The following is a 57671-nucleotide window of genomic DNA, read 5'->3' as shown; positions in this document are numbered from 1 at the left end:
ATTTGTGTCATTTCGTCGGCGTGGGGGTGATACATAAATGTGCCCGGACGCCTAGCAACAAACTCATAGACATACGTTTTTCCTGGCTGTATTGCCGCTTGCGTTAAACCAGAAACGCCATCCATGCCATTGGGCAAACGCTGTCCGTGCCAATGCATACTGGTAGCCTCGGGCAAGCGATTCGTGACAAAGATACGTACACGGTCACCCTCCACCACCTCTATTGTTGGACCCGGGCTTTGCCCGTTGTAGCCCCACAGTTGGGCTTTCATGCCAGGTGCCATCTCTCTCACCACTGGCTCGGCAATCAAGTGAAATTCCTTGACACCATTGTTCATGCGCCATGGCAAAGTCCAACCGTTTAAGGTCACTACCGGACGATACGGACGACCATTTGTGGGTGTCAACGGTGGCATGGTGTTTGGGTCCACCTGGCTCACTATTTCTGGCAATGCGGCGAGTGCGACTTTGCTGACGCTGGCTGCTGCCATCGCGCCACCTGCAATACTACTCAGACCAGCTGCCTTTAAAAAATATCTTCTGGAATTCATGGTTTTTACTCTTGGGAAAATTTTGAGCGACACATTGCACAGATGTGTTGAAATAAGATGTGGGACTCACTCATTTATATTCCTTGAATCCTGGCCGCTCGTAATATGTGGCGCACCAATAATTTCCGCTTGCAAAGCTGCGTCCGCTAACCAAAAATCTTGTTCCGCCTGAATAGCAGCGATCACGCCATGGACTTGCGTACGCGCGTCATCCAGCAACTCAAAAACACTGACCAACATGCCGTTGTAGCGCAATTGGTTTTCACGCAAAATTTGTTCATGCAAAACCAAAACATCCGTGTGGTAATGCTGAGCAATGTCATAGCTAGTCAGATAAGCAGAATACGATTCTCTCAATGTTGAGGCCGCGTTGCGCATCACACTTTCCAATTCAAAACTGGCGGCGCGTGTATTGGCGTTCATCGAATCGCGTTGCAACTGTCCTTGATCAAATAATGGCAAACTAAAGCTGATCTGTGTAGTGCGTTTTGCGCCCGCATCGCTGAGACTATTAACGTCACCGCGTGTGCCGGAGCTGCCCGAACCAGTTTCACGCGCCACACTTAGCTGCACATCAGTCCAACTAGTCAAGGAGGTTAAACCTTGCCGCTTGGCCGCATATTCCAAATGAATTTTTGCAAGTCGTATGTCCAATCGCTCTGCATTTGCAGCGTCTTTGATTTTTTCTGCATCGATAGGCGCTGTAGGTAAGTTTGGCAAACGCTCTGGCAAATGGAGCATTTGCTTTTGCTCATCTGTCAAACCAAGTAGGCGGATTAAATTCTCGCGACTACTGACCTCACGCTGTTGTGCCGCTTTAAATTGCATAAAAGCATCTGCATAAAAAGCCTGCTGCCTTGCCGCTTGCAACTTACTGAAATTTCCGGCATCACGCATCTGTTTCGCTAACGTCGCGCTCGATTGCGCCACATCGTTGACCTGATTTGCGTAAATAAAACTTTGTTTCGCAGCGACCGCATCAACCCATGCCTTACGTACTTGAGTAATACGATTTACCACCTCGATACTCATTTGCAATTGCCCTTCACTGATCTTACTCTGCGCCAGATTCTGTCTTTGCGATAAGCTCAACAAATCAACTAAGCTAAAACTAATCATACGCGAAAGATCTGAAGCATCGCCGCGACGAATACTTTCCAGTGTCAATAAAGGATTGGCAATCTGCCCGCTCTGCGCAGCAATAGCGCCGTTTGCAGCATGTCGTGCCAGCAATCCCTGTAAAGCCGGATTATTGACCAGTGCGATGTGAACCGCATCATTTTGCGACAAACCTTGCTCACGACTTTGCGTCAATAAATCTTTTGTTTTGGCTTCTTGGATACGAAATTGCTGGCTCCCTCCAACCATTTCAAGGCGACCTCCAGTGAAAGCCGGAATCGTCTCATTCACCTTCAAGATTGCATTCTGCGCATCAAAGCTGCCGCAAGCTGATAAGGTGAAAACTATAACTGAGGCGCTCATCAATGAACGCGTACTAAGTGAAAAAAATGGCGGCATATCATTCCCGTCAATATTCTGGGCAAATTAAATGCCTATGCAAGAGCAAAGAAGGATCTGTTACCCATCCTTACAGCAAAAAGCATTTAAATCATAAACTCAAAAAAGAATCCGCTAAAAAGCGGGATCGCGTCATCAGGAAAGCAAAGATTTGGGGGGACGTTCCGGTGTGCCAGACACCAAAGAAGAAAATGATGGGGGATAACTATTATATGCAACAGGAGAAAAATCTGACGGTATCGTCAGGCCAACTGAAGTGAGCAAAGCAAGCCCACTGCAACAAGCTGAATTCGCTTTGCAATGGCCATGTAAATCAAGTTGATTTGAAGAAATTTTTTTAACGTCGTTTTCAACACCTTGCGAGCTAAGCGAGATCTGCCGGTGCTGTTTGCACGGTGACATCGATGCTACGGATACTGACGGATACGAAACCTGTCCACATAACGACATGCTACTGACTGCAAACCCTTGCAAAGGTAGCATTATCAGCAACAAATATATCGTCAATGAGCGCAATGAAAATCGTTTCATAGGCGGAACTTATCACATTTGAGCTAAATACTCAAAATACTCACCACTGCCAGTAGTTTTTCAAAATGCAACACACTTTCAATGTCTTTTTGGCAATATTTGCACGGGTATTTTTCGTAAGTGCTGAGTCAAGTTCCTTATTTGTTGATTGTGGAAAAGTGAAGCTTTTTAAATAATTCCAATTCTGAACCGAAATCACGTCCCGGTCAAAATCATCTAAGTAACTGTTTTATAAGGATTAAAAAAATTCTTATCGTTTTTGTCCTTGAAATACCAGCACCCCGCCCATATAATTAGCACTCGTTGGGAGAGAGTGCTAACAAAGTCTTTCCCCAGCTTAAATTGAATTCAATAGTATTCCCTCGTAATTACTCGCAAATTTAAAGGAGCTTGTATGAACCTTCGTCCCCTGCACGATCGTCTGATCGTTAAACGTCTGGATCAAGAAACAAAAACTGCATCCGGTATCGTTCTGCCTGACGCGGCAGCAGAAAAACCAGATCAAGGTGAAGTATTAGCCGTTGGTACAGGTAAACAATTGGATAACGGCACTGTGCGCGCACTCGAAGTCAAAGTTGGCGATCGCGTATTGTTCGGCAAATACTCTGGCCAATCTGTCAAAGTTGACGGCAATGAAGTGTTAGTTATGCGTGAAGAAGACATCTTCGCGATCGTACAGAAATAATTCCTGTATTCCTAAGTAGTTAGAAATCCTCAAGATTCCGGAGAAAATAACATGGCAGCTAAACAAGTAATTTTTGGCGATGACGCACGTGCGAAAATCGTTAATGGCGTAAATATTCTGGCTAACGCAGTTAAAGTAACACTGGGCCCTAAAGGCCGTAACGTTGTTCTGGAACGCTCTTTCGGCGCGCCAACAGTGACTAAAGACGGCGTGTCAGTCGCTAAAGAAATCGAACTCAAAGACAAACTGGAAAACATGGGCGCGCAGCTCGTGAAAGAAGTCGCTTCCCGTACTTCTGACAACGCTGGTGACGGTACAACAACAGCAACAGTATTGGCACAAGCTATCGTTCGCGAAGGCTTCAAATACGTTGCAGCTGGTTTCAACCCAACAGACTTGAAACGCGGTATCGACAAAGCAGTTGTAGCTATCGTTGCAGAAATCAAAACTCTGTCCAAGCCAACAACAACCAACAAAGAGATCGCTCAAGTTGGTTCTATCTCTGCTAACTCTGACCAAAACATCGGCGATATCATCGCCCGTGCCATGGACAAAGTAGGTAAAGAAGGCGTGATCACAGTTGAAGACGGTAAATCTCTCGACAACGAACTCGACATCGTTGAAGGTATGCAGTTTGACCGTGGCTACTTGTCACCATACTTCATCAATAACCCAGAAAAACAATCCGTTATCCTGGAAAACCCATACGTTCTGTTGTTCGACAAAAAAATCTCGAACATCCGTGATCTGCTCCCAGTTCTGGAACAAGTGGCAAAATCTGGTCGCCCACTGTTGATCATCGCTGAAGATGTTGACGGCGAAGCGCTGGCAACTCTGGTTGTGAACAACATCCGTGGCATCCTGAAAACAGCTGCTGTTAAAGCGCCTGGCTTTGGTGACCGTCGTAAAGCAATGTTGGAAGACATCGCTATCCTGACTGGCGGCCAAGTAATCGCTGAAGAAGTTGGTCTGACACTGGAAAAAGCAACTCTGGCTGATCTGGGTCAAGCTAAACGTATCGAAATCGGCAAAGAAAACACCACAGTAATCGACGGCGCAGGCCAGGCAATCGGTATCGAAGCACGTGTTAAACAAATCCGCGCTCAGATCGAAGAAGCAAGCTCTGACTACGACCGTGAAAAACTGCAAGAACGCGTTGCCAAATTGGCAGGCGGCGTTGCAGTGATCAAAGTTGGTGCTGCAACTGAAGTTGAAATGAAAGAGAAAAAAGCACGCGTTGAAGATGCGTTGCATGCTACTCGTGCAGCGGTTGAAGAAGGCGTTGTTCCTGGCGGTGGTGTTGCTCTGTTGCGTGCACGTGCAGCTGCTGGCGTGATCAAAGGCGACAATGCTGATCAAGAAGCCGGTATCAAACTGGTTCTCAAAGCAATCGAAGCACCATTGCGCGAAATCGTTGCCAACGCTGGTGGCGAACCAAGCGTTGTTGTTAACGCGATTTTGAACGGCACTGGCAACTTCGGTTTCAATGCTGCAAACGACACCTACGGTGATATGATCGAAATGGGTATTCTGGACCCAGCAAAAGTAACTCGCTCTGCATTGCAAAATGCAGCGTCTGTTGCTGGTCTGATCCTGACGACTGATGCTCTGGTTGCTGAATTGTCTGAAGACAAACCAGCAGGCGGCATGGGTGACATGGGTGGTATGGGCGGTATGGGTGGCATGGGCGGTATGATGTAATATCGCTTGCTACTCACTACAGAGTCGCATTCATCAAAGCCCCGCAACGCAAGTTGTGGGGCTTTTTGCTTTTTTTGGGTAAATCTAACTTAAAACAATGCACTCTGCACCATCGCTGCCCCACCATTACCACGTCCCTCTCCTTGCGGGAAAAGAGGTTTAAAGGGCTGAACTTGCCTCACAACGATAACCATTTAATAAATTTATCGAACTTCTTTTGTCGCACTGCATCACAAGCAAATTGTGGTTTTCTCCTGATGATGCTTGACAGTCTGATGACAGACTTAGATACTGCGGCACCTGAAAGAAAACTTTCATTTTTAATCGAATAAAGTCGTCTTTTTGATGGTTTTATCAAACAGATGCTTTACCCTCGTTTATTACCCTAAACACGACGCTGGAGACATAATGGCGCTGCAACATCTATCCGATGAACAGATAAAAACCTGGACCCGATCCCAAAAGGATGAATGGTGGTTTACCAATATTTACCGTGGTGACATGGCGCAATTGACACTGCGTTCGGCGCTGACTGGTTTCATACTAGGTGGCATCTTAGCCGCGACCGCCTTATACATTGGCGCAAAGACTGGTGTCGGTATTGGAGTTGGGCTGACTTCTGTCATTTTGGCGTTTGCCATGTTTAAGTTGCTGGCACAAGCTGGGATCGCCAGTGACTTCACGGTTCTTGAAAATAACTGTACTCAGTCAATTGCTACAGCGTCCGGCTACATGGTTTCACCATTGATTGCCAGTCTGACGGCTTTCATGCTGGTCAGCGGAAAAATCATCCCATGGTGGCAAATGATGGTCTGGATGATCGTGGTTGCTATTTTGGGCGTGTTAATCGCCTTTCCGATGAAGCGCCGCTTTATCAATGAAGATCAGTTACCTTTCCCTGAAGGACGCGCTTGCGGTGTCGTGCTGGATTCTTTATATACCGGCGACGCAAACGTTGGTATGTTCAAAGCACGCTTACTGGGAATGACGGCAGTATTTACCGGTTTGTACCAAATGATCATCAGCGACGGATGGATGAAATTAATACAGTTCAAAATCCTGCGCATGGATCAATGGACGGGCATGAAAGAAGCCTGGAACCTGCATGAGCGTTTTGACGACTACTATTACGCTGCCATGGTCAAATATGACCTATGGTCACCGAAGATCGCTGGCGTTGACTTCCGCACACTGGGCCTGCGCTTTACCGTTGATGCAGCAATGTTTGGCCTTGGCGGCTTGATGGGCATACGCGTTGCCAGCAGCGTGTTGTTGGGCGCATTCATCAATTTTGTCATCCTGGCGCCAATCATGATTAATCAGGGCGACATTGCACCGCGTATCGGTATTGATGGTCATGTTGTTGCGCTGACTCGTGCAGAAATTGTAAACCAATGGTCACTGTGGTGGGGCGTATCGATGATGGTGGTTGGATCTATGGTGAGCTTGTTAGCGAAGCCGGAGATCTTTACCAATGCGTTTAAAAATTTGAAGAAAAAAGCAACGCCTGAATCAACAAGCGATGTATTGAAAGACATAGAATTGCCGCTGTGGGTGTCGTATATTGGTGTGCCAATTTTCAGCGTAATTGGTGCTGCGGTAACACACGAGTTCTTTGGCGTGTCATGGTTGCTTTCTTTCATTTCGTTACCATTAATCTTTGTTCTCACAATTATTGGCATTAACTCAATGGCCTTGACTTCTTGGGTACCGACGGGGGCATTGTCAAAAATCACGCAATTCTCAATTGGCGCAATTGACCATGTGAATCCGGCCAACAATATCTTGCCTGCAGGTATGACTGCAGAAGTTGCAATGAATGCGTCGAATCTGCTGTCTGACATCAAACCCGGTTATATGCTCGGGGCAAAGCCACGTCAGCAAGCAATTGGCCATGTCATTGGTATTTTTGCTGGTGCACTCGCTTGTATCCCACTGTACTATTTGCTGTTCTTACCAGCGGACGCAAATGGTCTTCGTAGTACTGCAAGCATTTTGAGTGACCAATTTGCATTTCCGGCAGCGGTACAATGGAAAGGCGTTGCTGACCTGATTGCGAAAGGTGTGCATAGTCTGCATACCTCCGCAGTGATCTCCATGATCGTAGCAGCGATCAGCGCCATCGTAATCGAGGTCGCAAAAATTGTGACCAAAGGACGCTTCCCCTTATCGGCCGTATCAATCGGCCTTGGTGTTGTGTTACCACCAGAGTCCAGCCTGGCAATGTGGATAGGTGCGATGGTGTTCTGGTACATGGGTCGCCGCAATGCGACACCTGGCACCAAGGGCTATGACTTCTGGGTCGATGGTTGTGAACCTATCTGTGCTGGCTTGGTTTCTGGCGCAGCATTGGTCGGTATCGGTAATGCTATTATCAATGTGCTGATCTGAGTTAGCGCACCAATGAAAAGCCCCGCCACTGTGCGGGGCTTTTTTACTTGCGTGGTGGCATAAACTGCATTTGCTGTTCGACAAAACCATCAAAGGCTTCGAGCAATGGCAAATATTTTTCTTCATCGCTTTCAAGCCGCATTAGCGCGTAAGTACTCGCTTCCAGACTGGAAAGTTGATCCGGCTTATGGGCTTTACGTATGCGGTAATGGGATGCGGGCATCGCTGTCAGACTGAGCCTTGGCAAAGTTTGCAATACCGGATTGAGATACAGCATCTTGCGACTTTTGCGCCAGGTGGCGTCCAGAATCACTAAACGAAGTCCGCGAGGATCTTGGTTTTCCTGAAATCGAGTCTCAGTTGACGTAACCAGGTCAATAGCTTGATTTTCACCGGTATCCGGATACAGAAGCACAGGTTGTAACGCATACGAACCAGGGTTCTGACAAGATGGTGCATGTAATACACTTAAAAGCTCATCAGCCGCAAAATTTTCACCGATGATTATTTGCGATGCTTGCAAACAAAGATCAAGTAAGCGAGCACTTCCTTTCGCGTTATTTACTTCCAGTGGATGTTGCAAAATCAACACCTCGACCAGGTTCGCGATCGGCTTTATCCAGCGGCAGATACAGTTAGTAAGTGGACGCTGACATTGTGCACAAGCCTGGCGAGAAAGACTGGCATGAAGGATAAATTTGGCATTGCCTGTACTCATACGAAAATCAAAAGTATCGCTTTCAAAAAAACTGGCATTGTACTTTGCTTAACGAATGTGAAACACACTTTTACACGGTTTCACAACGCCAGTCTGCAGCTTAGACTATCATACCTAGATCAGTCATTCGTTTTTTTGCTTACATGAAACTATCACGCTTACTTATTTTTGGCATTTCCGTGCTGATCTCCGCTTGCGGCGGTGGAACAACGACACCAGTCAGTGACACAACAACGTCAACGACGATTCCGACGCCACCCTCCACGCCACCAACGCCCCCTCCAACGACACCGCCAACCTTGCAACAAAAACCTGGGGTGCTGGCGACCAATCTCGGTTTATCGAAGCGCTTACTGCTAGGTTTAGGCACAACCAATGTGTCCGATATTCAGACGCAAAATATTCATGTCGATATCTACGACCAATACCTGACTGGTGTCGGCAGCGGGGCGTGGCCAACCTGGAATAGCCCTTCTGGTGCCTATGTGCAGGTGGTTGCACAAAATGCCGCTAGTCTTGGTGCTGTTCCTATGTTTACGCTATATCAAATGGCGGCGAATGGCGATGGCAATCTGAGCGGCTTAACCAACCCCACGTTTATGAGCGCCTACTGGAGCAATGTCAGGCTATTATTTCAACAAATCAAAATTTTCGGAAAACCGGTGTTAGTTAATTTCGAACCTGATTTTTGGGAATACGCACAAAGAGCAAGCACTAACGCAGACCCTACCTCGGTTACCGCGCTCGTCAACAGCAACACTGATTGCGCTAATTTACCCAACAACGTAGCTGGGGTAGCCCAATGCCTGCTATTGACGGCACGCACTTACGCGCCGAATGCTTACGTAGGATTTCCACCGTCTTTGGCAAGTGATTTGTATCCCGCCTCCGTAGGTTTCATGCAAAAGCTTGGCACAGCAAAGGCCGACTTTGTCGTCATGCAAACTCTGGATCGGGATGCAGGTTGTTTTGAGGCCATACCTCAACCTTCGTATTGCTCACGTCCCGGAACTGCCTGGTATTGGGATGAAGCCAATACCAACACACCTAATTTCGCACAAAACATCGCACAAGGCAGTAATTTCAATACCAGCCTGCAGTTACCACTGCTCTGGTGGCAAACGCCTTTGGGCGCACCCTCGACTACGCCTGGCGGCTCATCAGGACAATGGCGGGATAACCGGGTTCACTATTTTTTAAATCACGCGGCGGATCTGGTAGCAGCCGGTGCAATGGGCGTGGTATTCAGTGCAGGAGAGGTGCATCAGACGACCATTAATACCGATGGCGGACAATTCAAAAAACTGTCAGGCATCTATTACACGTCGCCAGCGGCTCTGCCCTGATATTTATCCTGAACGTTTCAATAAATCCGTCAATGCTGGTAGCAATGACGGATGTTTAAACTGGTAACCCAAGGCGCTGATCTTGGCGGGGATAACACGCTGTCCTCCGATCAGTAACTCGGACATCTCACCCAACGCCAATTTTAATAAAAATGCCGGTGTGACAAAAAATACCGGTCGATGCAAAGCCAAAGCCAGCAATCGGGTAAATTTACGATTCGTCACGGGTTCTGGTGCCACCATATTGAAGCATCCAGCGGCATTGTGGTGCTGCAACAAGAACTGCAGTATGGCAACATAGTCATCAATATGAATCCAGCTCATCCATTGATAGCCGTTACCGATTCTGGCCCCCAGACAGAGACTAAACGGTAAGTGCATTTTCTGAAGCATACCGCCAGCGGCATCAAGCACGAGTCCTGTACGCAAAATGCAGGTACGTATTCCCAATGCGGCGGCGGCCATCGCAGCGGCTTCCCAATCAACGCATAGCTGAGCGCCAAAGTCACCGCCCGCTTGCGCTTGTTCGCTCAAAATGACATCGCCTCCATCGCCGTAATAACCAATCGAGGAACCACTTAAAAAAATTTGTGGGCGATGGGACGCTTCACGCATTTTTTGGATTAAGCTTTCCGTTAAATCAATACGGCTCTGGCGTAAAATTTGTTTGCGACGCTCACTCCAACGAGCGTCAACGATGGGTTCTCCGGCAAGATTGATGACCGCATCAAATGACGTATCACGATGGTATTCGTCTAGGCTGGACATCGCAGTCACACCAGCGCCGCACAAGACTGACACTTGTTGGCTGCGACGACTCAAGACAGTAAGCTTGTGACCTTGAACCAGAAGCGCAGCACATAAACGACGCCCGATCAGTCCCGTTCCACCGGTGATTAAGATACGCATGATCCCCTCTTTTTAATTGCTTTATAGCAAACTTTTCGCAACAGGATAGCCACTCGTCTTAACGAATTTCTTCGATAATCCGCAGATTATCATCAAAACTCCAAACGCGTCGGATCTCCAAAACATCATACTGCGCGGCAATACTCGGCGGAAAAGCAGCATATCGCGCATTGATACGCACGATATTGCGCACCGCCTGATCAATATCTTCCCGTCCGCTGGAACGAAGTATCGTAATTTCCTCCACGCTGCCATCGCGACGTATAGAAACGCTGACTAGCGGATCACCACGTGACTTATTGCTGGAACTTTGTGAGTAATTTAAATTACCGTTGCGTTCTATTTTTTGTTTCCAGCTATCTGCATACATACGCAATTGCACGTCTTTTTCTATGTTGTTGAGTATTGTATGTCGTCTGGCTTTTTCATCCAGTAAAGGCAATGGCGGCTTGCCTTGCAACAAACCTAGCCCTTGCGCCGATTCGCGTGAACGATTTGCCAGATCGCTGCTGAGCAAACTCTTAGGTAACACAAAAGCGCCCGACTTATTCCCTGTCGCAGTCTCAGCGCCAGCATGTACGCTACCACTGCCAAACATGTCATCACCGCTTGCACGCGCCGATGTCCGACTGTCTTTTCCTGGTATTTCGCTTTGACCTTTGGTGTTTTGGTTCGCTATCTGTGCTGCTTGGGTTGCTGCCTGCGCCGCAAGAACAGCCTGGGCGGCTTGTTGTTGCGCCAATTGGCGGGCTTGCAGTTGACGCTGAATTTCGGCTTCTTGCAATGCCTTTTCTTCAAGCTCTTCTTTTTGCTGCCGCACTTTTGTCACTTCACGTAAGCGTTCTTTGCGTTGCAATTCTTTTTGAGCTAGTTCTGCTTGCAATTGTTGTTTAAGCGCTTCGTCAAACTGTCGTGTGGTTTCGGTACGCTGTTGTTGGGTCAAAGCAAGCGTTGCGGCGGTCGCAAGCTCCTGTTGCGTCTTTAAGTTTTGCTCCTGCGCTTGCTGTTCGACTTCCAATTGCTTTTTCAAAGCAGCCGCTTGTTGAATTTGTTCTGCTTGACGACGATTATCTTCATCCAGTTGCTGCAGAATTTTGTCTTTTGCTGCGTTGTCCTGCGCTTTTGTGGCTAACAAATCCTGAGTACGTTGCAGAATTTCAGCTTCCCTCTGTTGCTGTTTGCTATGATCAACTTCAAAACGAGCAACGCTGGCGACTGCGGCATCTGTATTTGCCGTCGGTGGAATAATTGTTGGTTCTGGCTCGGTTAGCATTTCTGCCTTTGCCTCCAGGGGCGCGGCAACTACAGGCTCTGGAACTTTAGAAACCAATTCTTGAACCGCATCCTCTTTTTTCACCTCATCAGGATCACGCACGGCAACGACAAAACTATCGTCTCGCAAAATATCTTGCGTGATTAAATCCGGCATTTCGGTAACAATGACTTTGTGCGGGCGCTCTGATTTTGCGATGCTGGCAGATTTTCGTTTAGGTGCTGTCAGCAACTTATTCTTTTCTTTATTTACTTCTTTATTTACTTCTTTTTTAATTTCTCTTTTGAGTATAGTTGCAGCTTGAGGATGCAACGCTGGCGGCGCAATAAGTTGAAATCCGTGCGGTGCAATTGTTAGTTCTGGCTTCGCTATTGGCGGGACTGGTACAGGAACAACAAGTGGTTTTATTGGGGATAAAGGTGTGGGTAAGGCATTTTCAATCTGCACCGTCATTGCCGGTGCCAGTAGCGTCGCGGCACTATGTTCTAACTTCGCTGAACCTGCGCCTGGTAATCCTATCCCTGGCACACCAAATTGCAAAGACAAAATAAAAGCATGCAGCAGCACAGAAAAAACAATAGCGGCTGACAGGCGACGCTTCACCTCTCTGGGCATGTGATGTTCGTTTTTTGCTGGGAATAGATTCATGCAAATTTTAATGTTCAATCAAATTGGGGCATTTTTAAATCAGCCCCGTATCTGTGTGTAGCGAGAATATTTAGAAGATTGCTAATGATTTTCTGAATTCGACCGCTACTTTAGCATCCATATCAGTTAATGGCTGCATTTTTGCCATCCATCTGATAATCAATTACCTGCTCAGATTGAGTCGTCACATCGTGCTATGCCGATTTCCACAACTGCATATCCATTTCAGAACAAGACAGGTCTTCGTCAGGCAACGTATGCTAGCGATATTGAACTATTTTCGGAGCTTCTATGAAAAAAATAATGATAATTGATTCGCATACCGGTGGTGAACCTACCCGTGTGATTGTCGGTGGTGGCCCAGATCTAGGGTCTGGCTCAGTCGCGCAACAATTGCATATTTTCAAAGAACAATTTGATCATTTTCGCACTGCGACTGTGTGTGAACCGCGTGGTTCCGACGTTTTAGTTGGTGCACTGGCCTGCGCTCCATCAGAACCGGATTGCGTTGCAGGAGTGATTTTTTTCAATAACGTCGACTATCTCGGCATGTGTGGTCACGGCATGATAGGCTTTATCGTTACTCTGGCTTATCAGGAAAAAATCAATGTCGGCACGCACCGTATAGAAACACCAGTTGGCATTGTTGAAGCGGAGCTACATGCAGATCACTCAGTGACGGTACGTAACGTGCCAGCCTATCGTTTTATGCAGGCGGTCAGCGTTGAAGTGCCAGGAATAGGGATGGTCAAAGGTGATATAGCATGGGGCGGCAACTGGTTCTTCCTGATCAGCGAACATGGTCAGGACTTGCATCTTGCCGAAGTAGACAGCTTGACCGATTACTGCTGGCGCGTACGGTTAGCATTGGAAGCCAATAAAATTACTGGTGAAGATGGCGCACTGATCGACCACATTGAATTATTTGCAGCGGCAAGTGACGCCGCGAATCACAGTAAAAACTTTGTGTTATGCCCGGGTAAAGCTTACGACAGATCACCATGCGGTACTGGCACTAGCGCCAAGCTGGCGTGTCTTGCTGCGGACGACAAACTGGCACCGGGTCAGGTATGGCGACAAGAAAGCATACTGGGTAGCGTATTTGAAGCTTCATATCAACTTCACATTGCATCCGGCGTTGATCAGGCGAATTCTGCAACACCAAAAATTTTGCCTATCCTGCGCGGCACGGCGTTTGTGAATGCCGAAGCAAGCTTACTGTTGAACGAGCGAGATCCGTTTGTGTGGGGCATACGATAAGCTTTTCTACATTGCTAGGTCTAAGTAATTATTACGTCACGATATTCGCTTGGTGTCATACCGACTGTCGCTTTGAAAACGCGCGAAAATGCGCTGTGGTCCTGATATCCGCAGGCCAGCGCAATATCGGTAATACTCAATTCAGCCTGCCCCAACATGGCTGATGCGGCATCAAGCCGGATTTTGACCATCATCTGACGTGGTGTCAGTGAAAAAATTTTATGGAAATTTCTTTCTAACTGCGCAACTGATAAACCTGTTAATTTCACCAAATCTGCCATTTTGATCGGTTGCGCGTAGTGTCGGTGTATATGGGCTACTGCTGCCGCGATTTTTTCATACACAGGATGCCGCTGATCAGGACTGGCCAGATCGCGTGAGATACCGGTCATGCCTATGATTTTGTGTTGTCGGTCACGTAAAGGTATTTTCTGAGTCAGGCACCAACCCGGTGAACGATTAGGATATAAATGCAATTCGAGCTGATCACGCAATTCTTTTACACCGCTCAACACCATTGCATCTTGTGCTGCGTAGTTCGCTGCTAATCTGCTTGGGAAAACATCGCTGGCTTTGCGTCCCAACAAGGCCGATTTTTCTCTCAGACCGCAACGGCGCACCAGTGTTTGATTGACGACCACATAATGCCCGCCGAGATCTTTCACAAAAAATACAATATCGCTCATTGCGTCAAATAAAATTTCAGAAAAAAAGGCATCGCTCACCAGCGCAGCCAAGTCCTGGCGTTGTTTCCCTGAAGAACAAATGTTTTTTTCCATCAACCTACAACCTCCGCATACAGCGACAAAAAAATATATCAACCCTATGCAATTTTACTCGCGGTTTGGTGTCGAACCCAAGTTACCGTATGAGATCAAACTTTCACGTCAATTAAACAATTTAAAATTTTGCAATTAATCATTTTTACTGAGTAAAATTTGAAAATATGTTGATATGATCAAGTTAAGATATATTTATATTGAGTTAATCTACATCTATGCGTATCAATCCAGAAAATTCTGCCCCTGCCGAAAAAAAACGTGTTGCCGATATCGCCTATGACAAGCTGGAAAGCTTGATCGTGACGATGGAACTCACTCCTGGCGCCGCCATTATTGAGGCTGAACTCATACAAAAAACCGGACTAGGTCGTACCCCATTGCGCGAAGCACTGATGCGTATGTCCTCCAATGGCTTAATACGACAAATGCCACGGCGTGGCCTGGTGGTCAGCGATATTGAGGCATCCGCGCATTTGTCCCTCTTAGAAACACGGCGGGTGCTGGAACGCTTAATTGCGCAAAATGCCGCTGAAAGAGCGTCGACACAACAAGGTAAAGAGCTGGTCGTTTGTGCCGAGCAGATGCTGATTTCCGCCAAACGTCGAACCTTGACTGAGTACATGGAGGCGGATCAGGCTTTTGACCATATCGTCCAAGATGCCTGCAACAATCCATCGGCAGTGGCGGCAGTGATTCCGCTGATCATCAAGAGCCGGCGTTTCTGGTACGCCTATCAGCATGAGGGCGATTTAGAAGAATGTGCACGATGCCATTTACTCGTAGCAAAGGCAATTGCCAAAGGCAAAAAAGAACTCGCTACCAAGGCAATCGATGGCTTAATGGATTACCTGGAATCCTTCGCAAAAACCACCGTTGTTTAGTCTTAAAATCAATAAAACCGTATCAGTCACGTCCGGTGACGGATGAATGCGGCAAGCGACGAACATTAGGTAACGCTTGCTGCATTAGCCAACGTTTAAAATGTAACATCTAATCTCGGGCAAGCAAATGCGCCCAAAAAGAACACGTCATCAGGATCGAGATCATGGCAGCACTGAGGCTGAGTTGATAAAAAAGATGATGCAACAAGCCCGCTAAAAGCCACGCAAGCGATGATTTTTATCAACAACATGAGATAGCGACTCATTGCTGGATACTCGGGCGTTTGCGAGAGAGAAAAGCAACGTAAAGATCAAACTATTTTTTGAGCGGACGCTTTTCAATAAACGCTAGCACGCCTTCTTGTGCGCTATTTTCCATCATATTACAGGCCATGGTTTGCCCCGCCAATTGGTATGCTGCTTCGACACCCATTTCCAGCTGTTTATAGAATAGTTGCTTACCCATGCTGATGGCAGACATGGGTTTGCTGATAATGCTGTCCACCAATTCTGCAATACAAGTATCCAACATATCAGCCGGAACAACGCGATTAATGAGGCCGCGCTGCAATGCCATTTGCGCGTCCATAAAATCACCGGTCAATAACATTTCCATCGCTTGCTTACGCGATATATTACGCGACAAAGCCACGGCGGGCGTTGAGCAAAATAAACCGACATTGATGCCAGAAACCGCAAAACGCGCACTGTCCGCCGCCACCGCGAGATCGCACATCGCCACCAATTGGCAACCCGCCGCTGTCGCGATCCCGTGCACGCGTGCAATGACCGGTTGCGGCAAGTGTTGTATCGCCAGCATCAGCTTGCTGCATTGCTGGAATAAGGATTGATAATAGGCTTGCGAAGGATTGGCTTGCATTTGCTTCAGATCGTGCCCTGCGCAAAAGGCTTTTCCGGCAGCAGCCAATACAACAACACGCACTTGCGTGTCTTGTGCGATTGTCTTCAATGCTGCTAGCAATTCCGTCAGCATTTCTTCGGATAACACATTGAAACGCTCGCCATGATTGAGCGTCAACGTCGTAACGCCAGCCTCATCCTGACGTAGCAGCAAGGCAGAGCTAGCGTTGTGAATCATTCCTGATCCTCGTCCTCGATTTCTGGCTCCATGCCGGTTTGTACACTCTTACCTTGACCCAACAATACAGGTGGCACATAGGTTGCCAGCAAATGTTCTCGACTGGCAGGTGTTTCCAGACTAATGCGTCCTAAAGCGCCGCTACGATAATCGAGCAATAAGGTATGAGACGCTTTTTCAAAATCCCAATCACCACCTTTGAGCTTGTAGCCACGCTTCATGGCAACACCTTCAACAACCGCAACGGCATCCATACCTTCGAGGTTAAAGCCGTACCGTGTCACCAGAGACTTTGGATAATGCAGCAGTAATTGCTCTGCGAGGAAAGTCGCAATTTCTTCTTCAATCAAGGCGTTGATACCAATCGCATGACTGGCTGCCAGCATCAGACCATCTGTAGGATGTTCAATCTTAGGCCACAACATTCCAGGCGTATCGGTCAAAATCATATTTTTGCCGAGATACAAGCGTTGCTGGGTCTTGGTCACCGCTGGTTCGTCACCAACGTTGGCAACGCGCTTTTTGAGCAAGGCATTCATCAACGTTGATTTACCGACGTTGGGAATCCCCATGATCATCATGCGTAGAGGCTTAGTTGGCACAGCACGATGCGGTGCCAGTTTTTGCGCAAAGCCAGGTACTTTGGCAACGTCTGCTGGCTTTTTGCAACTCATCGCCACTGCAAAAACATCTTTTTGGGCGTTATAAAAATCCAGCCATTGCTTGGTGGCGTTAGGATCGGCGAGATCGGCCTTGTTTAAAATTTTCAGACACGGACGCTGACGGAATACGCGCAGTTGCTCCACCATGGGATTGCAACTTGCTTGCGGGATGCGTGCATCCAGCACTTCAATCACTAAATCGGTGTTTTCCATGGTTTCCGCCGCTTTCTTGCGGGCGGCGTTCATGTGGCCGGGGAACCATTGTATGGACATGCTTATTCTTCTTTTTTGCTAAATCAAAGCGATATTGTACGGAAGTCTGTCGCGCTTGACCCAAAAGTTTCATCTCTGATCTTCAAAATTAGCCAATATTAGGGGGTATAGGCAATTTTCTTATTATTCCGAAGGTGTATAAACGATGTTTAAAAATACTCATAGGGAGTATAAATTCATACATATATCAACTTTGAGGGGCGGTTGACTCGCTGCAAATAAAAAATGTGGCGCTGAAATCTTCAGCGCCACATCCAGTATATGAACTTCCTCTAATTCTGTCAGCGATCAGTGCGCATTTATCGTTACCGGCACAGATGCTGTCGCGGACCGTCCCAGATTATCAGTTACTGTCACTTTCAGGGTATAGCTACCGGTGACGGGATTTGGCCAGCTAGCAACCAATGACATACCGCTACCCATAGAGAAGCTCATGCCCAGTGGCACGCCAGAGATCGAGACCGACAAACCAGTCGCGCCAGCATCGGCAAAGCTAATCGTTCCCGACATCGGCTTACCAGCAACACCTGTCATTGGAGCGGCAGTAATAATTGGACCTACTGGCGTTGCAGCGCTGATTACAACAGTGTACACGCCCTGACCACTCAAACCAGTCTTAGTATCTTTCGCTGTCACTGTGACGTTATAGCTACCAACGACAGGATTTGTCCAGTTGACCACGCCTGCAGCGCTGATTGTCATTCCGGATGGTGCGCCACTCAAGCTGTATGTCAGAGGATTGCTATTGGCAACAGTCACGCTGAATGACAATGCAGTACCAGCCTTGCCAGAGATGCTGCCACCTGGAACCGTTGGAGCAGGTTGCGCAGCAATCGTAACAACATACACGCCCTTGCCAGTCAAACCATTTTTGCTATCCGTTGCAGTAACAGTGACCGAGTATGTACCCAGAACAGGTGTCGCCCAACTTACTACACCAGTGCTGCTGATGGTCATACCAGATGGAGCGCCACTCAGCGTCAAGGTGGTTGGATTAACATCTGTCACGCTGACGTTGAAAGACAATGCAGTGCCGACTTTGCCGCTGATCGCGCCCCCCGTCACGACTGGAGCAACTGGGGGGGAAATTTTTACTGTGTACACACCGCTGCCAGACAACTTGGCCTTGCTATCTACCGCCGTAACAGTCACAGAATAAGTACCAGCAACTGGTGTTGCCCAAGTCACTATGCCAGCAGCATTGATCGTCATGCCAGATGGCGCACCGCTCAAGCTAAAGGTCAAAGGATTTGGCGATGAAGCTGATACCGTGAACGAGAGTGCTGTACCGACCTGACCACTAATGCTTGCGCCTGTCACCACTGGTGCACTTGCAGCGCTAGTGCCTGCCAGATACGTCAGCAAACTGGTGACATTGGGCGTACCCAAGCCAGTCGTTTCGTCGTAACCAAATTTTGCATTACAAGTCGAGCAGCTACCATCGGAACCGGAAGTTACATCGTAAAACGCACTCGCGTAAGAACCTGGTACGCCAGCAATCTGTCCATACAATACTGGCTGCGTCAGACCCAAAGCAGCTTTTGCGTTTTGCGCACGAATCGCATTCGCAACAGTAATTACGCCTGCCCACTGTGGTGTTGCCAGGCTAGTACCACCAGCACTCAACCAGCTGACAGTACTGCTACCCTGATTGATCACTGCCAGATATTGACCAGTAGATGGGTCTGCATTGAAAGCCACGTCTGCAACGCTGCGGCGTGGGAGGCTACCAACGCCTGGTACACCACTGGTTTGATACGATGGTGTGGAAGTATAAGCACTGATGCCGCCACCTGTACCGGACCATACCGTTTCAGAGCGAGAACCGCTACCTGAATAAGCGAGCGATGTACCACTGACTGCCAGCACATTCGGCGATACAGCCGGCCAATCGACAGCTGCGCCAGAATCACCAGTCGCAGCGACGTATGTCATTTTGACGCCGGTAAAAGCGGAATCAACAGATGAAGTCCAATTTCCTTCAGAAGCACCAAAGCTCATCGATACCACGCCTGGCCCCATCGCATTAGCGAGTTTGACGCCGCCAATCAAGCTATTGAGGGACGCATCTGGTGCTTCGATCAACACAATTCGCGCCAAAGGTGCGGTCGCATGCGCCCATTGCACATCTAATGTAATTTCCGTTGCCCAGCCTGAATCGTATGCCGGCGCAGTACTCGTCATCGTTCCATTTGAAGTGTTATAAACAACAGACAATACACAGCCAGAAGTGATTGACGCTGGAGCCAGTGGCAAACTCGCATTCGTCGCGATCGATTGTGTTGTACAAGCTGGCAAACCAAATTTTTGATTGAACGCTGCCAGCTCTTGAACAACGTAAGGATCATGTTGTGCATCGACCAGATAAATTGTTTGACCAGCGCCTAACTGCGCCGCTTGCGCAGCACTTAAACCAGTCGTATTCGCGGGCAAAGCCGGCAAACCGTAAGCAGCACGAATCTGTGCAGGGGTATAAGTAACGACCACCGCATTATTCACCTTTGGTTGAATAGACTGGTCAGCAGAGATGTTGCTTGCGCTGAAGTTTTGCCCCCCACGAGTTGCATTCAATATGTCAACCGTCAAGCGGCGGGACGACAAGCCTTGGAGTTCAGTTGGAACAAATTGCTTATTTGCTGCTATTTGGGCAGAGCTATTAGCATCCAACGCATCAACGTCTGAAGGTTCATTTAACAGTACTGGTGCTATGTGAAATGTTGGTGTCGCTATTTGATCAGGTGGTGTAGCAGCGGAGCCGATAACTGGCAAATCTAAAGTCGTCGTCGCGGTAGAGATTTGTGCAACGGATGAATTGGAGTTGGCATTGGTCGAACTAGTGCCGCTACCACAAGCACTCAACAAAGCAAAAAGCCCTGCAGATACCAAGGTACGAGCGAGTGGAGCAGAAAGGGTAACAGGAAGGGAAGAAAACAATACGTTTTGTTTGATACTCATGGTGTCAGCTCTCCAGGATGGAAAAAGGCTGCGCACGCGCAGTGACAAAAAAATAATTTCGCTCACTGGCAACCCCGCTACCTTAGCGCTCTAACGCCGTAGGCCGGAAGCTTTGCGTCCCCGACTTTCATCGAGTTTGCCCAAAAATTTTACTTCAAAATACAACACACAAAGTTTAAGAAGAAAACTCGAAAAATAAAAGCAAACAAATGTTAATTACCACAGATAAAAATAGTGTTCTAACAAAAAATTGTCTTTATAAATCAGCTATTTATAAACATTTTCCATTTTTACATATCGTCTTCACATCATTTCCGAAATTGAACACAGATGTTCTTGTAAAGTAAACAAACTCACTGCTTTATATGCCCTTTTTTATGGACTATTTTTTTTGCTTCTGCTCGTTTTTCTTAACGCCTTCAGACAGGTAATCAATCAACTCGTTGGGCACTGTTAAAGACAGTTGATAATGTTCAATTTGAAAACCATCCGAGGTATTTCGCACCACGCCAGAAGCCTGGCAAATGCCCATTTGCGTTTGTAATTGCTCATCAAACCAGATGACGCTTTGATCGCTCGTCATTGCCACGTGACGATCCAGCACTTTAAATGCCCAGGCGCTGGGTCGTGCAAAAGCCGGTTTCGCCCAGACCTTAAAGTCCTCACGCGTCCAGCGCTCTGTTTTATCGGTGCCAATATACACACCGTCTTTTGCTATTTTATCGAAGTAGGCCATGCGCGAATGCGCTGCATCATCGTGCCATTCGTCGATGAATTGATTGAGTTTTTGTATCGTCCGGACCTGACTTTCCTCGGCGACCACCGGGAGGCAAACGAGAAAAGACAACAGAGAAATGAAACCTAAAAGTTTTTTCATAAAATAGCCTTGTACCTTCATGTAGCTGATTGCACTTGAATTTTCTCAAAAAAAATTAACCAATGTAAATTGACAGAAATCGGGACTTAATAATGCTTGGCTAAGGGCTATGCGACTTTCAAATTTCCCAGAAAATCAGCAGTCATCGTAGGAATAAATTCAGTAATCGTATAGCGTGCGATTGCTTCGCGGTGAAACGGATCTTCTTGTATCAATGTCTCAACTTCATCCCTTGAAGCACAGTTCGCAATAATGATACCGCCGGTGCGCGGCTCCTTACGTCCCGACATCAGAAACTTAGCACTTGCGTAGTATTTTTCAAGAAATTGCCGATGTTCGGGAATAAATTTTTCGACTTCGGTTAAAGCTTTTATGTAATCTAAATCAATAATGAACATGATCTTAAATTGAATTAAAAAATCGTTGTTAAACTATCCAATAATCTATTTCTGTAATCTCACTCAAGGTCAGCGAGAATTTTCACATGAGCGGTAACGCTACGCGCCAGGGCCGATAAATTGTAACCACCTTCAAGACAACTGACGATGCGACCATGTGAATGCGTCTTTGCAACGCGCATAATTTGTTGGGTGATCCACGCATAATCGGCTTCAACCAGACCTAATTGCCCCATATCGTCTTCTCTGTGCGCATCAAATCCGGCCGAGATGAATATCATTTCAGGCTTAAATGCCTCAAGTGCTGGCAACCATCGTTCTGACACCAACTCACGTATGACGTTGCCGTAACTATGCGCAGGCACCGGCACATTGACCATATTGCTAGCGGGATGCTCTGTTCCAGAATAGGGGTAATATGGATGTTGAAAGAAGCTCACCATCAATACCCTCTGGTCACCATTAAAAATCTCTTCAGTTCCGTTGCCATGATGAACATCAAAATCGACAATCGCAACCCGTTGTAAGCCACGTACCTCCAATGCGTGTTTAGCGGCAACCGCGACATTATTGAACATGCAAAAACCCATGGCTTCCTTACTGGTTGCGTGGTGTCCTGGCGGTCGTATGGCACAAAATGCGTTTTCAATTTCCGCATCGATTACCGCATCAGTGGCAGCAACAGCAGCACCTGCGGCACGCAAAGAAGCGCGCCAGGTATAGGCGTTTAAAGAAGTATCTGCATCCAACGGAAAATGATCATATTCGGAACGTTCAGATGGGCAGTTTTCGCGTATCCGATATATAGCGTCGGCCGTGTGCACTCGCGCCAGATCCGACTCCAGAGCCGCTGGCGCCTCGCGATAGTCAAGTAGCGTATTGATGCGGCTGGCAATCAATTGATCTTCTATTGCCTGCAAACGTTCGGGTGATTCTGGGTGCCAGGAGCCCATTTCATGCCGTTTGCAGTCGGCGTGGGTGTAATAAGCAGTTGTCATGTCTCAAATTCTTATTTATTTATTCAAGTTTCCGCCTATTTGCCTTGTTTTGCAAATAGCTTGCTGCAAGCAGCATGGTTTGCCACAGATGCCGCAGAATCAGTTTACACTGTGATTTAAATTTTTATTCGAGGAAATCTATGTTTTCCAAAGTGCATCAAGTCGCCAAACAGGTCAATAACGTGATTATCGGCAAAGAACTGCAAATCCGGCAGGCTCTGGTATGCCTCCTCGCTGGCGGTCACTTGCTCATAGAGGATTTACCTGGTGTCGGCAAAACCACACTAGCGCATGCTCTGGCCATTTCTTTAGGTTTAAAATTTAACCGATTACAATTCACCAGCGACTTGTTGCCAGCGGACGTCGTTGGTATATCGATTTTCGACCGTGAGAAGAATCAGTTTATTTTTCATCCTGGTCCGGTGTTTACACAGGTTTTGCTGGCAGATGAAATCAATCGCGCCACGCCGAAGACCCAATCTTCATTGCTGGAAGCGATGGAAGAAAGACAAGTATCTGTCGAAGGACAAACCCGTGCCCTGCCAAGCCCCTTTTTTGTCATTGCGACTCAAAATCCAGCGCATCAGGTGGGTACCTTTGCCCTGCCAGAATCTCAGCTTGACCGCTTTTTAATGTGTTTGTCACTCGGTTATCCGGATGCTGCCGCCGAACGCGCATTGCTTATGGGAGAAGATCGCCGCGCTTTATTGGCGCATTTGCCAGCAGTGATGCAATCAAGCGAACTCATTCAGGCGCAACAAGAACTGAAAAAAATCCACACCTCCGCAGCACTGGTCGACTATGTACAAGCATTGGCACACGCGACCCGCCAGGGTGATTTGTTCGCGGAAGGTATGAGCCCACGTGCTTCGATTGCACTTTTGCAAGCAGCACGCGCATGGGCCGCAATGGAAGGTCGTGATCACGTGATACCAGAAGACGTACAAGCAGTCCTCATCCCCGTCATTGCGCATCGCTTGCGACCAATCAAATCCGTTACTGGAAAAATCAATATCAGCAGCGAATTACTGGCCGAATTAATGAAGCGTGTACCAGTTTAAGCAAACGGTATGGTCATGCTCAACTCTCTGCGCCAGCGTTTGCGAAAAATGATTTTTCTGGAGAACAAACCAGAAAGTGGCGAAGTATTCCTGAAACAAAGGCGCGTCTTCACACTCCCCAGCAAACCCGGATGGATGTTTATCCTTTTGCTGCTGCTCATGTTTGTAACGGCGACCAATTACAATCTGAGCCTGGGGTTTGCATTGACTTTTGTGTTGGCCAGCATTGCAATGGTGAATACTTTTTTTGGTTTTCGTAATCTCGCGTATTTGCATCTAAACGCGGGGCCAACACAAGCTGTATTCGCTGGCGAGGAAACGCAATACACGGTATTTTTGATCAATCGTCGCGCCCATCAGCGTTATGCAATTTGGGTCGGTATTGCCGAAGCTGGACACCCGGAAACTGCCGTTGATATCGGAGGACAAAGTCAAGTCTCATTGCAGCTTAGCTATCCGACAAAACAACGTGGCTGGCAATCCATCCCCAGAATCCGCCTGCAAACCTGGTTTCCGTTAGGCATGTTGAAAGTATGGAGCACTTGGTTACCAGACTCACAAGCACTGGTCTACCCTCAACCAGAACTCAATGCTCCCCCGCTTCCAGTGACTGGCGTAAGCAAAGATACCGAACATGGTCACTCTGGTCATGAAGATTTTGCCGGTGTACGTGCATATCAGTCGGGTGACCCTTTAAAACATCTTGCATGGAAACAAATCGCCAGAGTCGATACCGCGCTGGGCGGTCAATTAATCACCAAGCAATTTGCCGGTGGTGCTGGTAGCGACATCGTTATCGATTTTGCTGCGCTGCCACGGATCATGGATACCGAGCTCAAACTCTCACGTATGACAAGCTGGGTAATGGAAGCGGACCGCAAAGGATTGCTCTATGCATTCAAACTTGGCAGCAGCGATTTTGTAGCTGCACAAGGTCCGGCACATCGTGACGCCTGCCTGCGTGCTTTAGCACTTTATGAGTTATAAATGATGCGCCTAAATTTACCCAGCCGTTTATCTTCGCGTATTTTGAGTCGCGACAAAGTAGATACGCTACTTCTGCTGACCGCCTGTTTGTGCGTACTACTCCCGCATGCAAGCCATGTCACATGGTGGGTGAACCTTGCCAGTGGTGGATTATTAAGCTGGCGCGCGTGGCTAACCTTCAATGGCAGACGTTTACCCCCGTCATGGCTACTGCTGCCGATTGCGGGGTTAATGATGGTCGGTGTGTATTTGACGCACCACACATTTTTAGGCCGCGAGGCTGGCGTGACGATGTTGGTGCTACTGCTGACCTGCAAACTATTAGAGATGCATGCCAAGCGCGACCTATTTGTCGTCATCTTCCTGAGTTTCTTTTTGTTGCTAAGTAGTTTTTTCTATCAGCAAAGCATAGGTGCAGCAGCCCTCGCATTGCTGGGAACTGCGTTGTTAATTACAGCACAACTGTCTTTTCAATATACGAATCTGGTACCTTCGTTAGGTCAAAAATTCAAATTAGCCGGCACATTAGTAGGTCTGGCGATTCCTCTGACGCTATGTGCGTTTCTGCTCTTCCCGCGCATACAGGGCCCGCTTTGGGGCTTGCCAGGCGACGCGCATAGTGCTCGGACCGGATTGTCCGAAACAATGGCGCCCGGAGGAATCAGTAATCTGGTGCAATCAGAAGACATCGTGTTCCGCGCAAAATTCGACCAACCCATATTGAACAAATCGGTCTTGTATTGGCGCGGTATCATTTTGACCGCCTTTGATGGACTTACCTGGAGTCCGAAGGCAACCAGACTAGGAAAAAAATCAAGCTACTCTGAATTCTCAGGCAACCTAATCCAGCAAGAAATCGTCCTGGAACCCCAAGGCCAACGCTGGATCTTTGCACTCGACTTGCCAGTTGAAGCGGCGTTGTTTGCTGATAAAAATACCTCCAGCCTCAATGCAGATATGGAACTGAGAAGTCAGGAACCTATTCTTGATCGCTTACGTTATCAAGTACGCTCTGCGACAAATTACAAATATTTACCCGATCTGCAAGACGAAGAATTAGTTGCAACTCTTGATTTGCCTGCTGGTTACAACCCGCGCACATTAAGTTTTGCGCAAGATTTACGGCAACGTTATAGCGACGATAATCAGTTAATCAAAGCCGCATTGGACTTTTTCAGAAAAGAAGAATTTGTCTATACGCTGGAACCACCGCTACTGGGCACCAATAGCGTCGACGATTTTTTATTCAAAAGCCGTGCCGGGTTCTGCGAGCATTTTGCCAGCTCGTTTGTCATTCTCATGCGTGCCGCCAATATTCCAGCGAGAGTTGTGACAGGTTATCAGGGCGGAACAAAAAACGATATCGATGGCTACTTTGAAATTCGTCAGTCGGATGCACATGCGTGGGCAGAAGTTTGGCTAAAGAAGCAGGGTTGGGTCAGGGTCGATCCTACCGCTGCAGTAGCGCCCGAGCGAGTGATGCTCAATCTGGCCAGAGCCATTCCACAACGTGGTCTGGCAGGTCTGGTCGGCCAAGCAGTTTCTGGAAATTCTTTGGTGCAAGCCTTGCATATGCGCTGGGATGCAGTGAACAACTCTTGGAATCAGTGGGTTTTAAATTACAACCAAAATTCGCAAAGGCACTTACTCGATTCGCTTGGCTTTAAAAACGTTGACTGGGCGCAAATCAGCTTACTATTTTTTATCGTCGGAAGCATTGCGATCAGCATTGTTGCCCTGCCCTTAGTTCTTAACAAACCCACAATCCCAGCGATCGATAGAGTATACTTTTCATTCTGCAAAATCATGGCAAAGCATACCGAGCCAAGGGGTATCAATGAAGGTCCTCAAGCATTTTTATGGCGACTCAGACTTGCTTTACCCGCAGACAAAATTCTGCCAGCAGAACATTTTTTAAATTTTTATATTGCTGCAAAATACGGTAAGCATAAGTTACCGGAAAGCAGTGTCACTAAACGCCTGAAAGCCTTACTGGCCGCCTGCAAATAAATTGTCTATGTTCAAAAAAACTTCTAAATTTCTTGCTCTGTCCTGCGTTTATGTCGCAATGTTGAGCATCTATTCCCCAAGCAGTTCAGCGACTGATAACGTCGTAAAAAAAAGTAAAAAAACGCAAACAGCGACCAAAAACCAGCAAGCAGACGTTCATTTTACGCAATGGAAAGAAGTATCCGTATTCATTACCGATATGGTTGCAAAACATGGTTTTCAGGAGGCTGAGCTCAATGCTATGTTTGAGCAGACGCGGTATATCGAAACCGCTCGACAACTGATGCGCCCAGCGCCACCTGGAAAACCCAAAAATTGGAAAGCCTACCGTGCGCGCTTTGTTGAACCCTACAGGATTGACGCTGGTGTCGCATTCTGGAATAAAAACGCCGATCTATTGGCGCGCGCCGAGCAGCAATATGGGATCCCCGCCGAAATCATCGTTGGCCTGATCGGTGTAGAAACCATCTACGGCAAAAATACCGGTAGTTTCCGTGCTATGGACGTATTGACCACCTTGGCATTTGATTATCCAGAAACACCAACCCGCGAAACCCGTATGCAATTTTTCAGGTCTGAATTGGAAAATTTATTAGTACTGGCGAAAGAATCCGGGGCCGATCCATTTGCCTTCAAGGGGTCTTACGCTGGTGCAATAGGCTTACCACAGTTTATGCCTGGTAGCATCCGGCAGTACGCAGTCGATTTTGATGGCGATGGAAAAATCAATTTAAACGAATCAGCCGCTGACGCGATCGGCAGTGTTGCAAACTATCTTTCTTTACATGGCTGGAAACGCAATCTCCCTACAGTTTTTCCCGCTACATTGAGCCCATCGGATGAAAATCAGGCACAACTAAAAACTGCCATTTCAAAAGGTTTGCGCGCTACTTATACGCTCAATGACCTAAAAGGATTTTTAACAACACCAAGTAGTGATGCGCCAGACGGAATTTTGTACGGTGTGATCGATTTGCAAAATGGCGAAGACGCAGACGAATATTGGCTGGGCACTGATAACTTTTTTGCTATCACACAATATAACCGTAGCTATTTTTACGCGATGTCGGTTATTGACCTTGGTCGGGTAATTAGTGCCGCACGGCAAAATTAAAAAGTGATAGCGATAAGAAAATGACTTTTAACAATATGTTTCACTTGAACCAATTGATCTAAAGCACATTATGTCCAATACTGCAATGGCACGGAACGAAAACCATGCAAAATTACATGTCGATGGCATCCATCATTTTTTTCAAAAAATATAATTGTTTTTCGAGACGGATTAATCTAAAGTAACTAAATCTAGTTGATACAATGGCATGCAAACCAAGCAATGTGTCAATAGATTTAACAATGTTTTGCTATTTTTATGATAAGCAATTTCTATTTTAAAGATACAATATTACCGTATGATTAATTCTCATTGAAGCAACTAAATCCAGCATCAATAGACTAGACAGCGAGGTAATTATGGCAAATTTGACCCAGCTTGAATCGGATGAAATAGACTACGATCCAAATAATCTTTTGGATACTCTGATCAAGCAATTGCATTTAAAAAACGACGCAGCACTCTCCAGAGCATTGGAAGTTGCGCCACCAGTAATTAGTAAAATCAGACATCGCCGTTTGCCAGTTGGCGCGTCGTTGTTGATTCGTATGCATGAAATTAGCGACGTCAGCATCAAAGAATTGCGCGAATTGATGGGCGACCGTCGTGCAAAATTCCGTATCAGCGACAAGCAATTCAAACCAAAAGACGCTGCATAAAAATACTTTAAGTATTGCCATGCAGTACTTTAAAGACAAAATACCGAAGCTACTCAGAGAGTAATTTCGGTATTTTTTTATTTGCAGGTTAAAAATACAACACTACAAATTAAATTAATCTACCCGCTGTAATTAGGGTAGTTCGATTGCTTGAAAAAACCAGTCAACAGGATCAGGCAGGGAACACGCCAGTCGACAAATATCGATCACCACGATCGCAAACGATGAACACAATGGTCGCGTTTTCTACAGTTTCAGCTATTCTGAGTGCGATTTGACACGCTCCTGCTGCAGAAATACCACAGAATATACCTTCTTCTACGGCGAGGCGACGTGCCATGTGTTCAGCATCGGATTGCGTCACAGATTCAACCTGATCAACCCTCGCCTTGTCATATATCTTCGGCAAATACGCTTCTGGCCATTTACGGATGCCTGGAATTTGTGAACCGTCCTCTGGTTGCGCACCGATAATCTGAATATCTTGATTCTGTTGTTTTAAGTACGCAGAAACACCCATGATCGTGCCAGTAGTACCCATTGCGCTGACAAAGTGTGTGACCCTACCGTTCGTATCGCGCCAGATTTCAGGACCAGTTCCTTCAAAGTGCGCCAGAGGATTGTCGGGGTTCGCAAACTGATCCAGAATCACACCTTTACCTTCTTTTTGCATCTGCTCAGCCAGATCACGCGCGTATTCCATACCGCCTGTTTTTGGCGTCAATACAATCTGTGCGCCATAGGCAGCCATGCTTTGGCGGCGTTCAATACTGAGATTTTCTGGCATCAATAAAACCATCTTGTAGCCGCGCATGGCAGCTGCCATTGCGAGGGCAATACCAGTATTGCCGCTAGTTGCCTCAATCAGTGTATCGCCTGGCTTAATCTGACCGCGCTCTTCCGCACGCTTAATCATAGACAAGGCTGGACGATCTTTTACTGAACCGGCCGGATTATTGCCCTCAAGCTTGCCAAGAATAATGTTATTGCGACGCAGGTTGTCAGCTCCGGGTATGCGCTGCAACTGTACCAGCGGCGTATTTCCTATTGTGTCTTCTATCGTCAGATAAGCCATTTTCAATGTCTCTAGTCAGTCAAACGTTCATTCTAATCGTAGCTGCAAATACGTGCAGATTTGTCATATGCATATATCTCACGCACCTTATGGCTTTTTGCTGCAACATCGTATATTTTCGCCAAAAAGACATGCAAATATGAATTTCAGCCGATATTCGGATCCGATATCTACTTTATATATAATTCAAATAAGCAAATAAGCAAATAAGCAAATAAAAAAACCTCTGAGCATTCGTCAGAGGTTTTCTGTCGGTTTAACTATCATTACTTGGTTTTGCTATCTTTAGTTGCGGCTTTCGCGGGCGTCGAAGTTGTCGTGTTTACAGATGTCGCATTACTGGCTGCAGCGCTAGCAGCTGGTTTTGGCTGACCATTGACAGTCAAGCCAGCTTGCGACATTTTCACTGAGTTTTTATCACCGATGCCTCTGACGCGTGTTTCAAAGTCAGCCCAGTCTTTAAAATTACCGTTTTTCGCGCGCTCCGCAATGATCGCTTTAGATTTTGCCGGACCAATACCTTTAACGCCATCCAAAGCTGCCTGATCCGCTTTATTCACATCCACATCAGCAAACGCAAACCCCATTGTGACGATCATAGTGGCAGCAGCTAACAATAATTTTTTAAACATGAAAATCACTCCTAAAAATAGTTATCGATTCAAACCCGGTAGAACTTCGCTGCAAATTTACCTGAGTTAATCCTTAAGGAAATAACGATCAGCCACCCCAACGGTTGACTATTTTTCACTATTTTTATCGCAATTCTTACTGACCTGGAAATAGCTCTTCACGGGAAACTGTCGCTGTTCCTAGCTTACCAACGACAATACCACCAGCCCGATTGGCAATGACAACTGCATCCTGCATAGACATGCCATTTGCCATCATGACCGCCATGGTGGCAATCACGGTGTCGCCTGCACCGGATACATCATACACTTCGCGTGCCATTGCCGGGACATGAACAACGTCATTCTCGGTGTATAGCGTCATCCCTTCTTCGGAACGGGTCAGCAACAAGCCTTGCAATCGCAAATCCTGACGCATTTTTTGCGCCTTTGCGGTCAGCTCATCTTCGCTATACCATTCACCAATTACTTGCCTGAGTTCGGATTTGTTTGGCGTCAACAAGGTCGCACCGCTATAACGTGCAAAGTCACTTCCCTTAGGATCAACCAGGATGGGCTTGCCAGCATTTCGGGCGGCCTCAATCATGGTCGTGACATTCACCAGACTACCCTTCGCATAATCGGAAAAAATCACGACATCATGCGAGCCTAACAACGCATTAAAACGATTGAGCTTGTCGTTCAATACGTGTTCAGTCGGACGTTCTTCAAAATCGATGCGTATCAACTGTTGCTGACGTCCAATGACGCGCAATTTGATAATGGTTGAGATCTGCTTGTCGCGACTCAGATACGAGCCTATTCCAGACTTTACCAATAAGTCGCTGACAGTATTACCTGCCTCATCATCGCCAATCACCCCCATCAGACTAGCGTCAACGCCCAAGGCAACCGTATTTAAGGCGACATTAGCTGCGCCACCAAGACGTTCTTCACGACGCTCCACCCGCACAATCGGCACCGGTGCTTCAGGAGAAATGCGATTGACTTCACCAAACCAATACCGATCCAGCATCACATCGCCAGCGATGAGAATACGTTTCTTCAGAGAATCGGCTGTACTAGTGCGTTCTTTATATTCAGCTTGTGAACTCACTACTCACCTCATTTACGCGTCAGTACGGAACGGCCTATCCCATGGTATTCAATACCGATTTCGGTCATAACACCAGGCTCGAACAAGTTGCGGCCATCAAAAATAATTGCTTGCTTCAGACGTGTTTTAACCTGATCGAAATCAGGACTGCGGAATGCCTTCCATTCAGTCACAATCGCCAGCGCATCGGCACCATCCAGGGCGTCCATAGGACTTGTCGCAAAACGAATCGAAGACAATAACTCCCGCGTATCGGCAAAATCTAATGCAAACACGCGCTTGGCCTCTTCCATTGAAACTGGATCGTAGACGGCAACTGTTGCGCCATTACGTAGTAATTCACCCAACAAAACACGAGAAGAGGCAGCACGCATATCGTCAGTATTTGGTTTAAATGCCAAACCCCAGATGGCGAAGTGTCTGCCTTTTAGATTTTGCTCGAAACGCTGCAAAATTTTATTGCCCAAGACTTGTTTCTGACGCGCATTCACTGCTTCCACAGCTTGCAAGATCAACAGATTTAAACCGTAGTCTTGCGCAGTACGTTCCAGTGCCTGCACATCTTTCGGGAAGCAAGAGCCGCCATAGCCGCAACCTGCATACAAGAAACTGTGTCCAATGCGTGGATCAGATCCAATCCCATGACGTACGGCTTCGATATCAGCGCCAACATGATCAGCCAGATTTGCTAATTCATTCATGAAAGAAATACGGGTCGCCAACATTGCGTTTGCCGCGTATTTGGTGAATTCAGCAGAACGTACATCCATCCAATAAGTGCGTTCATGATTACGATTAAACGGCGTATATAGCTTTTTCATCATGCCACGTGCTTTTTCGCCTTGCGGAGAATTATCGCAACCAATGACAATGCGATCAGGACGCATGAAATCTTCTACCGCCGCGCCTTCTTTTAAGAATTCAGGATTGGATACCACCGAGAAATTAGCATCCGATCCGCGCGCTGTCAGTTCTGACTGCAGAGCAGCTGCAACGCGGTCTGCAGTACCTACAGGTACCGTAGATTTGTCGACCACGACCTTGAAAGCATTCATGTATTTACCAATATTACGCGCTGCTGCCAACACGTATTGCAGGTCGGCAGAGCCATCTTCGTCAGGAGGCGTACCTACCGCAATAAATTGCACGTCACCATGAGCAACGCTGGCTTCGACATCGGTAGAAAAACGAATACGTCCTGCAGCGCGATTGCGTGCAACGATTTCTTCGAGGCCCGGCTCATGAATGGGGATGCCACCGTTATTGAGTATCTCAATTTTTTTGCTATCGACGTCTAAACAGAAAACGTCATTACCCAATTCGGCCAGGCAAGCGCCCGTGACCAAACCGACATAGCCAGTACCAATAATAGTAATTTTCATTTTGTGATCACAATCTAAAAAATGCTGATGTTCTGTATCGATGCTATTGCGGTGATTGATACAAGCTGTTTTACTCATCGCTACTTCCTTCGCATGAAGGATAAAAATCAATTCACCTGCTCAACCATCCTTGATACTTATTAATTCATCACGTTCAATTCTTCTGTGCGGCGTGGCGGGTAGGTTTCCCACCGGCTGCACCCAGGACAATGCCAATAAAACTGGCGCGCTTTAAAGCCGCAGTGCGAACATTGGTAACGTGCCAGCTTTTGCGCATACCCATGCACCAGATTTTTCACAATCGCCAACTCAGGACGCACTTCTGGTGGAGCATCTAACATACGCGCATCCAGCAATTTATCCAGACCGAGTAGCGTTGGTGTACGACGTAATTCATCGCGCACTAATTGATTCGCTCCGGCAACAGAATCGAGCTCTAAAGTCGCTTTAAATACGACTTCCAATAAATCAATCGAAGGCGCTTCTGCCAGATAATTCTTCAACAAATTCAGACCTTCTTGCGGACGTTCGAGCTTGCGATAGCCATCCATCAGGCGTTGTGCGACCAACGCCACATGAGGCACACTTTGCTGCTCAACCCGACGCCAAGTGAGTACGGCTTTCTCAATATCGCCGTTAGCTTGATGCACGTCGCCGGCAAGGATAGTTGCGCGTACATTGTTTCTATCTGTTGCCAGCGCTTTATCGAGCATTGCCATCGCGGCATCCGCGTTAGTGTGAACCAATTCATCTTGCGCGATTTCGCAGTAAAACTGAGCTATTTCTTTTTGACGACCACCCGCCCCCGCTTCTTGCAAAGCGTGCGCCGCTTCAATCGCACGTGCCCATTCTTTTTCACGTTGATAGATTTCCAGCAACGCGCGTCGGGCTTGCGCCTCGAAATTACTCGACAACAACACCGTAAATGCTTCTTCAGCACGGTCAAGGAGGCCAGCTTTCAGATAATCCTGTCCCAATTCAAATCTGGCCTGGGTTTTTTGTTCTACGGGTAAATCTGGACGCGCCAGCAAATTTTGGTGAACCCGAATCGCACGTTCGGTTTCGCCACGACGGCGGAACAAATTACCCAACGCAAAATGTAATTCGACCGATTCCGGGTCAAGACGAACAATCTCAATAAAAGCGTCGATCGCTTTGTCGGGCTGTTCGTTCAATAAAAAATTCAACCCTTTAAAATAACCTTTTGGCAGGCTGCGCGACTCCGATAACAACTGACGGATATCAACACGGGCAGCAATCCAGCCGAGGGTAAAAAACAAGGGGATGCCTAGCAACCACCAAATTTCAAAATCCATTTTTTCTTATTTTCTTTCAACATAGCCGACAATTTACCGGCAATTTCAGACCAGGTTAGAAACACAAAAATATGCGCTAACCCTGCCGCTATTTAAGTGTTACGAATGCTATCAGGTTGTGGTGCCTGTGTGCTGGCACGCTCAGCCTCTTCCCGTTCTTTTTCAATTTCGGCCAACGTCTTTTTATGACGATGCAGGTCTCGACGATGTCGAAATACCATTGGTACCATCGCTAAAATTCCCAACACTGCACCTGCAACAAAGAACACCAGAAGCATGATGACCAACGGCGCTTTTTGCTCATATCCGAAAAAATAACGGAGCGTCACTTCGCTATCATTCTTTAAGGCAAAACCAAAAAACAAAACGAAGAGTATAAGAGTAAGCAGTCTGGAAACATATTTCATGGACGCATCCTAAAAATGGAGAGTAGCACACCAAGTACCGCATCAAGTGCCGTACCAACATTGAGGTAATTTTGCGTAAGTCCGCCGATATTGTGAACTAATATTGTGAACTAATTGAGTAATAAAGTAGACATTGTACTGAAAAAAAACGGCATACCGGAAAAACCGATATACCGTTCTTATTTTGCGTCAATCGCAAAGTCCGACGACCCGTCTAATCATCACGTATCGGCTGCCCAACCATGGCATCGACACGTTCGCGCAATTCCTTACCTGGTTTAAAATGCGGTACCCGTTTTTCAGGAACCATCACTTTATCGCCAGACTTAGGATTACGACCTATCCTTGGTGGACGACTGTTCAGAGCGAAACTGCCGAAACCACGGATCTCAATACGCTGTCCGGTTGCCAAAGCATCGGACATTGCATCAAGGATGGTTTTGACTGCGACATCCACATCTTTAGCTACCAGCTGTGGATATCGCTCTGCCAGACGAGCTATCAGCTCCGACTTCGTCATATGTATAAGACCTAATGACTAGATTAAGCTTAGTTTTTGTTGTCGAGCTTAGCTTTCAACAACGCGCCCAGGCTTGTCGTACCAGAAGCTGCGTTAGCATCAACTGTTGTCGACATTTTTTGCATTGCTTCTTGTGTTTCAGCGCTATCTTTTGCTTTGATAGACAACTGGATACCACGTGCTTTACGGTCGATGTTCAGAACCAAAGCTTCAACGCTGTCGCCAACTTTCAGGTGTGTACCAGCATCTTCCACGCGGTCGCGGGAGATTTCTGATGCACGCAGGTAGCCTTCAACGTCGTCTGCCAATTGGATTACCGCACCTTTAGCTTCAACAGATTTCACTGTACCAACAACGATCACACCTTTGTCGTTCATTGCGCAGTAGTTGTTGAATGGGTCACCTTCCAATTGCTTAACGCCCAGGGAAACGCGCTCACGTTCAACGTCGATTGCCAGAACGATGGCTTCCAGCTCGTCACCTTTCTTGAACTTGCGAACTGCTTCTTCGCCAGCTTCGTTCCAGGACAAGTCAGACAAATGTACCAGACCGTCGATGTTGCCGGACAAGCCGATGAACACGCCGAAGTCAGTGATAGATTTGATTGCGCCACGAACTTTGTCGCCTTTCTTGTGATTGATCGCGAAATCATCCCAAGGATTAGCTTTACATTGTTTCATGCCGAGGCTGATACGACGACGTTCTTCGTCGATTTCCAGAACCATGACTTCAACTTCATCGCCCAATTGAACTACTTTGTTTGGTGCAACGTTTTTGTTTGTCCAATCCATTTCGGAAACGTGTACCAGACCTTCGATACCTTGTTCTACTTCAACGAACGCGCCGTAGTCGGTCAGGTTAGTTACTTTACCGAACAAACGTGTGTTCGCTGGGTAACGACGTGACAAACCTGTCCATGGATCGTCGCCCAATTGTTTTACGCCCAGGGAAACACGGTTTTTCTCTTGGTCGAATTTCAATACTTTTGCAGTGATTTCTTGACCAACTGTCAACACCTCGGAAGGGTGACGTACACGACGCCATGCCAAGTCGGTGATGTGCAACAAACCATCGATGCCGCCCAGATCAACGAACGCGCCGTAGTCGGTGATGTTTTTAACAACACCAGTAACCACTGTGCCTTCTTTCAGGGTTTCCATCAGTTTTTGACGCTCTTCGCCCATGGACGCTTCAACAACAGCGCGGCGGGACAGAACAACGTTGTTACGTTTGCGGTCAAGCTTGATAACTTTGAATTCCATGGTTTTGCCTTCGTAAGGAGTTGTATCCTTAACTGGGCGTGTATCAACCAAAGAACCTGGCAAGAAAGCGCGGATGCCGTTCGTCAGAACAGTCAAACCACCTTTAACTTTACCATTAACTGTACCAGTAACGATCTCGCCAGACTCCAGCGCTTTTTCCAGCGCGAGCCAGGAAGCCAGACGTTTAGCTTTGTCACGGGACAAAATTGTGTCGCCGAAACCGTTTTCCAGCGAGTCAATCGCTACGGAAACGAAATCGCCGATATTAACTTCCAGGTCGCCCTGGTCGTTTTTGAATTCTTCAACAGGGATGAAGGCTTCAGACTTCAAGCCTGCGTTCACGATCACGAAGTTGTGGTCGATACGAACGACTTCAGCAGAAATCACTTCACCGGAACGCATATCCTGACGTGACAGGGACTCTTCGAACAAAGCTGCGAAGCTGTCTGCACCGGTTGCGAAATCTTGGGACATGAATACAGTAGACATAATATTTACGAGTTAGCCGGAATAGCACAATGGCACTATTTACCGGGTTAGGTTAAACAACCCTTTAACAAGCTTGCCTCGTCAAAGGGGACGTACAACACAAGGATCTTTAAAAAATTACGCAGATTTTTGTGTTTTTGCAAACCATTCCAACACGTTTTGCACCGCTTGTTCAGCGGTAATTTCTGACGTATCGAGAATAATTGCATCTGGCGAAGGCTTGAGCGGCGCTGCGGTTCGGGCACTATCCCTTGCGTCACGTTCAATCAAATCTTTTACCAAGTTTTCCATATTAGCAGAAATTCCCTTTTCAATCAATTGCTTATATCGACGACTTGCGCGCGCCTCAGCACTTGCTGTTAAGAAAATTTTTAGTTGGGCATCCGGAAATATGACGGTACCCATATCGCGCCCGTCTGCTACCAGACCAGGTGTATTTCTGAAAGATACTTGCAAATCTACCAATGCTTTGCGCACCTCTTGCAGCACAGCAATTTTGGAGGCTACGACTCCAATCGCTTCGGCACGCACTTCGTCTGTAACATCCATATCTTCGAGCAAAACGTGGCCATGATCAAAACGACAAGGTAAGGCACGAGCCAACGCAGCGATTGCAGGCTCATCATCCAGCGCCACGCCTTTGTTTTGGGCCATTAACGCGGTCAGACGATACAAGGCACCTGAATCGAGGTAGTGATAGCCCAGATGTTTCGCAACGCGGTGCGCGACTGTTCCTTTTCCGGAAGCGGTTGGGCCATCGATCGTAATTACCGGGCTAAGTGAGCTCATAAGGGGAGTATCCGTAAAATTCATTCAATTGTCACTACAAGCACAAGAGGTATTTTTAATACAAGGGGGGAGTATCAAAAAAGCTCTGTATGGTTAATTTTAGCAAATGCTTCAAAATAATCCGGAAAGGTCTTGGCAACACATTGCGGATCATTAATACGCATCACTGCACCGCGTCTGGCTTTACCATCCAAACTTGCGAGGGAAAAACACATTGCCATACGATGATCGTCGTAAGTATCGATCGTTGCTGGCAAGATTTGCGCTGGCGGGGTGACTTTCATGTAATCAGCCCCCTCTTCCACTATCGCACCTAGCTTGCGCAGTTCTGTTGCCATGGCTGATAAGCGATCAGTTTCTTTGACGCGCCAGCTCGCAATATTACGTAAAGTGGTGGTGCCATTGGCATACAAAGCAGCAATCGCAATCGTCATTGCGGCATCAGGAATATGATTGAAATCCATATCAATCGATTGCAATATGCCATTCGATCGCACTTCTATCCAGTTATCGCCACGGGTAATGGTCGCGCCCATTTGCTCCAATGCTTCGGCAAAGCGAACGTCACCTTGAATACTGTCACGCCCTACCCCCTCAACTCGCACCGGACCACCTGCAATAGCGCCCGCTGCCAGAAAATACGAAGCTGATGACGCATCGCCTTCGACATGCACCACGCTAGGTGATTTGTAATGTTGTCCTTGCTTAATGGTGAACTCTTGCCAGCCGTCGCTTTGCACTTCGACACCAAATCGTTGCATGAGATTAAGCGTAATTTCTATATACGGCTTAGAAATCAATTCACCAACGACTTCAATCACAACATCATGCGCTTTCGCCATGAGCGGTGCCGCCATCAGCAAGGCCGTTAAAAACTGGCTGGATACATTACCCTTGACTTGCAAACGCTGAGCGTGGATATGCCCGCGGCGTATGTGCAAGGGCGGATAACCAGGATTGCCGGTGTAATCGATTTGCGCACCAGCGTGATTTAAAGCTTCGACCAGATCGCCGATCGGGCGCTCATGCATGCGCGCAACCCCATGCACCGTGTAATCGCCACCGAGCACTGCCAGTGCGGCAACCAGAGGACGTATCGCGGTACCCGCATTACCCATAAACAGATCCGCGTTATGGTGTGGGAAATTACCATTGGCACCATGCACGATGTAGTTCTGTGTTTCGCCTTCACGTTCCCAATGCACACCCAATTTTTGCAAGGCATTGAGCATCACCATCGTGTCATCAGAGGACAGCAAGTCTTTAATTTCGGTCACACCTTCAGATAAGGCGGCCAACAGCAATGTACGATTAGAAATACTTTTAGAACCCGGCAGGCGCACTGTTCCCTGAACTTGCATCACAGGTTGCAAATCGATGTAATGCGGATAATGTTTGCTGTGTTGAGTCATTCTCGTTTGATCTTTTATTTGGGTTTTATCTTTGGATAAATTAATCGCCGCGGCAATTAATCGCCACCTTCTCGCTGCTGTTTTTCGGCTGCTTCAATCGCGCTAATCCAATTATGCCGCGCCTTTTGCGCATTGCTATAAATGTCTTCAATTGCAGCACCATCCGCCTGCATCAGATGTTCGCGCAGTATCGCTAAACGTGCGGTGTAAGAATCCAACTCTTCCAGCATTGCCACGCGGTTGGCGAGCGTAATGTCGCGCCACATTTCCGGCGAAGAACCAGCGATCCGCGTAAAGTCCCGAAAACCACTGGCCGCATACTGGAACAAGGTATCTGCATGCGGCTTACGTGCCACATCATCCACCAAGGCATACGCCAGCAAGTGTGGCAAATGACTGACCGCCGCAAATACAGCGTCGTGCTGCGCCGGATTAAGTTGATGAATGATCGCGCCACATTGCTGCCATGCCCAGGCAACAGCCGCCACGTCTTCATCGGTGTTTTCTGGCAAACGCGTAATCACGACTTTTTTACCAACGTACAAATCAGTCAATGCTGCTTCCGGACCATTCAACTCACGCCCTGCAATAGGATGCGCAGGAACAAATTGTGCGATTTTGTTACCCAAAGCTGCACGTGCCGCGAGCACCACATCTGCTTTGGTACTTCCTGCATCAGTGACGACGGTTTTCGCATTCAAAAATGGCACGATCGCACGCAAGATGCTTTCAGTTTGCGCGACAGGTGCTGCAATCAGAATTAAATCACTGCCGGTCACAGCGTCTTCGACCGAGTCAGCAATCTGATCAATGATACCCAACTGCTGCGCTGTTTCCAGCGATGTACGACTACGACCAACGCCTACGATTTGCTTGACCGATCCTGATTTTTTTAAAGCTAAGGCAAATGAACCACCGATTAAACCAACACCGAAAATGGCGATACGATTAAACACTGTTTGCATCGTTCGCTCACAAAGTACAAGGGTAAGAACCTAGGACCTTAAAGAAGGCCGCCTTGTCATTCAAATCTGCCATGGCTGCTGCCACCTTGGTGTCCTGCACATGCCCTTCTACGTCAACGTAGAAGTAATATTCCCAATTGCCCGTCCGTGCCGGACGCGACTCAAAACGCGTCATTGAGACGCCATGCTTAGATAACGGCGCCAGCAAGTTATACACGGCACCCGCCTTGTTGGGCGTTGCTAAAACGATCGAGGTTTGATCCTTGCCACTTGGCGTGGTTTGCAAACGCCCGACGACCGCAAAACGAGTGCGATTATGCGGGTCATCCTGAATATGCGCACTGACGATGCCGAGATTGTATTGCTGACCTGCGATCTCGCTGGCAATCGCCGCAACGGTGAAATCACCACTCGCCATGCGCGCTGCTTCTGCATTGGAGGCAACCGCATGTCGTTCAATGTGCGGATAGTGTTGATTTAACCATGCCTGACATTGCGCCAGAGCCTGAGAATGGGCGCAGATACGGCTCACACCTTCCATATTGCCGGATTTACTCATCAAACTATGTTGGACTGGAATCGCCAATTCGCCACTAATGATCAGGCTAGTTTGCAACAACAAGTCGAGGGTGCGGTTAATCGCACCTTCAGAAGAATTCTCAATTGGCACGACACCAAAATCTGCCGTACCGGCTTCGGTTGCGCGAAACACTTCGTCGATCGAAACGCAAGGCAAAGCCTGAATTGCGTGTCCAAATTGCTTATAAACTGCTTGCTCGCTAAACGTGCCGACTGGTCCTAAAAACGCCACAACAACGCGACGTTCCAGCGCACGGCAGGCCGACATAATTTCACGGAAAATCAGTTGAATATCGTCACTCAATAAAGGGCCAGGATTGCGCTCTGCTACGCTGCGCAACACCTGCGCTTCGCGCTCAGGCCGAAACACTGGTGCATTAGTTTCTGCTTTGACGTGACCGACTTCTTCGGCAACCCGTGCGCGTTGATTTAACAGATCTAAAATCTGCGCATCGATGGCATCTATTTTTTGGCGTAAAGGGAGTAATTTATTATCGCTCATGCTGTACCTAAAAACCGTGTTTGATCGTTGTGTAGGCAGCTCGCACTCGCGGCGAGCTGCGTGATATTTCGTGTACTTATACCAGACTTGTGGTCCGGTCCGGCAGCACTACGGTTTCCAGGTGATGGCGGATACCATGCTCAGAAAGCGCTACCGATCAAGTGTTTACATCTCAGGATTTTTTTGATCGCTGATTTGATTGCTTATTTAATTCTTTTCGTCGCTGATGCGACAACAAGCCATATTACCGCAAGTCTACTTGTGGGAAGCTTGCGCAAATTCCTGCATAAAATGAACTAAAGCCTGCACGCCTTCAAATGGCATTGCGTTATAGATCGAAGCACGCATACCACCGACCGATTTATGCCCTTTTAACTGCAGCAATCCACGCTCTTTGGCTGCTGCAAGGAAGCTGGCATTCAAGGTTTCATCTTTCAGATAAAACGGTACGTTCATGCGGGAGCGATAGGCCTTCTCAACACGATTTTCGTAAAAATCCGTCGAGTCCAGATAATCGTAAAGCAAGGTCGCTTTGGCGATATTTTTTTGCTCCATCGCTGCGACGCCGCCCTGACGTTTCAGCCATTGGAATACCAAACCTGCAATATAAATCGCGTAGGTTGGCGGGGTGTTGTACATGGATCCATTGTCGGCAACGATTTTCCAATCGAATGCTGAAGGGCAGCATGGCAAGGCATGACCTAATAAATCTTCACGCACGATGGCAATGGTTAAACCAGCGGGACCAATATTCTTTTGCGCACCGCCAAAGATGACGCCATAGCGACTCACATCGATTTCACGCGACAAAATATGTGAAGACATATCTGCAACGATAGGTGCGCCGTTAGTATCAGCCGCCACATCGGGCACGAAATGGTACTCAACGCCATCAATCGTTTCATTGGTACACAGATGCACGTAGGCTGCATTTGGCGTCAGCTTCCAGCTTTCGCGCGTGGGCACTGTGGTGAAACCGGTCTCAGCAGAGGAAGCAGCAATATTCACTTTACCGTATTTCTGTGCCTCTTTGATGGACTTGCCACTCCAGGAGCCAGTATGCACAAAGTCGATTGTCGCATCCGGACGCAACCCCATTAAGTTCATGGGAACAATCGCGTTCTCACCTAAACCACCACCCTGTAAAAACAGGATTTTGTAATTTGCCGGGATCGCCAGCAAATCACGCAAATCTTGTTGCGCGGCATCCATGATAGACATGAATTCCGCGCCCCTGTGACTCATCTCCATGACAGACATACCACTGCCATGCCAATCTAACATCTCGGCAGCGGCTTGCTGCAAAACCTCTTTAGGCAAGACCGCCGGACCGGCTGAAAAATTGTAGATGACCGTCATTCAATTACTCCGCTACATCAGCATCTGGACTGGCATCCGAAGCGCTTGCATCAACCTCCCCAACATCGGCAGAATCAATCGCCTCTGGGTCTGCATCCGTTTCAACGATACGCTGCAAGCCAGACAACTTCGTGCCGTCTTCAACGGCGATCAGTGTCACGCCCTGTGTTGCACGACCCATTTCGCGAATTTCAGAAACGCGGGTACGGATCAACACACCACCCGTTGTAATCAGCATGATTTCATCAGTTGCTTCAACCAGGGTTGCAGCGACGACTTTACCGTTACGCTCAGACGTCTGGATTGCGATCATCCCTTTGGTACCACGACCGTGACGTGTGTATTCCGTGATCGGTGTACGTTTGCCGAAGCCATTTTCCGTCGCTGTCAAGACTGATTGCTGCTCATTTTCAGCCACCAGCAAAGCGATCACTTGTTGTGACTCATCCAGATTCATACCGCGCACACCACGTGCGGTTCGGCCCATAGGACGCACATCGTTTTCATCAAAGCGCACTGCTTTACCAGCGTCGGAGAACAACATCACATCGTGTTTACCATCGGTCAGAGCAGCACCGATCAGGAAATCGCCTTCATCCAAATCGACCGCAATAATGCCGGCTTTACGTGGGTTACTGAAATCCGTCAGCGGTGTTTTCTTCACAGTACCGAGGCTGGTCGCCATGAAGACATAGTGGTCTTCAGGGAAACTGCGGTTATCGCCTGACAACGGCAGAATAACTGTGATTTTTTCACCATCTTGCAGCGGGAACATATTCACAATAGGCTTACCACGTGAAGTGCGAGAACCTTGTGGCACTTCCCAGACTTTCAACCAGTACAAGCGACCACGGTTACTGAAGCACAGGATGTAGTCATGGGTATTGGCGACGAATAATTGTTCGATCCAGTCATCATCTTTGGTCGCTGTCGCTTGCTTCCCGCGACCACCGCGTTTTTGCGCGCGGTATTCAGACAGCGGTTGCGATTTCATGTAGCCGGTGTGTGACAAGGTCACGACCATATCTTGCGGCGTAATTAAATCTTCAGTTTCCAGATCAGTAGCGTTATGCGTGATTTCTGAACGGCGAACATCTTTATTGCCTTCGCCATATTCGTTTTTCGCTAATGTCAATTCATCAGTGATGATGGTTGTCACGCGCTCTGGCTTAGACAAAATATCGAGCAAATCAGCGATTTCAGCCATCACATCTTTGTATTCGTTGACAATCTTGTCTTGTTCCAGACCAGTCAAACGTTGCAAACGCATTTGCAGAATTTCTTGCGCCTGATCATCCGACAGTTTGTATAAACCGTCATTTTGAATACCATAATGCGCCGGAAGATTCTCTGGGCGGAAAGCAGCGATACCACCTGGATTGTCAGCCGCAGTACGTGTCAACATTTCACGTACCATGGAGCTATCCCAGGCGCGGGTCATCAATTCTTGTTTCGCGATTGGCGGTGTTGGCGCCGCTTTAATGATCGCGATGAAATCATCGATATTTGCCAGAGCAACAGCCAGACCTTCGAGCACATGACCGCGCTCGCGGGCTTTACGTAATTCAAATACGGTACGGCGTGTCACAACCTCACGGCGATGCGACAAGAAGCATTCCAGCATTTGCTTTAAATTCAGCAATTTTGGCTGACCATTGACCAGCGCCACCATGTTCATACCAAACGTATCTTGCAATTGCGTTTGTTTGTACAGGTTATTGAGAACGACGTCGGGCACTTCGCCGCGCTTTAATTCGATCACAACGCGCATACCGGATTTATCTGATTCATCGCGAATATCAGAAATACCTTCGAGCTTTTTGTCGCGCACTAATTCAGCGATACGTTCGAGCAAAGATTTCTTATTGACCTGATATGGCAGCTCATCGACGATCAGTGCAGTGCGATTATCTTTGCCGAATTCTTCAAAATGCGTCTTAGCGCGCATCACAACGCGGCCACGGCCAGTGCGATAACCATCGCGTACGCCAGAAACGCCATAAATAATACCGGCGGTCGGGAAATCTGGCGCCGGGATAATTTCGATCAGCTCATCAATTGTGCAATCTGCATTGCGCAGCACGTGCAACGCACCGTTAATGACTTCAGTAATATTATGTGGCGGAATATTCGTCGCCATACCCACCGCGATCCCGGAAGCGCCGTTGATCAGCAAGTTAGGAATACGGGTCGGCAATACGGATGGTTCTTTTTCTTTACCATCGTAGTTAGGTACAAAATCGACGGTTTCTTTTTCGATATCGGCCAGAATTTCATTGGCGATTTTATCGAGACGACATTCGGTATAACGCATCGCCGCGGCGTTATCGCCGTCGACGGAACCGAAGTTACCCTGACCATCAACGAGGGTATAACGCAAAGAGAAATCCTGCGCCATACGTACCAAAGTGTCGTAAATAGAAGCGTCGCCATGCGGGTGATACTTACCCATGACTTCACCGACCACACGTGCACATTTCACGAAAGGACGGTTATAGACGTTGTTCATTTCATGCATCGCGAACAATACGCGACGATGCACTGGCTTTAAGCCATCACGCACGTCCGGCAAGGCTCGACCAACGATCACGCTCATGGCGTAATCGAGGTAACTCTTGCGCATTTCTTCTTCAAGGGAAATCGGGAGTGTTTCTTTTGCGAATTGATCCATTGGCAGGCCGGCAAATTAGAGCTTGGTTAATTGACGACGCTATATATACTGATGTAAATCTCGTGATGCGATTCTAGTGATGTAAGCTTGCTCAAAATCTGTACGCGTTTTTATCAACGATAACCGCCCGACTTCGCGTACAAAAATAATATGCATCCAGAACCTGAGTTAAGGACGATTGCACAAGATCCATCAATTTACATAGCGTTTAACTCTTGATTCTAACATGCCTCACGCACCTAAAGCGGCATAAATAGCATTTATGCACAGATCTGCGACGCTGAGTGGGTTCAATGATGTGCGCATATTAAAAAGTCTCAAAAAATACCCAGACAATTTTGAATAAACTGCTGCGTTGCAACATTCAAACACCAAAAAAGGGCCAAAATTTTCAATCTAGGGGCGAATAAAACCCGCTTTTTCAACAAAAAAATAGCCTTTTATCCTTAAATTTTGATCTTTAAACGACAAAAAAAGCACACTTACCAGTACTAATTTGAGCTAAAAACAAAGATTTACAATTCAACAATACCAATGAAAATCCGCTTAAAATTGGTCTAATTTCATCAAACTCCTTATATTTCGTTGCCAATACACGACATATTTGCCTCTTTCTCAGTTTTCCGAATTAACAAGAATGCCAATGACTTACGCATCTATGGCAAAATGGCGACGAATGGTAAAAGTCTGCTTGAAGAAATAGTATTGTCATCAAGCACATGGTATCATCCGGTTTTATGCAGCATTTTGCGCAGTTTATCTGCGGTAATTCAATCTCACCCGAGAGGAGAAATATGAAAATTTTAGTTAAGCTCGTTATCGCAGCGTCCGCAGTGGCTTCTTTTTCTGCATTCGCACAACAACAAGACATCAAAGCAAGCACACCTAACAGCGCATACGTTCAAGACGGCCGCGGTGTAGTTGCTATGGATCCATTTGGTCTGTGCTGGCGCACTGGCTACTGGACACCAGCTGATGCGGTTCCAGGTTGCGATGCACCATTGGTAAAAGAAGCTGCTCCTGCACCTGCACCAGCTCCTGCACCAGTAGTTGTACCAGCACCAGCACCAAAACCAGCTCCAGTTCCAACTTCCGAAAAAGTTACTTTCGCTGCTAGCGCATTGTTTGACTTCGACAAAGCTGTATTGAAACCAGAAGGCAAAAAACAACTGGACGACATGGCTGCTAAGTTGAAAGAAATCAACCTGGAAGTAGTAGTTGCTGTTGGTCACACTGACTCCGTTGGTACAGACGCATACAATCAAAAATTGTCTGTTCGTCGTGCTGAAGCAGTTAAAGCTTACTTGGTAACTAAAGGTATCGAAGCTAACCGTGTTTACACTGAAGGCAAAGGCAAAAAACAACCAGTTGCTGACAACAAAACAGCAGAAGGCCGTGCTAAAAACCGTCGTGTAGAGATCGAAGTTGTTGGTACTCACACAGTAACTAAATAATTAAACTCCGGTTTATTTATTGAAAAACCCCGCTTCGCGGGGTTTTTTATTTTTTACTGCATTTTTTCTCTTCGCGTCTCCCCTTCTTCCATCCAACATCAACACCATAGCAAATAACATAACAACTCAATCTTTCATGAATTGTTGTCGGCTAATGCGATAAGTCTCTGAATCGCCTACAATACGTTCTTTGCCATTCGCACCTCGCGTGCCTCAGCGATTACATCATGTCTACCATCAATGCCGACCCAGCAGAAATTCAAAAATTCAGTGAACTTGCCCATCGCTGGTGGGACCCAACCTCAGAATTCCGTCCACTCCATGAAATCAACCCTCTACGCCTGGAATGGATTAATCAGCGCATTCCGCTGGCAGGTAAAAATGTCATCGACGTCGGTTGTGGTGGCGGCATCCTGGCGGAGTCCATGGCAAAAAAAGGGGCCACGGTCACTGGCATCGACTTATCTGACAAAGCCTTAAAGGTTGCGGATTTGCATAGCCTGGAATCTGGCGTATCAGTGCGCTATAAAAAAATTCCCGCCGAAGAAATGGCAGAAATGGAAGCAGGTCAATTTGATGTGGTCACTTGCATGGAAATGTTAGAACACGTTCCAGACCCCGCATCGATTATTCGCGCCTGCACCAGAATGGTCAAACCGGGTGGGCACGTTTTCTTTTCAACCTTGAATCGCAACGTCAAATCGTATCTGTTTGCGATCATCGGTGCTGAATATGTGCTGCAATTGCTACCAAAAGGCACGCATGACTATGCCAAATTTATTACTCCAGCAGAACTGACTCAGGATGTACGCAATGCCGGCCTGGAATTACATGCAATGAGAGGCCTGAGCTACAACCCGCTGACAAAAATGTATTCACTTAATAACGACACGAGTGTTAATTACATGATTGCTTGTACAAAGCCAGCTTAATATAAAGCACAGGGCAGCGCCAACGTATTCCGGAGGGGATCAGATTCAATATTTGATCCCCTTCTTTTGATTTCAATCACATACCATGCAAATTCCAAAAGCCATTTTATTTGATCTTGACGGCACCCTCGCCGATACCGCTCCAGACCTGGCAGCCGCGATCAACGTCATGCGCCGCAACCGGGATTTACCTCCCACACCTTATGAACATTTGCGCCCTTATGCGTCCGCCGGCGCGCGCGGCCTGATCGGCGCTGGTTTTAATATCAGACCGGAAGATCCGGAATACGAAGCGATGCGTATTGAATTTTTAAATCATTACGCATCAGCAATTGCTGATCAAAGCACACTTTTTGACGACGTACCACATCTACTCAACGGACTTGATGCCTTGCAATTACCGTGGGGCATCGTCACCAACAAAGCCATGCGCTTTACCGATGCACTGGTGCCCTTGCTCGACTTAAAACAAGCCCGTTGCATCATCTCTGGTGATACCACGCCGCACGCCAAACCACATCCTGCACCATTATTCGAAGCGGCAAAACAGCTGGCAATAGCGGCAGAACATTGCTGGTACGTTGGCGATGATTTGCGCGATATTCAAGCTGCCAAAGCGGCTGGCATGTATAGCATTGCCGCAGCATGGGGCTATTGTGGTGCGACTGAACCTACTCATTGGAATGCTGACCTGGTGCTTCATAGTCCATTAGAATTGCTGGAAATCTTACGTAGCAAACATTTAGCGTAACGCAGCTATTGAATACCCTGTCCTTCACCCCCGATTTTGAGGTATACTAGCAAGGCTTAGGGGTCGACCAGGTTTCGACAGGGGTTGCAAAGCAGCGCAGGGCATACCGAGGCCAGACTACCTCGTAAATACAATCTGAAATTTATAACTGCAAACGATAACTCGTACGCATTAGCCGCTTAATACCGGCTAACCTTACACTACCTCGTCCATAGGGTGGGCTGGCAACAGCAGTAAGGACATTCATATGGAATCGTCTTGAGTCGGGTTACTTGGCTCAGGATTAAATAATAGGTAACTCGTCTTGCCGCAGCGTGTGCGTCCGCGTCGTCAAGATTAAATCAAATGGCAGCACTAAGTATGTAGAACTGTCTGTAGAGTGCTTCTGGACGCGGGTTCGATTCCCGCCGACTCCACCAGAATATAATTTAAAATCAAAAATTTACGATTTTAAAATAATCATTAATCGTGGTTATTTCTGGTCGCTTTGACACCAGAATGTCAACAAAATCACAGCAAGAAAAAGCTCGCAATTGCGGGCTTTTTTTATTATCAATCCAGCTTATTTCACTGAGGCTGAAACCCGACTTCAGTCATTCCGTAAATTTCGCCACCAATCACCGAACAATCAACAAGAACGCACAAATCCTCAATAACATATCAATCTCCCCTCTCGATCGCCTCTCGCGTAACCCACCGCTTTGAGACAAGTGACATTCATTACCAAAGTCACATTTCGTAAATTGCCCCCCCTTTGCTGCGGTTTAAATTTACGTTGAAACATACAATTGTTCCAAGCCTGTCTTGGATAAGTGCTCACCTTGACCGACTTTGTCAGCCAATTTTGAGGACAGATTTTCACGCAAAAACGCACACACTTCCTGGTGGAAATTTTCTTCCCCAGCGGTAAAATTCAAATCCTTCTGGTCTTACCTCAATAAATTTCAAACAAGCCGGCGGCACCCATACCACCCGCAATACACATCGTAACGACCGCATATTTAATACCCCGCCGACGACCTTCGATCAGTACATGACCAGCCAGACGTGCCCCCGTCATGCCAAATGGATGACCAATGGAGATCGCGCCGCCATTCACATTCAGACGTTCATCTGGAATGTCCAGACGCTGTTGACAATAAATACTCTGAGACGCAAACGCTTCGTTGAGTTCCCACAAACCGATGTCATCCATTTTTAAGCCATGGCGAGCGAGTAATTTTGGAACTGCAAAAACAGGCCCGATACCCATTTCATCGGGCTCACAACCAGCGACGACCATGCCACGAAACGCGCCCAATGGCGTAAGGTTGGCACGACTCGCTTCTTTGGCTTCCATTAACACGCAGGCTGACGCACCATCTGATAACTGAGAAGAGTTTCCCGCCGTAATGAAGTGCTCGGCACCGCGCACCGGCGCAAGTCTTGCCAGCCCCGCTAAATTGGTGTCGAGACGATTGCATGTATCCGCATCCACCGTCACAGCGCGTTGCGATACGGTGCCAGTGGCCTTATCGGTGACTGCCATAACAGTACTGCAGGCGACGATCTCGTCACGGTAGCGTCCAGCCGCTTGGGCTTCAGCAGTTTTGCGCTGGCTTTGTTCGGAAAAAATATCTTGCGCTTCGCGGCTGATGCCGTAACGTGCGGCGACAATATCTGCGGTTTCTATCATGGATAAATACAGATCTGGTTTGTGTTCCATTATCCACGAATCAAGGCTGGAAGCGCCGTCTTCACGGGTACGTATTTGAGAAATGCTTTCGACGCCGCCGGCGATCATTGCGGGCACACCGTCGACCACGATGCGGCCAGCGGCCACGGCAATGGCTTGCAAGCCAGACGCACAAAAGCGATTGATCGTCGTGCCCGCAATGCTGATCGGCAGTCCAGCGCGGATGATGGTTTGACGTGCGATGTTACGACCGGTTGTACCTTCAGGGTAGCCACAACCAATAATCGCATCTTCGATCAACGCAGGATCAATCCCTGCGCGCTGTACTGCTGCACCGACGGCAAACGCGGCGAGTGCCGGACCTGACGTAATATTGAATTCACCTCGATGTGCTTTCGTGAGCGGGGTACGGGCTGTTGAAACGATGACGGCTTCGCGCATGATGTTGGTCTCCTGAAATCTGAATTTTGAATTTTGATTTTTGAATTTTTTATTAACCAGGAATTACGCAAGATAGTTGAGTGCAACATCTTGTGAAGTGTTTTCAATCGGTGTTATATCCTGGACTATCAATTCGTTTGACATGATTCGATTATCCATTGGCATAGCAGCCAAGTTAACTTAGTGTTGAAGTATCTAGATTGTCATCAGAACGGTAAGAGCTGACCATCCCTTCATTTCTTGACATGGACACTGATATTAGTGCGTTTCTTGGGGATAGACAATCTATCTGTATTACCTTCTTTGCTTTGATAAATGTCTCGAATAAGAAAGCAGATGCCTTTTTATATTTCGATGGTGTTGAATAATAGCGCCCCATGTAAATAAAAAGCGATACAAAAATAAAAAACCCGGATTGCAAGCCCGGGTGGTGGTTCAATCAATCAATTTTCCATCATCTCCAAAAAATGGAAATGGTCCCGGGTAATTTCCTATCAGCGCGGTGTGGCTGATTAAATGTCCGTCGTTCCACCAGTGCAGCAAATATCCTGGTGGTTCCATGCAGAAGTAACTTGGGGCTGAAGGGTTAATGTCTAACTCAATCTGATGCGCGGGACTGGGACTTGTCATCGCCGGACGACCACCAACCTGAGCGTGAATAGTGCGATGCAAGTGACCGAATAAAATCGCGCGAACCTGTGGGTGGCGAGACATAATTTCAGCGAATTCTTCACGGCCTTTTAAACCGATATCATCCATGTGACCAATACCGGTTAAAAATGGCGGATGGTGCATCATGATCAGGGTAGGTACATCAGGCTGTTGTTGTAAAGTCTGGTCTAACCACGCAAGCCTTTCCTGGCACAATTCGCCTCCGCCGGAGAAAGGGATCAGAGTATCGAGTCCAATAAGTCGAAACGGATATTCATCATTGATCGCAAAATGTAAAAATCCGCTCGCTGGCAAATAGCTCGCATCTTTAAAAGCACGACGCATTGCATCACGTTCGTCGTGGTTACCGGGAATAACGATGATACGCTGCCTGATCGGGGCAAGTATGCTACGTAGATAGTCGTATTCTTCATCACGCCCCAGATCAACCAGATCCCCTGTCAGTAAAATAAGATCTGGTTGAATTTTTAACTGCATGATGTGGGCAACGCAGTCACGTAGCATTTGAGCGGTATCGACGATGTTATACGCCACCTTTCCAGGCATTTTGATGTGGGTGTCGCTGATTTGTGCGATTAACATAGAGGCTCCTATAAGGCGATAATGCCACGCGTATCAATGTGCAATCCGACCATATCGCCAGCCTTGAAATCATAGCGGCTATGACTATCAATCACCAGTGGTTGCGGCTCGCCGACGTCGACCAGAATACGCGTACGGTCGCCCATGAACACAGCTGTGTTGACGGTACCGCGTAAGCTAGTATTCTCATGCGCTTCGGCGATTTTAATGTCTTCAGGGCGGAACAAAATCGAGTGCTCGGCTGTATCTGGCTGCTGCCATGCCAACTGCCCTGCTTTACAAGAAAATATTCCGTCACGGATCTTGCCATTTAAACGATTCATGATGCCAATGAAATCCGCAACAAAGGTATTCGCAGGTTGCTGATAAATTTCACGCGGTGTACCGATTTGCGCAATGCGGCCATGCTCCATGACGACGATGCGATCACCCAAAGCCATTGCTTCAGTCTGGTCATGTGTGACATAGACCGAGGTGATTTTTAACTGACGTAATAAGCCGTTGATTTCGAGACGCAGACTATCACGTAGTTTGGCATCCAGTGCCGTTAAGGGTTCATCCAGCAATAAGGCACGCGGCCGTACCGCAATCGCCCGCGCCAGTGCGACGCGCTGACACTGACCACCCGACAATTGCGTAATACGGCGATCTGCCAGACGTTCAATTTGCATCATCGCCAGCATTTCAGCGACACGCGCCTTGCTTTCTGCTGATGGCATTTTGCGGATTTTTAAACCATAACCAATGTTTTCGGCAACAGTCATATTCGGGAATAAGGCATATGATTGGAACACCATGCCAACGTTTCTTTTTTCTATCGGCAATGCAGTAACATCGACGCCGTCAAACAATACTTTACCACCGTGATCTGGCTGTTCCTGACCTGCGATCATACGCAACGTCGTGGTTTTGCCGCAGCCCGATGGGCCGAGTAATACCAGGGTTTCGCCAGCATGAATGTCGAGATTAATCGGCTCCAGTGCTCGAGTACCATCGGCAAACGTTTTACTGCATTGTTGCAGCGAAATAGAGAGAGAAGATTGCGTTTCCATTATTTGCTTTCTGTCGCGAGTTCTTCAGGTACAAAGCGCACAACACGTGCTTTGCCGATAGCCTGTATCGCCAATAACAAAGGAGTAATCAGTAAAAAGAAAATCAAGGTGTAGGCACTACCGATTTCAAAACGTAAAGAGGCATAAGCATCCGCCAGACCAACCGGTAAAGTTTTGGTCAGTGGCGTATGCAACAACCAGGTCATATTAAATTCACCAACGGATAAGGTGACGACCATTAGAGAACCAGCAAGGATGCCAGCACGGCAGTTAGGCAACACGATATCGACAAAGCGCTGTGCAAAGTTTGCTCCCAACGAAGCAGCGCCCTCTTCCAAGGTTTTTAAGTCGGTAGCATGCATCACAGCAAGTACGGAACGCACCATAAATGGCAAGGTGAACAAAACGTGACCAACCAGAATAAATAACCAGGAAGTCCGAAAACCAGGCACACCACCAAAGGTGACAATCAATGCCAATGCGGTTGCCAGACCAGGAATCGCAATCGGCAAGACCAGCAATTCTTCGATAATTCGACTCAGGCGATTTTGTGTACGCACTAATACATAGGCAGTCGGAATACCGAGAATCAAGGTGACGATCAAACACACAACCGATAGGCCCAGTGAGGCGAATAAAGTATCGCGATAACCATCCCAGACTTCCATCACCCAACGCAAAGTCAGACCACTTTCCAGTCCTACCTGATAATTTGTAGTGACGCCCGCCAGCATAGACATGCCAACTGGCACGATCAAAAATACGCAAACCAACAGCGTAAATAGCAACTGCAAAACGAATAAAACTCTATTTCTTGTCATCACTTTTTCCTTGTATGCCTTATGCCGCAGCAGCGACTGTTGCGCTACTGGCGCTACGTGCCAATGCGAGGACTATCCACGTGACTACGCCCAATACAAAGCTCAGTGCAGACGCCATCGCAAAATTGGCAGACATTGTAAATTCGGTATAGATCACCATCGGCAAAACATCGATACTTGAGGCCAAAGTAAATGCCGTACCAAACGCACCAACGGCGGTCGCAAAGCAAATGGCACCGGCAGAAATCATCGCAGGCTTCAGCCCCGGAATAATTACGTCAACCAAAACGCGCCATGGTGATGCGCCTAGTGAGCGAGCTGCCTCTTCTAAACGTGGATCAAGTTTTTCAGCGGCCGCCATGACGGTCAAAATCGTACGTGGCACCGAGAAATAAACATAGCCCATGAACAAACCAGATAAAGAGTAAGCAAATACTAAATGATCGTGACCCAGAGCTTCACTCAGATCGCCGATAATGCCCTGACGCCCGGCCAGCATGATGACCATGAAGCCAATTACGACACCAGGAAACGCTAAAGGTAACGTCAGCAAACTCACTAACAAGGCATTACCTGGGAATTTATGACGTTGCAAAAAGACACCACTAATCCCGCTGATGATGAGCGTAACGATCGTGGTAGCAAGGCCAACTCCTAATGTCGCCAATAAAGAATTCAGATAATTGTTGTCAGTCAGAATGGCGGTATATGCTGACCAGCCTTTGACCCCACCACCACCAATCATAAATAGCTTGGCCATCGGTAGCAAAAAGAACGCGGAAAAGAATATTCCTGTCGGAAGTAATAATAATGTCAGGCGACGGGTTTCAGTAGGCATTTGCGATGAATGTAAAGAACAGGGGGCACGACATGAAGGAACAGTTGGTGATCACTTCATCTATAGCGTTGCAGTTCATGCTCCAAAACGCCAACATAAGGCGCTTTGGAGCATTGATATGATCCGAATACTTCCTTATTTCGCTTCGTTCTTATAACGTTCAATGATCATATTTTGTGCTGCTGCCAGCTTCTTCAAATCAACAGGTTTTGCACGTTCATATTCACTGTCAGGCAAAAATTTTGCCTTAGCTGCGGCTGACAACTTATCCGCAAATACCGGACGCAAATACGCATTGCCCCACATTTGCTGGCTTTCGTCAGACAATACAAAGTCTAATACTTTTTTACCGTTTTCCTGGTTAGGACTATTTTTTACCAATGCCATGACGTAAGGGAAAACTACGGTGCCTTCTTTCGGAATCACGAATACGACTGGTGCTTTATCGGTATATTGACCGCGATACGCATTGAAATCGTAATCAATCAGAATAGGAATTTCGCCGCTAATTACGCGAGAATAAGAAGTTTGCTTAGGAACGATGGCCTGATTTTTGACCAACGCCTTAAAGAAATTAATACCTGGGGTGATGTTTTCATAAGTGCCGCCCAATGCGAGATTGACTGCCATCACACCTACTTGACCAACAGACGCAGAAGTTGGATCAAGGTAACCGACGAGACCCTTGTATTCTGGCTTAAGCAGATCCGACCAGCTTTGTGGAACAGGCTTTTTACCTAAGGCGGCTTTGTTAATGAATAAACCCAAAGTGCCTGAGTGAATGGTGAACCAGTTACCTTGTGGATCTTTTAAATCGGCGGGAATTTTGTCCCAGTTTTTTGGTTTATATGGCGTGATGATCCCGGCTTCACGCGCCTGATCAGAAGCAATACCACCGAGATAAACAACGTCAGCAACGGGATTTGCTTTTTCCGCAATCATTGCAGTAATGGATTGGCCAGAATTCTTATTATCAGGTGGTATTTGTATGCCCAAACGCGTTTGTATCGTTTTTAATTGGGTACCCCAATCTGCCCATTCTGGCGGACAGTTATAGCAAATTGCGCGGTTTTGCGCCTGTACACTGCCACTCAATGCGATCAAGCCCAAAGCAAACGAGGCGACAACATGCTTCATCTTGAATAATTTCATAAACCACTTCTCCTGAAGTTACGGGGTAAAACGGGGTCGGAACAAATAATTAAGCGAACACCAGCCTGGTGCAATTGATTTTCCAGTTCACTGGAAATCGGTTTGTCGGTAAAGACGGCTGTCGCATCCGTAATGTGGCCACCACGGACAGTCGCACTGCGTCCAAACTTACTGTGATCAAGAACTAAGAATCGCTGACGACAGTGTGTACTCAATTCAGTCCGCATATGGACTTCGTCACTGCTGAAGTCCAATAATGTGCCATCTTCAGCGACGCCAGCGACACCGTAAATACCTATATCGACGGAAAAACGGCCAAAAAAATTGTGAGCTTCACTGGAGACCATATCTTGATCGAGATTGCGGATACGACCACCAGCAAGAGTAATTTCGCACTGAGGATTAGGTGATAAGGCGACAGCCACATTAATATTGTTAGTCATGACGCGCAGATGCGTATGTTCAACCAATGCGTGTGCACATTGCTCTGGCGTTGTACCTATACCAAAAAACAAAGAGGCATCTTCAGGGACTTCCTTCGCAACCCGACGGGCAATCGCTCGCTTAGCATCAATGTTTAAAACCTGGCGCATCGGGTAGGCGAGATTTTCGCCGGTGCTGGGAACATCAACGCCCCCATGCCGGCGACGTAAAATGCCCAAGTCACACAAACTATTCACGTCGCGCCGTATCGTTTGCGGAGTAACATTAAAGTGCAGCGACAAATTTTCTATACGCTGAAAACCTGATCTGCGCACCAACTCGACAATTGCCTCTGCACGTTCAATAGCACTGCGAGTGGCGAGTTGTATTGAATCAGAATAGTTGGATGTAGGTATGTTCATATAGTGAATCGGTCAGCTATTCGACCACTATATGGTGTGTTTATTACGTGCCGATGACGTTCACTTTGATTTAGTTTTTAAATTATTTTCTTCAAGTGAAATTTGAGCGGCAATTCCATCTTCAAATGAACATCAAAAATCAATAGATTCATCTTCGATCTATAGCTTCTACTTATCTGCAATTGCGATAAATGAAAAAGCCACTTGTCGTATTGGCGGCTTTCTTCAATTCAAACTAGAGACGAGAATCGTAACTCACCTGATTCTGAACCGATTGAATTCCAACAATGTAGCTCGAACGGTATAGCCCTGAACTGACTGTGCCATAAACTTTCGTTTGCCAATCAATATTCAATCCACATGTTGTGACTGGAGATATATTTGAAACCCCTTGGTTATTTGGAGCCTGGCTCGCAGCATTCAACGTGGCATCAAGATCGGACGTATAAATGGCAAAACTATTATTTGTATTCGCAACATGCGAAACGGGAACCGCATTTTGCCCGCTAAAGCTAGTACCATCGGCTCTATTACATTGCATATTGACGATTGCTCCGACGTTAGCTGTCGGCGATAAGCTAAGTTGTACCAGCAATTTTCTTGCGCTCTTCCCCAAGTTAACAGTACCCATCGGCGATAGCATCGCAAATGGTGACGGCAATGTCACTGTGCTTGGGTACATGGACGTACCACGCAGGAAATTCACCGCAACGACTGGTTGCAAACTAGCATCAGGCACCATTGCTGTATAAGGTGTCCCAGTATCAGGTGTCGACTGAAATGTGGCCGCTTGCCCATCAACTGTCGCTGTCAAACTATCCCCGCCAGTAATTGCTACCGCTGTTAATAAATTGGCGGTCTGTCCGATCGAAGCTGTGATGGTTACCTGTCCATTTTTTTGAGTTACCACGTAGCTAGTTCGAATATCACTGACAACATCAGCATTAGAATTTGTACAATTAGAAATGATACAGACGGTGTTAAAGTTAACTGAACCTGGGTCATTTACGATAGCGTTAGTGGCGTCATTTGCAAGAAAACAGCCACTTAACAAGAGCGACAAAAACCCGCCGACAAATATGCGTAATGTAATCATTTTATGTGCCACACCATTAATCATCTGGTTACTCGAAAAAGTTAAATAAAATACAAATAAATATGAAATTTATATTTTATTATATCTATGTCTATATTTTTTATGCAACTTATTCTTAAAGATATTTTTTAAATTATTAAGATTAAATAAGTCTTAAATGGGAAAATTGATGCTTATAGGGATCTATTTTCGAGAAAATAGTGATCAGATGTCCCTCAATTTAATTCAGAATAGCTGCATTTAATATTTTAATATTTATCCGTGTTTGAAATTGCTTACCCGTGGAAATAACTATATTGCTCGGACTAAATGAAATAAAAAGTCATTAAAATTTTTGACTCATCCGAGATCAATAGCAATAAGCCCCAGAGAAGATCTAAGCACTGTTTCGCGCATCGGATTCAGGCAGGAACGTAAATCAATGTGATTGATGAATTAACTAATAGATTAATTTAGGAAATGATTTGGGAATAGGTTTTGATGATCGCCCCGGGAGATCGGAGAATCATTTCTGAATCACAAAAGCAAAACCCCTCACTGTTTTCACAGAGAGGGGTAGCATTGGGGAGCCTGACGATAACCTACTTTCACACTGGTTGCAGCACTATCATTGGCGC

49 protein-coding genes, 1 other RNA gene and 1 riboswitch (1 of these 51 running past the window's edge) are annotated in these 57671 nt (G+C 47.1%); of the genes, 16 read left to right on the top strand and 34 right to left on the bottom strand.

Features of this window, described 5'->3' with window-relative positions; all coding sequences use genetic code 11:
• Both ACO0KY_RS17410 and ACO0KY_RS17405 read right to left on the bottom strand, forming a co-directional pair.
• Positions 1-551, bottom strand: the start of a protein-coding gene (locus ACO0KY_RS17410; protein ID WP_423048155.1) for a multicopper oxidase family protein. It extends 856 nt beyond the left edge of the window; 551 of the gene's 1407 nt are visible here — the first part of the coding sequence; it begins with the start codon at positions 549-551; its stop codon lies beyond the left edge, outside the window.
• 66 nt (positions 552-617) lie between these two features.
• Positions 618-2033, bottom strand: a complete 1416-nt coding sequence (locus ACO0KY_RS17405; protein WP_423048153.1) for a TolC family protein — start codon at positions 2031-2033, stop codon at positions 618-620.
• A 26-nt stretch (positions 2034-2059) separates the two neighbouring features.
• Here ACO0KY_RS17405 and ACO0KY_RS17400 point away from each other — a divergent pair, with 26 nt between their 5' ends.
• The 4 genes from ACO0KY_RS17400 (at position 2060) to ACO0KY_RS17385 (ending at position 7377) form a co-directional block, all read left to right on the top strand.
• A complete protein-coding gene (locus ACO0KY_RS17400; RefSeq protein WP_423048151.1) occupies positions 2060-2329 on the top strand; it encodes a hypothetical protein in 270 nt (89 codons plus the stop codon).
• Between the two features lie 665 nt (positions 2330-2994).
• Positions 2995-3285 (top strand): co-chaperone GroES, encoded by a 291-nt coding sequence (gene groES / locus ACO0KY_RS17395; RefSeq protein WP_422999569.1) that lies wholly within the window; start codon positions 2995-2997, stop codon positions 3283-3285.
• A gap of 51 nt (positions 3286-3336) precedes the next feature.
• Positions 3337-4986 (top strand): chaperonin GroEL, encoded by a 1650-nt coding sequence (groL, locus tag ACO0KY_RS17390; protein ID WP_422991415.1) that lies wholly within the window; start codon positions 3337-3339, stop codon positions 4984-4986.
• 408 nt (positions 4987-5394) lie between these two features.
• Complete coding sequence (locus ACO0KY_RS17385) at positions 5395-7377, top strand: OPT family oligopeptide transporter (RefSeq protein WP_423048149.1); 1983 nt, start codon at positions 5395-5397, stop codon at positions 7375-7377.
• A 43-nt stretch (positions 7378-7420) separates the two neighbouring features.
• Here ACO0KY_RS17385 and ACO0KY_RS17380 read toward each other — a convergent pair whose 3' ends face one another.
• Positions 7421-8095, bottom strand: coding sequence for a tRNA-uridine aminocarboxypropyltransferase (locus ACO0KY_RS17380; protein ID WP_423048147.1), 675 nt, complete (start codon positions 8093-8095; stop codon positions 7421-7423).
• Between the two features lie 143 nt (positions 8096-8238).
• On the opposite strand from ACO0KY_RS17380, the gene ACO0KY_RS17375 reads away from it, so the two are divergent.
• Positions 8239-9441: a hypothetical protein gene (locus ACO0KY_RS17375; RefSeq protein ID WP_423048145.1), complete on the top strand. Its 1203-nt coding sequence runs from the start codon at positions 8239-8241 to the stop codon at positions 9439-9441.
• A gap of 3 nt (positions 9442-9444) precedes the next feature.
• Here ACO0KY_RS17375 and ACO0KY_RS17370 read toward each other — a convergent pair whose 3' ends face one another.
• Together ACO0KY_RS17370 and ACO0KY_RS17365 are read right to left on the bottom strand one after the other, a co-directional pair.
• Positions 9445-10350 (bottom strand): TIGR01777 family oxidoreductase, encoded by a 906-nt coding sequence (locus ACO0KY_RS17370; RefSeq protein ID WP_423048143.1) that lies wholly within the window; start codon positions 10348-10350, stop codon positions 9445-9447.
• Between the two features lie 58 nt (positions 10351-10408).
• Positions 10409-12271 (bottom strand): TonB family protein, encoded by a 1863-nt coding sequence (locus ACO0KY_RS17365; RefSeq protein ID WP_423048141.1) that lies wholly within the window; start codon positions 12269-12271, stop codon positions 10409-10411.
• A gap of 291 nt (positions 12272-12562) precedes the next feature.
• On the opposite strand from ACO0KY_RS17365, the gene ACO0KY_RS17360 reads away from it, so the two are divergent.
• Entirely contained in the window at positions 12563-13531 is a 969-nt protein-coding gene (locus ACO0KY_RS17360) for a 4-hydroxyproline epimerase (RefSeq protein ID WP_423048139.1), read from the top strand.
• 20 nt (positions 13532-13551) lie between these two features.
• Here the strand turns inward: ACO0KY_RS17360 and ACO0KY_RS17355 are convergent, their stop codons facing one another.
• Positions 13552-14310, bottom strand: coding sequence for a helix-turn-helix domain-containing protein (locus ACO0KY_RS17355; RefSeq protein WP_423048137.1), 759 nt, complete (start codon positions 14308-14310; stop codon positions 13552-13554).
• 218 nt (positions 14311-14528) lie between these two features.
• Here ACO0KY_RS17355 and ACO0KY_RS17350 point away from each other — a divergent pair, with 218 nt between their 5' ends.
• Complete coding sequence (locus ACO0KY_RS17350) at positions 14529-15194, top strand: GntR family transcriptional regulator (RefSeq protein ID WP_423048135.1); 666 nt, start codon at positions 14529-14531, stop codon at positions 15192-15194.
• Positions 15195-15510: 316 nt separating this feature from the next.
• On the opposite strand, the gene ACO0KY_RS17345 is transcribed toward ACO0KY_RS17350, so the two are convergent.
• From ACO0KY_RS17345 to ACO0KY_RS17320, 6 genes are all read right to left on the bottom strand, one after another.
• Positions 15511-16293, bottom strand: coding sequence for an enoyl-CoA hydratase (locus ACO0KY_RS17345; RefSeq protein WP_423048133.1), 783 nt, complete (start codon positions 16291-16293; stop codon positions 15511-15513).
• A complete protein-coding gene (ylqF, locus tag ACO0KY_RS17340; RefSeq protein ID WP_423048131.1) occupies positions 16290-17228 on the bottom strand; it encodes a ribosome biogenesis GTPase YlqF in 939 nt (312 codons plus the stop codon). The genes ACO0KY_RS17345 and ylqF overlap by 4 nt, the downstream gene beginning before the upstream one ends.
• Positions 17229-17516: 288 nt before the next feature.
• Entirely contained in the window at positions 17517-20183 is a 2667-nt protein-coding gene (locus ACO0KY_RS17335; protein ID WP_423048129.1) for a putative Ig domain-containing protein, read from the bottom strand.
• A gap of 64 nt (positions 20184-20247) precedes the next feature.
• A riboswitch (cyclic di-GMP riboswitch) is annotated at positions 20248-20334 on the bottom strand.
• A 231-nt stretch (positions 20335-20565) separates the two neighbouring features.
• Positions 20566-21060 carry a nuclear transport factor 2 family protein gene (locus ACO0KY_RS17330; RefSeq protein ID WP_423048127.1) on the bottom strand — a complete coding sequence of 165 codons (495 nt, stop codon included), beginning with the start codon at positions 21058-21060 and terminating at the stop codon, positions 20566-20568.
• A gap of 107 nt (positions 21061-21167) precedes the next feature.
• Complete coding sequence (locus ACO0KY_RS17325; protein WP_423048125.1) at positions 21168-21458, bottom strand: YciI family protein; 291 nt, start codon at positions 21456-21458, stop codon at positions 21168-21170.
• Positions 21459-21517: 59 nt separating this feature from the next.
• Positions 21518-22456, bottom strand: a complete 939-nt coding sequence (locus ACO0KY_RS17320) for a histone deacetylase family protein (protein ID WP_186912861.1) — start codon at positions 22454-22456, stop codon at positions 21518-21520.
• A gap of 140 nt (positions 22457-22596) precedes the next feature.
• Between ACO0KY_RS17320 and ACO0KY_RS17315 the strand changes: the two genes are divergently transcribed.
• The 5 genes from ACO0KY_RS17315 to ACO0KY_RS17295 all read left to right on the top strand — a co-directional run bounded on the left by ACO0KY_RS17315 (position 22597) and on the right by ACO0KY_RS17295 (position 28287).
• The gene (locus tag ACO0KY_RS17315; protein ID WP_423048123.1) at positions 22597-23517 is read left to right on the top strand and encodes an AAA family ATPase; all 921 of its coding nucleotides are present in this window, start codon (positions 22597-22599) and stop codon (positions 23515-23517) included.
• A 15-nt stretch (positions 23518-23532) separates the two neighbouring features.
• The gene (locus ACO0KY_RS17310) at positions 23533-24504 is read left to right on the top strand and encodes a DUF58 domain-containing protein (RefSeq protein ID WP_423048121.1); all 972 of its coding nucleotides are present in this window, start codon (positions 23533-23535) and stop codon (positions 24502-24504) included.
• Positions 24505-24507: 3 nt separating this feature from the next.
• Entirely contained in the window at positions 24508-26514 is a 2007-nt protein-coding gene (locus tag ACO0KY_RS17305) for a transglutaminaseTgpA domain-containing protein (protein ID WP_423048119.1), read from the top strand.
• Positions 26515-26572: 58 nt separating this feature from the next.
• Positions 26573-27628: a lytic murein transglycosylase B gene (gene mltB / locus ACO0KY_RS17300; RefSeq protein ID WP_423048159.1), complete on the top strand. Its 1056-nt coding sequence runs from the start codon at positions 26573-26575 to the stop codon at positions 27626-27628.
• A 359-nt stretch (positions 27629-27987) separates the two neighbouring features.
• The gene (locus ACO0KY_RS17295) at positions 27988-28287 is read left to right on the top strand and encodes a hypothetical protein (RefSeq protein ID WP_110257001.1); all 300 of its coding nucleotides are present in this window, start codon (positions 27988-27990) and stop codon (positions 28285-28287) included.
• A 172-nt stretch (positions 28288-28459) separates the two neighbouring features.
• On the opposite strand, the gene cysM is transcribed toward ACO0KY_RS17295, so the two are convergent.
• From cysM to gyrA, 14 genes are all read right to left on the bottom strand, one after another.
• A complete protein-coding gene (gene cysM, locus ACO0KY_RS17290; RefSeq protein ID WP_186912856.1) occupies positions 28460-29362 on the bottom strand; it encodes a cysteine synthase CysM in 903 nt (300 codons plus the stop codon).
• A 266-nt stretch (positions 29363-29628) separates the two neighbouring features.
• Positions 29629-29994, bottom strand: coding sequence for a ComEA family DNA-binding protein (locus tag ACO0KY_RS17285; protein WP_423048117.1), 366 nt, complete (start codon positions 29992-29994; stop codon positions 29629-29631).
• A gap of 136 nt (positions 29995-30130) precedes the next feature.
• On the bottom strand, positions 30131-31090 hold the full coding sequence (rfaE1, locus tag ACO0KY_RS17280) for a D-glycero-beta-D-manno-heptose-7-phosphate kinase (protein ID WP_423048115.1): 960 nt from the start codon (positions 31088-31090) through the stop codon (positions 30131-30133).
• An 8-nt stretch (positions 31091-31098) separates the two neighbouring features.
• Complete coding sequence (locus ACO0KY_RS17275; protein ID WP_423048157.1) at positions 31099-32472, bottom strand: UDP-glucose dehydrogenase family protein; 1374 nt, start codon at positions 32470-32472, stop codon at positions 31099-31101.
• 140 nt (positions 32473-32612) lie between these two features.
• The gene (gene lapB, locus ACO0KY_RS17270; RefSeq protein ID WP_423048113.1) at positions 32613-33788 is read right to left on the bottom strand and encodes a lipopolysaccharide assembly protein LapB; all 1176 of its coding nucleotides are present in this window, start codon (positions 33786-33788) and stop codon (positions 32613-32615) included.
• 92 nt (positions 33789-33880) lie between these two features.
• Positions 33881-34195 (bottom strand): LapA family protein, encoded by a 315-nt coding sequence (locus tag ACO0KY_RS17265; RefSeq protein WP_186912853.1) that lies wholly within the window; start codon positions 34193-34195, stop codon positions 33881-33883.
• A 214-nt stretch (positions 34196-34409) separates the two neighbouring features.
• Positions 34410-34715 carry an integration host factor subunit beta gene (locus tag ACO0KY_RS17260; RefSeq protein WP_186912852.1) on the bottom strand — a complete coding sequence of 102 codons (306 nt, stop codon included), beginning with the start codon at positions 34713-34715 and terminating at the stop codon, positions 34410-34412.
• A gap of 29 nt (positions 34716-34744) precedes the next feature.
• Positions 34745-36451 (bottom strand): 30S ribosomal protein S1, encoded by a 1707-nt coding sequence (rpsA, locus tag ACO0KY_RS17255; protein WP_423048110.1) that lies wholly within the window; start codon positions 36449-36451, stop codon positions 34745-34747.
• Between the two features lie 132 nt (positions 36452-36583).
• The gene (gene cmk, locus ACO0KY_RS17250; protein WP_423048108.1) at positions 36584-37255 is read right to left on the bottom strand and encodes a (d)CMP kinase; all 672 of its coding nucleotides are present in this window, start codon (positions 37253-37255) and stop codon (positions 36584-36586) included.
• Positions 37256-37329: 74 nt separating this feature from the next.
• Positions 37330-38667 carry a 3-phosphoshikimate 1-carboxyvinyltransferase gene (aroA, locus tag ACO0KY_RS17245; protein WP_423048106.1) on the bottom strand — a complete coding sequence of 446 codons (1338 nt, stop codon included), beginning with the start codon at positions 38665-38667 and terminating at the stop codon, positions 37330-37332.
• Positions 38668-38723: 56 nt separating this feature from the next.
• On the bottom strand, positions 38724-39632 hold the full coding sequence (locus tag ACO0KY_RS17240; RefSeq protein WP_423048104.1) for a prephenate dehydrogenase: 909 nt from the start codon (positions 39630-39632) through the stop codon (positions 38724-38726).
• Between the two features lie 7 nt (positions 39633-39639).
• Positions 39640-40713 carry a prephenate dehydratase gene (pheA, locus tag ACO0KY_RS17235; protein WP_422999513.1) on the bottom strand — a complete coding sequence of 358 codons (1074 nt, stop codon included), beginning with the start codon at positions 40711-40713 and terminating at the stop codon, positions 39640-39642.
• Positions 40714-40968: 255 nt separating this feature from the next.
• A complete protein-coding gene (gene serC / locus ACO0KY_RS17230) occupies positions 40969-42072 on the bottom strand; it encodes a 3-phosphoserine/phosphohydroxythreonine transaminase (protein WP_423048102.1) in 1104 nt (367 codons plus the stop codon).
• Between the two features lie 4 nt (positions 42073-42076).
• The gene (gene gyrA, locus ACO0KY_RS17225; RefSeq protein WP_423048100.1) at positions 42077-44743 is read right to left on the bottom strand and encodes a DNA gyrase subunit A; all 2667 of its coding nucleotides are present in this window, start codon (positions 44741-44743) and stop codon (positions 42077-42079) included.
• A 794-nt stretch (positions 44744-45537) separates the two neighbouring features.
• Between gyrA and ompA the strand changes: the two genes are divergently transcribed.
• The 4 genes from ompA to ssrA all read left to right on the top strand — a co-directional run bounded on the left by ompA (position 45538) and on the right by ssrA (position 48299).
• Complete coding sequence (gene ompA, locus ACO0KY_RS17220) at positions 45538-46197, top strand: outer membrane protein OmpA (RefSeq protein ID WP_186912844.1); 660 nt, start codon at positions 45538-45540, stop codon at positions 46195-46197.
• Between the two features lie 227 nt (positions 46198-46424).
• Positions 46425-47129 (top strand): bifunctional 2-polyprenyl-6-hydroxyphenol methylase/3-demethylubiquinol 3-O-methyltransferase UbiG, encoded by a 705-nt coding sequence (ubiG, locus tag ACO0KY_RS17215; RefSeq protein WP_423048097.1) that lies wholly within the window; start codon positions 46425-46427, stop codon positions 47127-47129.
• 85 nt (positions 47130-47214) lie between these two features.
• Positions 47215-47880, top strand: a complete 666-nt coding sequence (locus tag ACO0KY_RS17210; protein ID WP_423048095.1) for an HAD family hydrolase — start codon at positions 47215-47217, stop codon at positions 47878-47880.
• 59 nt (positions 47881-47939) lie between these two features.
• Positions 47940-48299: a transfer-messenger RNA gene (gene ssrA / locus ACO0KY_RS17205) on the top strand.
• A gap of 515 nt (positions 48300-48814) precedes the next feature.
• On the opposite strand, the gene ACO0KY_RS17200 is transcribed toward ssrA, so the two are convergent.
• The 8 genes from ACO0KY_RS17200 to ACO0KY_RS17165 all read right to left on the bottom strand — a co-directional run bounded on the left by ACO0KY_RS17200 (position 48815) and on the right by ACO0KY_RS17165 (position 56868).
• On the bottom strand, positions 48815-49996 hold the full coding sequence (locus ACO0KY_RS17200; protein ID WP_423048093.1) for an acetyl-CoA C-acyltransferase: 1182 nt from the start codon (positions 49994-49996) through the stop codon (positions 48815-48817).
• A gap of 435 nt (positions 49997-50431) precedes the next feature.
• Positions 50432-51250, bottom strand: a complete 819-nt coding sequence (locus ACO0KY_RS17195; protein WP_423048091.1) for a phosphodiesterase — start codon at positions 51248-51250, stop codon at positions 50432-50434.
• Positions 51251-51258: 8 nt separating this feature from the next.
• Positions 51259-52302, bottom strand: a complete 1044-nt coding sequence (locus ACO0KY_RS17190) for an ABC transporter ATP-binding protein (RefSeq protein WP_423048089.1) — start codon at positions 52300-52302, stop codon at positions 51259-51261.
• Complete coding sequence (locus ACO0KY_RS17185; RefSeq protein ID WP_423048087.1) at positions 52302-53123, bottom strand: ABC transporter permease; 822 nt, start codon at positions 53121-53123, stop codon at positions 52302-52304. The genes ACO0KY_RS17190 and ACO0KY_RS17185 overlap by 1 nt, the downstream gene beginning before the upstream one ends.
• Positions 53124-53142: 19 nt before the next feature.
• Positions 53143-53961, bottom strand: a complete 819-nt coding sequence (locus tag ACO0KY_RS17180; protein WP_423048086.1) for an ABC transporter permease — start codon at positions 53959-53961, stop codon at positions 53143-53145.
• Positions 53962-54096: 135 nt separating this feature from the next.
• Positions 54097-55113, bottom strand: a complete 1017-nt coding sequence (locus tag ACO0KY_RS17175; RefSeq protein WP_423048084.1) for an ABC transporter substrate-binding protein — start codon at positions 55111-55113, stop codon at positions 54097-54099.
• On the bottom strand, positions 55110-55958 hold the full coding sequence (locus tag ACO0KY_RS17170) for a DeoR/GlpR family DNA-binding transcription regulator (RefSeq protein WP_423048082.1): 849 nt from the start codon (positions 55956-55958) through the stop codon (positions 55110-55112). Before ACO0KY_RS17170 ends, ACO0KY_RS17175 begins: the two co-directional genes overlap by 4 nt.
• A 235-nt stretch (positions 55959-56193) precedes the next feature.
• Complete coding sequence (locus ACO0KY_RS17165) at positions 56194-56868, bottom strand: hypothetical protein (protein WP_423048080.1); 675 nt, start codon at positions 56866-56868, stop codon at positions 56194-56196.
• Between the last annotated feature and the right edge of the window lie 803 nt (positions 56869-57671).

It is taken from the genome of Undibacterium sp. Dicai25W (assembly GCF_049340505.1).
Lineage (GTDB): Bacteria > Pseudomonadota > Gammaproteobacteria > Burkholderiales > Burkholderiaceae_D > Undibacterium > Undibacterium jejuense.
Note: the sequence above shows the minus strand (reverse complement) of the source record. Positions and strands in the feature narration are given on the sequence as shown.

What these genes read in the sequence shown, in the direction of transcription:
- ACO0KY_RS17405 (WP_423048153.1), bottom strand. Translation starts at nt 2,033, where the DNA reads ATGAGCGCCTCAGTTATAGTTTTCACCTTATCAGCTTGCGGCAGCTTT.
- ACO0KY_RS17400 (WP_423048151.1), top strand. Translation starts at nt 2,060, where the DNA reads ATGGCGGCATATCATTCCCGTCAATATTCTGGGCAAATTAAATGCCTA.
- groES (WP_422999569.1), top strand. Translation starts at nt 2,995, where the DNA reads ATGAACCTTCGTCCCCTGCACGATCGTCTGATCGTTAAACGTCTGGAT.
- groL (WP_422991415.1), top strand. Translation starts at nt 3,337, where the DNA reads ATGGCAGCTAAACAAGTAATTTTTGGCGATGACGCACGTGCGAAAATC.
- ACO0KY_RS17385 (WP_423048149.1), top strand. Translation starts at nt 5,395, where the DNA reads ATGGCGCTGCAACATCTATCCGATGAACAGATAAAAACCTGGACCCGA.
- ACO0KY_RS17380 (WP_423048147.1), bottom strand. Translation starts at nt 8,095, where the DNA reads ATGAGTACAGGCAATGCCAAATTTATCCTTCATGCCAGTCTTTCTCGC.
- ACO0KY_RS17375 (WP_423048145.1), top strand. Translation starts at nt 8,239, where the DNA reads ATGAAACTATCACGCTTACTTATTTTTGGCATTTCCGTGCTGATCTCC.
- ACO0KY_RS17370 (WP_423048143.1), bottom strand. Translation starts at nt 10,350, where the DNA reads ATGCGTATCTTAATCACCGGTGGAACGGGACTGATCGGGCGTCGTTTA.
- ACO0KY_RS17365 (WP_423048141.1), bottom strand. Translation starts at nt 12,271, where the DNA reads ATGAATCTATTCCCAGCAAAAAACGAACATCACATGCCCAGAGAGGTG.
- ACO0KY_RS17360 (WP_423048139.1), top strand. Translation starts at nt 12,563, where the DNA reads ATGAAAAAAATAATGATAATTGATTCGCATACCGGTGGTGAACCTACC.
- ACO0KY_RS17355 (WP_423048137.1), bottom strand. Translation starts at nt 14,310, where the DNA reads ATGGAAAAAAACATTTGTTCTTCAGGGAAACAACGCCAGGACTTGGCT.
- ACO0KY_RS17350 (WP_423048135.1), top strand. Translation starts at nt 14,529, where the DNA reads ATGCGTATCAATCCAGAAAATTCTGCCCCTGCCGAAAAAAAACGTGTT.
- ACO0KY_RS17345 (WP_423048133.1), bottom strand. Translation starts at nt 16,293, where the DNA reads ATGATTCACAACGCTAGCTCTGCCTTGCTGCTACGTCAGGATGAGGCT.
- ylqF (WP_423048131.1), bottom strand. Translation starts at nt 17,228, where the DNA reads ATGTCCATACAATGGTTCCCCGGCCACATGAACGCCGCCCGCAAGAAA.
- ACO0KY_RS17335 (WP_423048129.1), bottom strand. Translation starts at nt 20,183, where the DNA reads ATGAGTATCAAACAAAACGTATTGTTTTCTTCCCTTCCTGTTACCCTT.
- ACO0KY_RS17330 (WP_423048127.1), bottom strand. Translation starts at nt 21,060, where the DNA reads ATGAAAAAACTTTTAGGTTTCATTTCTCTGTTGTCTTTTCTCGTTTGC.
- ACO0KY_RS17325 (WP_423048125.1), bottom strand. Translation starts at nt 21,458, where the DNA reads ATGTTCATTATTGATTTAGATTACATAAAAGCTTTAACCGAAGTCGAA.
- ACO0KY_RS17320 (WP_186912861.1), bottom strand. Translation starts at nt 22,456, where the DNA reads ATGACAACTGCTTATTACACCCACGCCGACTGCAAACGGCATGAAATG.
- ACO0KY_RS17315 (WP_423048123.1), top strand. Translation starts at nt 22,597, where the DNA reads ATGTTTTCCAAAGTGCATCAAGTCGCCAAACAGGTCAATAACGTGATT.
- ACO0KY_RS17310 (WP_423048121.1), top strand. Translation starts at nt 23,533, where the DNA reads ATGCTCAACTCTCTGCGCCAGCGTTTGCGAAAAATGATTTTTCTGGAG.
- ACO0KY_RS17305 (WP_423048119.1), top strand. Translation starts at nt 24,508, where the DNA reads ATGCGCCTAAATTTACCCAGCCGTTTATCTTCGCGTATTTTGAGTCGC.
- mltB (WP_423048159.1), top strand. Translation starts at nt 26,573, where the DNA reads ATGTTGAGCATCTATTCCCCAAGCAGTTCAGCGACTGATAACGTCGTA.
- ACO0KY_RS17295 (WP_110257001.1), top strand. Translation starts at nt 27,988, where the DNA reads ATGGCAAATTTGACCCAGCTTGAATCGGATGAAATAGACTACGATCCA.
- cysM (WP_186912856.1), bottom strand. Translation starts at nt 29,362, where the DNA reads ATGGCTTATCTGACGATAGAAGACACAATAGGAAATACGCCGCTGGTA.
- ACO0KY_RS17285 (WP_423048117.1), bottom strand. Translation starts at nt 29,994, where the DNA reads ATGTTTAAAAAATTATTGTTAGCTGCTGCCACTATGATCGTCACAATG.
- ACO0KY_RS17275 (WP_423048157.1), bottom strand. Translation starts at nt 32,472, where the DNA reads ATGAAAATTACTATTATTGGTACTGGCTATGTCGGTTTGGTCACGGGC.
- lapB (WP_423048113.1), bottom strand. Translation starts at nt 33,788, where the DNA reads ATGGATTTTGAAATTTGGTGGTTGCTAGGCATCCCCTTGTTTTTTACC.
- ACO0KY_RS17265 (WP_186912853.1), bottom strand. Translation starts at nt 34,195, where the DNA reads ATGAAATATGTTTCCAGACTGCTTACTCTTATACTCTTCGTTTTGTTT.
- ACO0KY_RS17260 (WP_186912852.1), bottom strand. Translation starts at nt 34,715, where the DNA reads ATGACGAAGTCGGAGCTGATAGCTCGTCTGGCAGAGCGATATCCACAG.
- rpsA (WP_423048110.1), bottom strand. Translation starts at nt 36,451, where the DNA reads ATGTCCCAAGATTTCGCAACCGGTGCAGACAGCTTCGCAGCTTTGTTC.
- cmk (WP_423048108.1), bottom strand. Translation starts at nt 37,255, where the DNA reads ATGAGCTCACTTAGCCCGGTAATTACGATCGATGGCCCAACCGCTTCC.
- aroA (WP_423048106.1), bottom strand. Translation starts at nt 38,667, where the DNA reads ATGACTCAACACAGCAAACATTATCCGCATTACATCGATTTGCAACCT.
- ACO0KY_RS17240 (WP_423048104.1), bottom strand. Translation starts at nt 39,632, where the DNA reads ATGCAAACAGTGTTTAATCGTATCGCCATTTTCGGTGTTGGTTTAATC.
- pheA (WP_422999513.1), bottom strand. Translation starts at nt 40,713, where the DNA reads ATGAGCGATAATAAATTACTCCCTTTACGCCAAAAAATAGATGCCATC.
- serC (WP_423048102.1), bottom strand. Translation starts at nt 42,072, where the DNA reads ATGACGGTCATCTACAATTTTTCAGCCGGTCCGGCGGTCTTGCCTAAA.
- gyrA (WP_423048100.1), bottom strand. Translation starts at nt 44,743, where the DNA reads ATGGATCAATTCGCAAAAGAAACACTCCCGATTTCCCTTGAAGAAGAA.
- ompA (WP_186912844.1), top strand. Translation starts at nt 45,538, where the DNA reads ATGAAAATTTTAGTTAAGCTCGTTATCGCAGCGTCCGCAGTGGCTTCT.
- ubiG (WP_423048097.1), top strand. Translation starts at nt 46,425, where the DNA reads ATGTCTACCATCAATGCCGACCCAGCAGAAATTCAAAAATTCAGTGAA.
- ACO0KY_RS17210 (WP_423048095.1), top strand. Translation starts at nt 47,215, where the DNA reads ATGCAAATTCCAAAAGCCATTTTATTTGATCTTGACGGCACCCTCGCC.
- ACO0KY_RS17200 (WP_423048093.1), bottom strand. Translation starts at nt 49,996, where the DNA reads ATGCGCGAAGCCGTCATCGTTTCAACAGCCCGTACCCCGCTCACGAAA.
- ACO0KY_RS17195 (WP_423048091.1), bottom strand. Translation starts at nt 51,250, where the DNA reads ATGTTAATCGCACAAATCAGCGACACCCACATCAAAATGCCTGGAAAG.
- ACO0KY_RS17190 (WP_423048089.1), bottom strand. Translation starts at nt 52,302, where the DNA reads ATGGAAACGCAATCTTCTCTCTCTATTTCGCTGCAACAATGCAGTAAA.
- ACO0KY_RS17185 (WP_423048087.1), bottom strand. Translation starts at nt 53,123, where the DNA reads ATGACAAGAAATAGAGTTTTATTCGTTTTGCAGTTGCTATTTACGCTG.
- ACO0KY_RS17180 (WP_423048086.1), bottom strand. Translation starts at nt 53,961, where the DNA reads ATGCCTACTGAAACCCGTCGCCTGACATTATTATTACTTCCGACAGGA.
- ACO0KY_RS17175 (WP_423048084.1), bottom strand. Translation starts at nt 55,113, where the DNA reads ATGAAATTATTCAAGATGAAGCATGTTGTCGCCTCGTTTGCTTTGGGC.
- ACO0KY_RS17170 (WP_423048082.1), bottom strand. Translation starts at nt 55,958, where the DNA reads ATGAACATACCTACATCCAACTATTCTGATTCAATACAACTCGCCACT.